This window comes from Ornithinimicrobium murale (assembly GCF_003352835.1).
Taxonomy (GTDB): domain Bacteria; phylum Actinomycetota; class Actinomycetes; order Actinomycetales; family Dermatophilaceae; genus Ornithinicoccus; species Ornithinicoccus muralis.
The window spans coordinates 400,442-457,752 of sequence record NZ_QLVD01000023.1; the positions used below are offsets into that span (position 1 = coordinate 400,442).

The window sequence follows — 57,311 nt, forward strand, 5'->3', positions numbered from 1 at the left end:
GAACCCGGCCCCCAGGACGAAGAAGACCGAACGACCGATCCGCACCGCGGTGTCGTCCGCCGGCAGGGCGAACAGCAGCAGGAAGGCGACGACCACGAAGATGGCGAGCGTCTTAAACTGCCGTTGGAGATAGGCCTGAGCCCCCTCCTGCACGGCCTTCCCGATCTCCTGCATGCTGGGGGTGCCCGGCTCGGTGGCCAGCACCTCCTGTCGGAACTTGAGCCCCATCACCAGCGCGGCCAGCGCGATGAGCGCGACGACGACGACGATTGAGATCTCACCGCCTGATAGGTCGATGTCTCTCATAGCTCTGGCTCCGAACGACGACGATGTGGCATGTGACCTCCTGGGAGACGCCGGTCGCCCTCGACCGGACTGCACAGTTCAGTGGTGTGGCATGTGGCCGCCACTGTAACGGGGGCCACACTAGGTGACACATGTGACATGCCACACACTGCCCCCGATGCCGACACGGCATACGGTGACCGCGATGCCCCGAGACTTCGACCCCCGTGCCGCGCTGGACCACCTGGCGCGGGGTGCCCGTCGTGAACGACTGGTCCACGTGCGCCACCTCCCCCGGCGGGAAGCCGAGCAGGTGCCGTGGCCGGAGTGGGTGGACCCCGGCGTGTATGCCGCCTGGTCGGGTGCGGGGGTCACGCACCTGTGGTCGCACCAGGCGCAGCTGGCCGAACTGGCCCGGGCGGGCCGCCACACGGTCTGTGCGACCGGCACCGCCTCGGGCAAGTCGCTCGGCTTCCTGGTGCCCGTGCTCACCGCCCTGGCCGAGGGCAGCCACGCCCCCACCGGGCGCGGTGCGACCGCGCTCTACCTGGCGCCGACCAAGGCGCTGGCTGCTGACCAGCTCGCCCGGCTGGAGGCCATGAGCGTCCCGGGGGTGCGCTCTGCGGTCTATGACGGTGACACGCCCACCGACGAGCGTCGCTGGATCCGGGACCACGCGCACTACGTGCTGTCCAACCCCGACCTGCTGCACCACGCCCTGTTGCCCGGCCACGCGCAGTGGGCGCCCTTCCTCCGGGCGCTGCGCTATGTCGTTGTCGACGAGTGTCATGTCTATCGAGGCGTCTTCGGCGCGCACGTGTCGGCGGTGCTGCGCCGCCTCCTGCGCGTTGCCGCCCGCTATGGGTCCCGGCCCACGGTCCTGTTCGCCTCAGCGACGATCGCGGCGCCCGAGTCGTTGGCGGAGGCCCTGATCGGAGCGCCGGTCACGGCGATCACGCACGACGGTTCGCCGCGTGAGGCGACGACCTTCGCCCTGTGGGAACCGCCGCTGGACGGCGAGGACAGCCGGCGCAGTGCTGTGTCCGAGTCGGCGACGCTGCTGGCGGATCTGGTCCTGCACGACGTGCAGACGGTGGCCTTCGCGCGCTCCCGCGTCGGGGTCGAGGCAGTGGCGGCGGCCACCCGCCGGGACCTGACGGGGGTGGACCCCTCGCTCGCTCCGCGGGTCGCTGCCTACCGCGGCGGCTACCTTCCCGAGGAGCGTCGCGAGCTGGAACGGTCGCTGCGGGAGCGTGAGCTGCTCGGACTGGCCGCCACCAGCGCCCTGGAACTGGGCATCGACATCGCGGGGCTCGATGCGGTGCTCGTCGCGGGGTGGCCGGGCACCCGGGCCTCACTGTGGCAGCAGGCGGGACGGGCCGGGCGTTCCGGCACGCCCTCGCTCGCGGTGCTGGTGGCCGCCGACGACCCGCTCGACACCTATCTCGTGCACCACCCGGAGGCGATCTTCGCGGCACCGGTCGAGGCGAGCGTCTTTGACCCGGCGAACCCGCACGTCCTGACCCCGCACCTCGCCGCCGCGGCGGCCGAGCTGCCACTGACGGAAGCGGACACCGAGTGGTTCGGCCCGACCGTCCCGCAGCTGGCCGAGTCGCTCGTCGCCGGCGGGGTGCTGCGGCGCCGACCCGCAGGGTGGTTCTGGGCCCGGCCCGACCGGGCCAGCGACCATGTGGAGCTGCGTGGCATCGGTCGGACCGTGCGCATCGTGGAGAGCCGCACGGGGCGGGTGCTGGGCACCGTGGACCAGGCCCGCGCGGACTCGGCGGTGCACACCGGTGCGGTCTATCTGCACCAGGGCCAGCCGCACGTCGTCACCGAGCTCGACCTCGCGGACGCTGCGGCCCACGTGGTGGCCGGTGACCCGGGGTGGAGCACCCAGGCCCGGTCAACCAGTGAGTTCCGGATCCTGCACACCGCGCGACAGCATCAGTGGGGCCCGGCGACCTTGTCCTGGGGCGCGGTCGAGGTCACCCACCAGGTCACCTCCTTCCTGCGGCGGTTGCCCACCGGTGAGGTGATCGGCGAGCACCCGCTGGACCTGCCGCGACGCACCCTGTCCACGATGGCAGTCTGGTGGACGCTGCCCGAGGACGAGCTCGCCCTGGCCGGCGTCGGGGAGGCCGACATCCCGGGCGCTCTGCACGCGGCCGAGCACGCCTCGATCGGGTTGCTGCCGCTCATCGCCACGTGCGACCGCTGGGACATCGGCGGGGTCTCCACGGCGCTGCACGCCGACACCGGGCTGCCGACCGTCCTGGTCTATGACGGACATCCCGGTGGGGCCGGCTTCGCCGAGCAGGGGTTCCACCGGGCAATTGAGTGGCTGACGGCGACGCTGGACACGGTGCGCTCCTGTGAGTGCTCCTCCGGCTGCCCCTCCTGCGTCCAGTCCCCGAAGTGCGGGAATGGCAACGAACCGCTGAGCAAATCTGGCGCGCTGCGGACGCTCGCGCACCTGCTGTCCGCTGGTTGATCCCGGACAGTCCCGATGTGCGGGCCAGGCCGCTGACCAGGCGTCACCACCGTCGAACCGTTACTGTCACAGACTGTCAGGGCAGATCACACCACGGGAGGCAGATCGTGCTTATTCTCGGATTGTTGCTGACCGCAGCGGCCCTCATCGTCTTCGGCTACATGCTGTTCGGCACCCAGGACCTGGACCCACTCCGGATCGACCTCGGTGTCTTCGCCGTCGAACTCACACCGATGCACCTGTATCTCCTGGGCGCCGCCACGCTCGTTGTCCTGGTCCTCGGACTGTTCGTGCTGACGTTGGGGCTCCGCGCACAGCGGCGGCGGCGTCGCGAGGTCAAAGAGCTGCGCGCAGCCGTACGCGACGGCGACACAGGACGGCGCAGCACCCGAGAGGATCCGCCCCGGCAGCACCCCGCGGACCACCCGGAACGGCCCGTCGAGGATCAGAGGCAGCCCGCGCCCGGCTCGTATGAGCGGGACGTCCCCGCCGGTAGTGCGGGGCAGGCACCTCCCCCGCCACCGCAGGAGGGGACTCACGACGTCGCCCTGCCGAGTGACTACCCCAGGGACGGCACAACCCCTGGCGGCGACCGTCCCTGACGGGCTCGTTTCACCTGCCCAAGGCGCGCCGCCCCGGCCGGTCATTGGTCGCCCCGCGCATCAACCGGTTCACCGTGCGGGACCGCACCGGCGTGCGCCACGGCTCGCGCCTGCAGACTGCGCAGCCCCGAGACGGTGATGCCCACCTCGACGCGCAAACGTGCTGTGGTGGCGGTGCCGGTGGTGCCGCGTGCGGCGTCGGTGCGGTGCTCGCAGTGGAGGAGTTGCCCACCGTTGGCGGTGGATAGTTTCTTCGCAGCGGCGCAGGCCGCGGCCTCATCTCCTCCCTCGAGCAGGACACCCGCCCCGGCGAGCGCCGCAGCGTCGGCTGCGGCGCGGGCCTGCAGGCTCCCGTGAACGGCTGCCCCGAGCACCAGGAGGGCGAGGAGCAGCGACAGGGTCAGCAGGATCGCCCCGAGGCCGAGCACGGTGGCCGAGCCCCGCTCCCCGGACGTGTCATCATCGGCCACCCGCCTGGTCCGTCCGACAGGTGTCACGGGTTGGACAGGACAGGGCGTCGCCGTTCTCATGGCGATCCCATCCGGGCAGCCGGCTCAAGGACCGCCTCGACACTCGCGCTCGCGCGCGGCAGTGCCGACAGATAGCGCGTGCGGGGCGGTGCCGTCACGGTGACCCGCACCCGGTCCCCCGCCTCGTCGACCGTCACGTCCGACCCTGGTGGTGCAGCCTGCTGCGCCAGCTCACGCACCGCGTCGACCGGCTCACCCCGTGCAGCGGCCCGGGCAGCGATCCGGGCAGCATCGACGGCCCGGATCTGGTCCACCGCCAACCCGAGCCCGCTCAGGCACAGGGCGAGCACCGCCACCAGGGCTGGGATGACAACGGCCAGCTCGGCCGTCGCCATTCCGCCCTCGTGGCGGTGCCCGCAGGCGCTCACAGCGAGACCGAGAGAGCCACCTTGACGACCTTGGTCACCAGGGACTCGATCCCACCGGACTGCACGATGGCGAGCAGCACGGCAGCGAACGCGCACGCCGCGATGGTCCCCACGGCATACTCCGCCGTCGTCATCCCTGCCTCGCGCGCCGTCGACAGTGACTCACTCAGCCGGCGCCATCCGTGACGCCGCTCCAGTGACTTCCTCATAGTTGCCTCCATCCCTGACGGGAACCGGTTGCTCCCTTTGGACGAGACTCCCCCAGCCACAGGTGCGTCGACAGGCCCTGAGGGGATCTGTGGACAAGCCGAACGTGGTGGACGCGCTGTGCACACAACTGAGCCCCGGTCCGCTCGACGGGCGGATCCGGGGCTCACTGGTGGAGTTGGTCGCTGGTGGCTCAGCCGTGGATCAACTGACTGCTCGGCAGGGCGGTGATCAGTCGGGTCACACCCTCATGGTCCGCGGCAGCCAGGGCGGTCGTGGCACCGGGGAGCACCCACACCGTCGGGACGTCGTCTCCGGACCCACCCTCCGGCAACCACTCGGCGGTCCAGCCGGCCAGAGCCTCGCCCAGCGCACAGGAGCCAGGACGCTGCCGCACCCGGTTGATCTGCACGCGGTCCGGCGCGATCAACGCCTGGTGACCCCGCCGATCGGTTGCTATGTACACCTGACCGTAGGCGTCCGACGGCAGGGAGAGGAGCACCTGCTGAGCCTCCGCGACATCGCAGACATCAGCGAAGATGCACACCCTGATGGAAGGACCACGCCGACGACTCACACCGCGAGTGTAGGTTAGCCTAACCAAATCTGGGAAACCTGGTCCTCCACGGTGTGAGTCGCTCCCGGCGGCGCGGATCAGCCGGCGACGTGCGCCTGCAGGAACCAGCGATCCTTCACCAGGCCCTGCTCGATCGCGATCGCCACGTCCTGGCTGGCCAGGTCGACCTCGTCGAGCCCCTTGACTGCCTCGCGCGTGGTCGCAATCGCGGCATCGAGCTGCGCGACGACCTGAGGCACCAGGTCTGCCGAAGAGATGAACCCCTCGGTCAGCGCCGGCAACGTGTTCTTTGCGGCCACGGTCTCGATGCGAGCATCCAGGGGCAGTCCGAGGGCGACAACTCGCTCAGCGGCGTCGTCGGCGAACTGCTGGGCGTGGGCGACGATGCTGTCCAGCAACTCGTGCACGCCCACGAAGTTGGCGCCACGCACGTGCCAGTGCGCCTGCTTGCCGTTGACGACGAGGGCCTCCAGGTCAATGACGACCGGGGTCAGCAGCTGGGCGGCGCCAGCAGCGACCTCGGACGTCGTGGCCAGGGCGTCGGAGGTGCGAGTGGTGGTCATGGATTCCTCCTCGAAGGTTGTCGGGCCGCCTCCAACCGAGGCAACCCACACACCACAACTTCCCCTAGTTCCCACCTCCCCGCAAGCAAGAGAAGGCTGACCTTAGAGCCCGCCCAAGGGCGCCTGCTCGGGTCCCGTCGTGCCATATTAGGTGGCCATACCCACCCAGCGGTGCAGACGTCACGGGAGTTGCCATGGCTCAGAAGAAGTCCTCCTCGGGCAAGAAGGTCGTCCGCGTCGAGAAGACGCCAGAGGCGGGCGATAAGGCGCCAGAGACCGGCCGTATCGACCAACCCCGAGACGATGGGCCGCAGTGGCAGGCGACTCCGGAGGCACGCAAGAAGGCAGGGACCTTTCGACTGATAGCCGGCCTGCTGTGGGCCCTGGCAATCGCCGGCGAGCTGGTGGCGATCTTCTGGGTGCTGCGGCAGGGCGACATCAACATGGTCCTGTTGATCGGGCTGATCGTGGTCATCGGCGCCCTGGCCATCGGTGGTTCGCTGCTGTGGAAGAAGGCGAACCGACTGGATCCTGCAGAGCGCAAGGACACCGTGCGGTTCTTCGTGCAGAACCAGCTCGGGGCCATCATCACGATCATCGCCTTCCTGCCGCTGATCGTGATGATCCTGCTCAACGAGGACCTGGACAAGAAGGACAAGGCCATCGCTGGCACGGTCGGTGTCGTTGTGGCGGTGGTCGCAACGCTGGTCAGCGTCGACTGGGACCCGCCGTCCGTCGAGCAGTACACCGCGGAGTCGTCCACGGTCATCGACATCACCGGCGAGGACCTTGTCTACTGGACCAGTGCCGGTGAGGTCTTCCATCTCTGCGAGGACGCCTCCGCAGTCAACCTGGAGTCCAAGGACAACACGATCTACTCCGGCACCGTCGCTGACGCTCACGCCGCTGGGAAGTCACGTCTCACCAAGCAGGTCGAGATGGAGCAGAAGCAGTGCGGCTTCAGCGTCGACGAGGAAGAGACGCAAGACGCCGTCGACCCGAGCGAGGCGCCCGCACCATGACCGGGGACGCCTTGGCACAGTTGGCGGCCGACCTGCCTGAGGGGATGGTCGTGACGGACCCCGACATCCTGGCGGGCTACCGGCAGGACCGCGCGATGGATCCGGGTGCGGGCACCCCTCTGGCACTCGTTCGCCCAACAGCCACGGCCGAAGTGCAGGCGGTGGTCCGGTGGTGTGCCGCGCACCAGATCAAGGTCGTCACTCGTGGCGCCGGCACCAGCCTCTCGGGCGGCTCGACCGCTGTGGACGGGGCCATTGTGCTGTCCACGGAGCGGATGCGGGACCTGCGCATCGACAGCACCACCCGGACCGCGACAGTGCAGCCGGGGCTGCTCAATGCCGAGGTGAAGGCAGCGGCGGCAGCCGAGGGGCTCTGGTATCCGCCAGACCCCTCGAGCTTTGAGATCTGCTCGATCGGCGGCAACGTCGCGACCAACGCAGGTGGCCTGTGCTGCGTGAAGTACGGCGTGACCGTGGACTACGTGCTGGGCCTGGAGGTCGTGCTGGCCGACGGTCGGGCTGTCCGGCTCGGAGGCCGACAGATCAAGGACTCGGCAGGGCTGCCCCTGACGAAACTGTTCGTCGGCAGCGAGGGGGTCCTCGGCATCATCACCGAGGTCATCCTGCGGCTGCTCCCCGCGCAACCGGCAGCGAGCACAGTGGTCGGGGTCTTCCCGACGGTTGCCGGCGCCAGCAGCGCTGTCGTGGCCGTCACCGACAGGATCCGGCCGGCGATGCTGGAGTTTATGGACGCGGTCGCGATCAACGCCGTCGAGGACATGGTCACCATGGGACTGCCACGGGACGCGGCCGCCCTGCTCATCGCCCAGTCCGATGCTCCGGGTGTCGCTGGGGCCGAGGAGGTGGCCCTGATCCAACAGGCCTTTGAGTCGCACGGCGCCACAGAGTGCTTCATGACGGACGACCCGGTCGAGGGCGAGGCCTTCACCGCGGCGCGTCGGGCGGCGATCCCAGCGGTGGAGCGCCTCGGGTCGCTGCTGCTGGAGGACGTCGGGGTGCCCCTCCCAGCGTTGCCGGACCTGATCGATGGCGTGGCCCGGATCGCCGCCGCCCAGTCCGTGACGATCTCGCTGATCGCCCACGCTGGGGACGGCAACACGCACCCTCTGATCGCCTACGACCCCGGTGACTCGGCGCAGCACGACCGCGCCCAGGATGCCTTCGGTCAGATCATGGACCTGGCCATCTCCCTGGACGGGACCATCACCGGTGAGCACGGCGTCGGTCGGCTCAAGAAGGCCTGGCTGCCGGATCAGGTGGGGCCCGACGTCATGCAGTTGACAGCCGCCATCAAGACCGCCCTCGACCCAGACGGGCTGCTCAACCCTGGCGTGCTGCTGTAGGCATCTGCGGCTGTCGGGTGCGCCAACCTGTTGGACAGGCTCACCTCCCTGACGGGCGCCTCGTTCCGCCTGCAGCCGCTGGGTCTCCTGCCGCGGTCACGGCTGGAGGGGTTGTCCGCTGCTGATGAGGGAACCGGCCAGGGCAAGCACCACGGGCACCACCGTGGTCAGCACGAACCCGGGGAGGAAAGCGAGCCCCAGGGGGAGCACCAACCGCACCCCGAGGCGCGCAGTGGCGGTCTCGACTCGGTCCAGTCGCTCCCGTCGGGCGTCCTCGGCGGCACGCCGCAACAGGTCCGCCGGGGGCACACCGGCACGGGCGGCCAACCGTAGTGCTCGACCCGCGGGCTCCCAGCGGGCCGGGGCAGCCCCCCACGCGGTCTCATCGGGCAGTCCCCACTCCAGTGCAGCCGCGACTGAGCGCAGCTCCTGGCCAGTCAGTCCGGGCAGCCGGTCGGCGGTCGTGCGCAGCGCGCCCATCGTGCTGGCACCAGCCTGCAACGCCAGCGCCAGCAGGTCGAGCACGTCGGGCACGGTGAGCTCCGGCTCACTCGAGCGCCTGCTCCACCGAGCGGGCGCTCGGCGACGCAGGCGGTCCGAGCCGTGCCCGGCCACCACGAACACCTGCGCGTCGCGGTGCGAGGGCCAGGCCAGCACGGCGAGCCCGACCAGGACTGCCGGCACCAGTGCGTCCGTCACTGCTGGCGCACCACCCTGGTGATCATCCGCGCGACGATCAGACGACCCACGAGGATCACTGCGACTCCCAGCCCCAGGCTCAGGAGGGCAACGGGCGTGCCGTAGAGCTCGTTCGGCCCGATCCCCATCAGGAGCGCGATCCCGAGCCCCGCCACGGGGAGCAAGGACAGGATCGCTGCGGTTGTTCGCGCACCGACAGTGGCGGTCTCCAGCCGGCTCGCCAGATCACGCCCCGACCGGAGCGCACGACCGGCGCTGTCCACGGCATCGGCCAGGGGTGCACCGAGTCGCTCGCTGATCAGCCACGACCGGGCGAGGAGCTCGAGCTCACCGCTCTGAGCGGACCGAGCCGCACGCAACCACGCCGGCCCGCAGGCTCGTCCGGCGCGAGCCGCGTCCAGAACCCCGGCGAGCTGCTCGCGCACCCGCTCCTCACTTCCCCGCAAGGAGAGCGCCAGGGCCTCCGCCGGGGGTAGTCCCACCCGCAGTGAGGAGGACAACTGGTCCAGGAGCGGCAGCCAACGCGCTGACTCGATCACCTGCCCCCGCTTCGGAAGGCCCGGGATTCGGCGGGCACGCCCGAGGGAGTCATGCCACCGCCTCCTCAGACTCGCGGCCGGACGGTTGTCGCGGCATGACCTGGCGCGCACCGCGCGTTCGGCCCGTCCAGCCGGCCAGATGAGCACGGCAAGCAGGGCGCACAGGCCGGCCAGGGCGTTGAGCACCGGTTCACCCCTCCGCCGGTCGCAGGTCGCCGAGTCCGCTTCCGATGACCTGGCGGTCGAGGACGCGACGCAGCAGTGCCCAACCGTGTGCGGACTCCCCGTCCGGCCCGAGTGCCGGGATCACCGTGGCGAGACGGTCACCACTCTCCCGGTGCACCACACCGATCTCGCGGACCGTGCGGTTGCCCTGGTCCCGGGTCAGGTGGACCACAACCCTGATCGCGCTGGCGAGTTGGGCGTGCACGGCGTCGGTCGGCAGCCCGGCAAGTGCACCCAGCGCCTCGAACCGCGATGGCACATCGGCCACCGCATTGGCGTGCAGGGTGCTCGCGCCACCCTCGTGGCCGGTGTTCAGCGCACTCATCATCTCGCGCACCTCTGCTCCTCTCACCTCGCCGATCACCAGGCGGTCGGGCCGCATGCGCAGCGACTGCCGGACCAGCGTCGTCAACGTCACCTCGCCACGCCCCTCGACGTTGGCGGACCTGCCCTGCAGTCGCACCACGTGCGGGTGCCGGACCGCCAGCTCCCGGGTGTCCTCGACCAACACAATCCGATCCGAGTGGTCCACGGCCTGGAGCATGGCACCGAGCAGGGTGGTCTTTCCCGATCCGGTGCCGCCGGTGATCACGAAGGACACGCGTCGCTGGATGACCTCTCGGAGCAGGCACTCGACCGTCTCGTCGAGCATGCCCCAGTCCCGAAGGGTCGCCAGGCCGGGGCTGTCCCGCCGCGGGATGCGCAGGCTCAGGTGGGCGCCGCCGGCAACGAGGGGAGGCAGCAGCGCGTGGAGTCGCACGCCCCCGGGGAGCAGCCCGTCGACCCACGGGCTGGCATCATCCAGCCTCGTCCCGGCAAGCGTTGCCAGCCGCACCGCCAGCCGGCGCACGGAGTCGACCTCGGAGAACCGCGTCGGGTCCCGCACCAGGCCCTCACCACGGTCGACCCAGACCCCGTCGAGTCCGTTCACCAGGATGTCGGTCACGGCGGGGTCGGCAAGCAGCGGCTCGAGCGGACCGGCGCCCAGCACCTCGCTGCGCAGCTCGTCCCGGAGCGAGGCCACCCCGACGCTGCCGAGGCGCACAGACTCCCGCTCGGCAATCGCGTCGACCGCTTGGGCAGACGGTGTCCTCCCCGCCCTGATCTGTTGCCACACACGGTCCCTCGCCGAGTTCTCCTCGCTCATGTCAGGCCGCCCGGATCCTCGGCAGCACGCACTCCAGCACCTCGTCGGCGGCGTCCGCGAGCGGACCCGAGTCGCTCCCGACAGCCCCGCCGCGCTCCAGGATGACCCGGACCGTGCGGTCCTCCCCCAGTCGGGCCAGGACCGGTGCGCCGAGAGTCGCGCCGATGACCTTGTCCGGCAACGGGGTCGGCAGGCGAAGCACGATGCCAGCCAGACCCTCGACCCCCGGGGCGACAGCCGTTGCGGCGCCGATCCCCGTGACGGAGGCCTCCACGACGAGGACCACGGCGTCGCAGACCCCCCACCACCTCTGATGGCCGATGGCAGGCGTGGCGGGCCGCGGAAGGTCCAGCACGGAGAGCTCGACAGCGGCCCGCACAGCGGACAGGACGGGCTCCGGCCCGGATGGCTCCTCCCCTGCCGGCGGCACACCCCAGGACAGGCAGCGCAACCCCGAGCTCGTGGCCGGCAGCTCGCCGACCAGGCGCTGCGGATCCACGTCACCACGGACGTCACGCAACGCTGACCACCGCAGACCGGGCTCGAGATCCAGGCCCGCCATGACGTCGAGCCCACCGCCCCACGGGTGACCATCGACCAAGGCGACCTCTCGGCGGGCTGCTGCGGCCCGGACCGCACACGCAGTCGCCAGGGCGCTGGAGCCCACCCCGCCGGAAGCGCCGAGGACTCCGAGCGTGAAACGACCACCGGGCACTCCGGCCGGCTCTGGGGTCATCGTCATGACCAGCACTATCGGCCCGATATGTGCACCGATTCCACCGACGCCCTCCACCTGTGGACTGCACGTCCTGTCCGGGCACCCTGTGCACCGGGCAGGGCAGGAGCGGGCGGACCGTGCAAGGCCTCGACGAAAAAGGTGGGGAAAGGGGACGGCCCCCGCGGGGGGAGCGGGGGCCGTCGGTGATGCAGGTCAGGGGGGATGACCCACACCACCCGCGCTACAACCCTTGCGGGGAGCGCTGTACCAACAAGTATGCACCACACCAGGCACCCTGAGCAAACTCATGGCAAACCGCAGATGTCCGATTGATGGAGAATTGGCCAGGCAATGGCCAAGGCCCGGTCAACCGCCCTGCGTAGACGCCCGTCGAGCAGGGCTGCCATGACCCAGACAGGGGATGACGCCCCACGGAGGAGGCGTCATCCAACAACGGAGGCGGCCCGGGTGAACAGTGCGTGCACTCAGTTGTCGGGTCCGGCAAGCCGGACCACGAACGGTCCATCAGTGGACTGGCCGCGCGTGGGTGCCCGGGTCGTCACCGCCGGTAGCGGACGAATCCGCTACATGGTTCCTTTGTACTCCTCATCGGGCCACAAGGGAAGACCTCACGCAGGAAGAGGCACGGATCAGCTCAACCGTCCGGCGAGCACGGCGTCGGCGATGGCGGTCCCGGCCTCGGCACCCCGAACGGCCCCTTCGCAGCACTGCAACAGCCAGAGCCGGACACCCTCGACACCACCCTGCCCGTATGCCGTGAGCGCACCCCGGTAGTCCGCCCCCACCTTCTGCGCGTGGCCCAGTTCCGGCACCGCGACCCCGGTCGGGTCCAGCCCGCCGACGCGGTGCACCACCCGCTCGAGGGCTCGGGCAACCAGCCCGTTGCCGCTGACGAAGGGACGGACCGTCACCACTTCGGCGTGCACCAGCGAGGCCACCACCAGGGCCGAGCTGCCGGTGCGCAGGGTCCCCAGGAGGGCATACACGGAGTCCAGCCGTTCCGGGAGCTGCCCAGCGGGAGCCGCCTCGCCGAGATCACCGAACTCGGTGCACGTCTCCCCCGGTCGACGGGGACGTCCGACCTGCTCGGCGGGGAGCAGGTCGGCGGTGGCCGCGACGTGCAGTCGGGCCAGCAGTTGGGCCGGGCTGGCCATCGCTGCCGGGCCGACCGCCTCGGTCGCCGCGGTCACCTGCACCGCGGCCTTGAGCACCCGCTCCACCGGGTCCGGCTCCTCCGGCCAGCCCACGGCGCCGCGCACGATGTCACGCACCAGGGTCACCGTGCCCTGGGACCCGGCCGGCTCTGCCCCCTCCAACAGCGCGGTCGCGGTCGCACCGCGCACCCGCGACTCGGCCGCAGCCTCTGGGATGCGGCGCCGCAACGCCTGGTGCCAGCGCAGCTCGGTGCAGGCCGTCCGCGCCTCTTCCACCGCCTCAGCGACACCCGGCAGCGTCAGCAGTGACGACACCTGTTCGGCCACGCCATTCCCAGTTCTCACCGGGCCAGCGTAGGCGGCGCCAACCTCCGGGGACCGACCGGCGTCATACCAGGCACAGACGGGCACGAACCGACCACCGACGGAAGGCCTCGACCCGAGATCACCGAGGAGGCAGTCATGCACACAACAGCCCGGACCCCAGCCACACGCGCTCGGCGGGGGTGGGCCGCCGCAGGGCTCGCCGCCCTCCTCCTGGCAGCCGCCCCACCGGCGCCCGGAGCAGGCACGAACGAGTCGGCCTCCCTCCGCTCCCTGACCACCGCGGTGAGCAGCCCCCTGCAGAGCAGTCCGTACTGCGGCATCTACTGGGGCTCCCTGGGCAGGACCAACGGGACCACCCACACCACGGGCACGGTCGAGGGAGTTCGGGCGGGTCGGCATACCTGCTTTGATCGGTTGGTCATCGACGTCGCCAACGTGCCGCGGTCCCTGACCTATGACGTGCGCTATGTCGACGCGGTTCGCGCAGACGGTTCTGGCCGACTCGTTCCGCTGGCCGGGGCCGCCGACCTGCAGATTGTGCTGCGGGCACCGGCCTACGCGGATGGGTCCCCGACCTACTCCCCGACCCGCCGCGACCAGTTGGTCAACGTGACCGGCTGGGACACCTTCCGGCAGATCGCCCTCGCCGGCAGTTTCGAGGGGCAGACCACGGTGGGACTGGGCGTCCGTGCCCGGTTGCCGTTCCGGGTCCTCGTGCTCGATGGTCCCGGTGACGGCGCGCGACTCGTGGTGGACGTCGCCCACCGCTGGTGACCACTGGTCCCCGCCGCGGCGACCGCTGACCCCTCGCCGGGCACCGGTCGTCGCGACGGGGGTGGGCCGCTGTTGCCTCCGGTGCGGTGAGAGTGTTGGCTGGGGTGCAGACACCACCGTCGATTCGAGGAGGCATCGTGGCCGAGGAGACCCTGTCCAATCTGCTGCACGAGGAGCGGACCTTCCCGCCCTCGGCCGAGTTCGCGGCTCACGCGAACGGCACCCAGGAGCTGTATGACCGGGCCGCGGAGGACCGGGAGGGCTTCTGGGCGGAGCAGGCACGCACGTACCTCACCTGGGACACCGGCTTCGAGCAGGTGCTCGACTGGTCCGAGGCCCCCGTGGCGAAGTGGTTCGGCGGCGGCCGACTCAACGCCGCGGTCAACTGCGTGGACCGGCACGTCGAGGCCGGCAACGGGGACCGCGTCGCCCTCCACTTCGTCGGTGAGCCGGGAGACACCCGGGACATCACGTATGCGGAGTTGCACGAGCAGGTGCAGCGCGCCGCCAACGCGCTGGTTGACCTGGGTGTCAGGGCAGGGGACCGGGTCGCGCTCTACCTCCCGATGATCCCCGAGACCGTCGTGGCGATGCTCGCCTGCGCCCGGCTCGGTGCCCCGCACTCGGTGGTCTTCGGAGGCTTCTCCGCCGACGCCCTCCGCAGCCGCATAGCCGACGGCGAGGCCAAGGTCGTGATCACCGCGGACGGCGGCTACCGTCGCGGCAAGCCCTCCGCGCTCAAGCCTGCCGTCGACGCAGCCATCACCGGTGAGACGACCGTGGAGCACGTCCTGGTGGTCCAGCGCACCGAGACCGAGGTCGAGTGGACGCAGGGGCGCGACCAGTGGTGGCACGAGGCCCTTGCCGCGGCCGCCCCCGAGCACACCCCGGAGGCCTTCGACTCCGAGCACCCGCTGTTCATCCTCTACACCTCCGGCACCACCGGGAAGCCGAAGGGCATCCTGCACACCACGGGCGGCTACCTGACGCAGTGCGCCTACACCTCGCACGTGGTCCACGACGTCCACCCGGAGTCCGACGTCTACTGGTGCACCGCCGACATCGGCTGGGTCACCGGTCACAGTTACATCGTCTACGGGCCCATGGCGCTCGGCGCCACCCAGGTGATGTATGAGGGCACCCCGGACACCCCGGACAAGGACCGTTGGTGGCAGATCGTTGAGGACAAGAAGGTCAGCATCCTCTACACCGCGCCCACCGCGATCCGCGCCTGCATGAAGTGGGGCGAGGAGTTCCCCAACCGGCACGACCTGACGTCGCTGCGGCTGCTCGGCTCGGTCGGTGAGCCCATCAACCCGGAGGCGTGGATGTGGTATCGCCGCGTCATCGGCGGCGACCGCACCCCGATCGTGGACACATGGTGGCAGACCGAGACCGGGGCCATCATGGCCAGCCCGCTGCCAGGCGTGACCGCAGCCCGCCCCGGCTCCTGCCAGGTGGCCCTCCCCGGCATCGACCTGGACGTGGTGGACGAGGCCGGCGAGTCCGTGCCCAACGGCTCCGGGGGCTACCTGGTCGCCCGCAGCCCGTGGCCGGGCATGCTGCGCGGCATCTGGGGGGACCTGGAGCGTTACAAGGAGACCTACTGGTCACGCTACGAGGGTCTGTACTTCGCCGGCGACGGCGCCAAGAAGGACACGGACGGCAACGTCTGGGTGCTCGGTCGGGTTGACGATGTGATGAACGTCTCGGGCCACCGCCTGTCCACGACCGAGATCGAGTCGGCACTGGTGAGCCACGAGAAGGTGGCCGAGGCTGCTGTCGTGGGCGCCACCGACGCGATGACGGGTCAGGCCGTGGTCGCCTTCGTGATCCTGCGATCCGAGGCGGTCACGGCCGCCGACGAGGTCGGCGAGGGTGCCGAGCTGGTGGCGGAGTTGCGCAACCACGTGGCCAAGGAGATCGGCCCGATCGCCAAGCCGCGGCAGATCCTGGTGGTCGCCGAGCTGCCGAAGACACGCTCCGGCAAGATCATGCGCCGCCTGCTGCGCGACGTCGCTGAGAAGCGTGAGGTCGGTGACGTGACGACACTCGCTGACAGCTCGGTCATGGACCTCATCAAGTCCGGACTGGACGGCCCCGGCGCCGGCGGCGGCGAGGACTGACCGGCCCCTGAACATAGCGGCTCTGTGCGGGAGCGTGACTCCCGCGCAGAGCCGCTATTTCTTTGCGAAGAACTTACCCACGTGGGGTCCGCTCCAGACGATCCGGGCGGCAGACTTGAGATATCGACACGCGGCCGCGGTCCACTCCCTCGGATGCGGCGAGCACCGGCTGTCACGGGACCGGGAGTCGACAGGGTGCCCACCCGACACGAACAGGGGGTGTCGGGTGGGCACCCCTTTGTCGTGCGACGACTTGCGCAGATGGGGGGTGCGGGTGGACCGGGCCACCCTGTGGTGGTGAACGGGGCACCGGACCGAACTGTGGAGCAGGCCATCACGCGTTAGGGTCGTCATCATGACGACCGGCAACCAGACACCCGAGCGGACCATCGGGCAACTCGTCTCCGACGTGACGACCGATATGTCCACCATCGTCCGCAGTGAGATCGAGCTCGCCAAGACCGAGGTGACCGACGGCGTCACCAAGTTGGGCAAGGGCATCGTCTTCTTTGCCATTGCTGGTGTGTTGGCGCTCTACCTGCTCGGACTCCTGCTGTTCGCTGCCGCGTGGGGCATCGAGGCAGCAGGCCTTCCCCTGTGGGCCGGCCTGCTCATCGTGTCCGGCGTGTTGCTCCTGATCATCGGCGGGCTGGGCCTGGCTGGCTACCTGCAGGTGAACAAGGCACAGCCCAAGCCGGTGAAGGCCATCAACAACGCGCAGCAGACCGTCGACGCGCTCAAGTCGAGCGTGCAGCCCGCCGACAAGGGCTCCTCAGCGGCCTGACCGGCCCGCGGGCGCCGACCGCGACTGGTCGGGACGTCCTGCGACCTGACTTCCTGCCCACGCCCGGGTGCCTCCGGGCCGGGTGTTCCGCCCCCGCACGCCAACCGGGATGGGCCGGGTGTTCTGCCCCCCCCCGCACGTCAACCGGGATGGGCCGGGTGTTCCGCTCCGCACACCAACCGGAATCGTCGGTCTCCGCTCCGGACGGCACCTCGCTGACCTGCGGGTTCGCCAGGAGGCTCCTGACGATTCCGGTCGCCGTGCGGCCTGCAGCGGCTCCCGGGGGCATCGCGTCACCGGCGCCAACAGTTCACGCCGGCTAGCGCACGCCCCGTGCAGGCCGCGTCGATCCGTAGGGCGGCGGGAGCGGCCGCACATCGGAGGTGTCCCACGGGAGCTCCCAACCGGCCACGTGGAGGATGTCGGAGAGGACCATCGCCGTGAAGCCCCACACCAACAGCCCCTGCGCGTCGAAGGCAGGCCCGACCCACCCGTTCGGTGTCTCGACCCGGAACCGGTTGCCGGGGTCGACCAGGTCGGCGATCGGCACCTGCAGCACGCTCGCGACCTCGGCCGGCTCCCGCGCCCAGATCCGACTCGGGTGCGGCCACCAGCCCAGGACCGGGGAGACATCGTGCGAGCTGACGGACAGGTTGAGGGCAGGCAGCACGCCGGCGATCTCCACGGTCCCCGGCTCGACGCCCACCTCCTCATGGGTCTCGCGCAGGGCGGTGGCGGCGAGGTCGCGATCAGTGGGCTCGGCACGGCCACCCGGGAAGGACACCTGGCCCGGGTGTGAGCGCAGCGTGTGCGCTCGCTCGGTGAGCACGATCGAGACGTCCTGCAACACCAGCGGATCCGGCCCATCGGCTGACAGCGACGTCTTTCCGGCTGCGGCTGGACTCCCGGGGGTGGCCGAGTCGGTGGGCGAGAACAGCAGCAGCACGGCCGACTGCCGGTGGCCCGGCTGACCGGTGGGTGGCAGCTCCCGCTGCCAGGGTCGCACGCGTGTCGGGTTGCTGGCCCGCTCAACCAACCCGCTGAGCCAGGCTGGCACCGTCACCGCGGCGGTGCCGTGCGGACCAGCGCAGCGGCCTTGTCCGGATCGGTCTCCCCGACGCCGTAGGACGGGCAGAGCCGCGCGACCGGGCAGGCCCCGCAGGCAGGCTTCTTGGCGTGGCAGGTGCGCCGTCCGTGGAAGACGAGGACGTGCGAGAGCTGGGTCCAGTCCTTGCGCTGGATGATGGCGCCCACGGCGTGCTCGACCTTGACCGGATCCTCCTCCGCCGTCCAGCCGAACCGACGGGCCAGTCGTCCGAAGTGCGTGTCCACGGTGATGCCCGGCACACCGAACGCGTTGCCCAGCACCACGTTGGCGGTCTTGCGGCCCACGCCCGGGAGCTTGACCAGGTCGACCATCCGCCCCGGCACCTCACCGTCGTGCTGCTCGACCAACGCCACGCCCAGCTTGAGCAGCGAGTTGGTCTTGGCCCGGAAGAACCCGGTCGAGGCGATGATCGTCTCGACGTCGGTCCGGTCGGCACCGGCCAGGGCGTGCGCGTCGGGATAACGGCGGAACAGCTCGGGAGTGACCAGGTTGACGCGCACGTCGGTCGTCTGAGCCGACAGGATCGTGGCGACGAGCAGCTCGAACGGGTTGGTGAAATCCAGCTCGCAGTGCGCATCGGGATAGCGCTCCGCGAGCAGACGAAACATCCGGCGCGCCCTCCGGGTCAGCGCCAGCGACGTCTCTCCGGTGGGTGTCTCGAGCGTCTGGGTCACGCCTCCAACCATAGACATCGACACGGACACTCGACACGACGTGGGGCCTTAGTGGCAGGATGACCACCGTGGACCGTCAAGTCGTGAAGAAAACCCCGCTGTTTGCGGCCCTGGACGACGAGACCGCGATGCGGCTCGCCGACTCGATGACGCCCCTGCGCCTGGCGCGCGGAGAGTCCGTCTTCGAGGAGGGGGACCAGGGCGACTCGCTGTATGTCATCGTGACCGGCAAGATGAAGCTGGCGCGCACCAGCGGGGACGGCCGGGAGAGCCTGCTGTCTGTGCTGGGACCCGGCGAGATGTTCGGGGAGCTGAGCCTGTTCGACCCCGGCCCACGCCTGACCAGTGCCCGCACCGTCGCCGAGGCGGAGCTCATCTCTCTGGGCAACGCCGACCTGCGCGCCTTCCTGGACGGCCACCCCGAGGTCGCGATGATGATGCTGGCCGGACTGGCCCGACGGCTCCGGCGCACCAACGAGGACATGTCCGACCTGGTCTTCACCGACGTGCCCGGCCGTGTCGCCAAGGCCCTGCTGGACCTCTCGGTCCGCTTCGGCAAGCGCACCGATGCCGGCGTCAAGGTCGCCCACGACCTCACTCAGGAAGAGCTGGCCCAGCTGGTCGGTGCCTCCCGCGAGACCGTCAACAAGGCCCTGGCCGACTTCGCCACCCGCGGGTGGCTGGTGCTGGGGGCCAAGTCGGTGACCCTGCTCGACCTCGAGCGGCTGCGGCGCCGCTCCCGCTGACGCGCGGAGCATCGACCCGCCCACGCCGACGAGCCGGCGAGCGCCTACGACGGCCGGCCGGCCCGCTGGCTACCGACCAGCGTCCAGGTAGTCCAGCTGAGCCAGCACGCTCTGCCGGGCGGCAGGCCAGACGTTGCCCGGCACCTCGGCATACACCTCGGCCACGACCCGGTCCGCCAGCTCCGCGCGGGGCAGCTCCTCCTGGCCCACGACCGCGTCGCGGACCTGAGCCAGGCGCTCCTGGCGATGGTCGGCATACTGCTGCACGACCGCGGCCGCGTCGGTCAGCACGGGGCCATGGCCCGGGGCCAGGGTGGTGACTCCGGCTGAGGCCAGGTCACCGATCGTGTCCAGGGTGTCCAGGTATGCCGACAGCTGGCCGTCCGGATGCGCCACCACGGTCGTGCCCCGGCCGAGAATCGTGTCACCGGTGAACAGGATCCCGTCACCCTCGAGCAGGAAACAGACCGAGGCCATGGTGTGCCCCGGCGTCAGCACCGTCCGCAGTCTCACGCCACCGACCTCGAACACCTCGCCGTCGGCGACGGGTTCTGCGCCGGGGATGTTGCCCCGCAACGGCGCACCCGTGAGCTCACCGAAGCGCTCGAGGGACTCTGCGTGATCCCAGTGCTCGTGGGTGAACAGCACCACCCCGACCCGTGCACCCCGCGCGGCGACGTCGGCCAGCACCCGCTGCAGATGGTCCTCGTCCAGGGGGCCCGGGTCGATGACGACAGCCTCGTCGGCCCCCGGGGCGGAGAGGATCCAGGTGTTGGTGCCCTCCAGCGTCATCGGGCTGGGGTTGGGGCACAGGGTGCAGGTCACGCGTTCGTTGAGCGGGCCACCTGTCCACGGCGTCATGTCGGGCACCTCGTCCTCGTCTCGGTCGGTGTCGGGTCTCGGTCTGCGTCGGGTCTCGGTCGGTGTCAGGTCTCGGTCTGCGTCAGCGCGTGGCGGGTCTCAGGACGTGGCGGCGGGTGGCAGCCCGTGGCCGTGCTCGTCAACCGGTGCCCGCATCCAGATGGCGTCGCTGTGCTCCGCCGGCCAGGGCATCACGGTCCACACGTCGGTCGCGGCGGTCAGGGCATCGTCCAGGCTGTCAGCGCTCGCCAGCTGCTCGAGCATCACCCGGGTGGGTGGCAGCAGTCGGTGCTCGCCGGCGTCGTGCTCGGCCAGCAGCTGCTCCGGGGCGGCCCACTGCACGACCACCGCCTCGGAGTTCCGGTCGTCGGCGATCTGCCCCTCCGGCAACCGGGCGACGAAGAACCGGGTGTCATAGCGCTTCGGCTCGCACTCCGGCGTGATCCAGTGGGCGCGCAGCGCCAGCAGGTCGGTGCGGAGCACCAACTGGCGTCGGATCAGGAGCTCGGCGAACGACTGTTCCCTGGAGAGGAGGGCATCGCGCTCATCGTCCCAGGCAGGGTCGGTCAGGTCCGCGACCACGGAGCGGGCGTCCGGGCCGGCAAGCAGCACCCCGCACTCCTCAAAGACCTCGCGGGCCGCGGCGATGACCAGCTCGCGGGCCTGCTCGACGGCAGTGTCGAGCCGGGTGGCCCAGTCGTGCGGGCTCGGCCCCGCCCACGGCACGCTGGGGTCAGCGTCGCGGACGTCGACCCCACCGCCGGGAAAGGCCAGCATGTTGGGCGCAAAAGCCATCGTGGCTGCCCGTTTGAGGACGAAGACCTCGGGGCCGCTCCCGCCGGGACGCAGCAGCATCACCGTGGCCGACGGCTTGGCAGTCACGGGCTCGCCGACCGTGCCGCCGGCGTCCAGCCAGTTCCGTGCGTGGCCCCGGAGCGGGCCGGGCATCGGGAAGTCCCGAAAGGTCACAGCTCAGGCCGAGACGGCAACTGTGATCTCCACCTCGACGGGGGTGTCCAGCGGGAGCACGGCCACGCCCACGGCGGACCGGGCGTGGATGCCGGCGTCTCCGAAGGCCTCGCCGAGCAGCTCGCTGGCACCGTTGATGACGCCGGGCTGACCGGTGAAGGACGGGTCACTGGCCACGAAGCCGACGACCTTGACGACGCGGGTCACCTTGTCCAGGTCACCGACGAGCGACTTGACCGCTGCGATCGCGTTGAGGGCGCAGATCCCGGCGAGCCGCTTGGCCTCCTCGGGGTCCACCAGACCCGCACCCTCACCGACCTTGCCGGCTCCGGCGAGCTTCCCGTCCACCATCGGCAGCTGCCCAGAGGTGAAGACAAGCTCGCCCTGCTGAACGGCTGGCACGTAGGCGGCGACCGGCGGCACGACCTCGGGCACGGTGTGCCCCAGGGCGGACAGGCGCTCCTCGACCGCGCTCACGGCTTCTCCCGCTTGAGGTAGGCGACCAGATTGGTGCCGTCGGGTCCGGGGACGACCTGGACCAGTTCCCAGCCGTCCTCCCCCCACTGGTCGAGGATCTGCTTGGTGGCGTGCACGATGAGCGGCACGGTTGCGTATTCCCAGTTGGCCATGGCCCGACTCTAGCGACCGCACCCGGGCCAGTGGTATGCCGTGGGTCACCTCTGCGATCAGCTCACCGTGCGCCCGGTCGGGTTGTGGGACGCCTCACGGTGCGCCCGGTTGGGTTGTGGGACGCCTCACGGTGCGCTCGGTCGGGTTGTGGGACGCCTCACGGTGCGCTCGGTCGGGTTGTGGGACGCCTCACCGCGCGCTCGGTCGGGTGGGGGGCGAGGGTCAGCGGGTGGGGGTCAGGGGGCGCAGGGCGTCGGGGGCGCGGCCAGTGACCATCTGCTCGGCGAGCAGCCGGGCCGTGGCCGGTCCCTGGCACATGCCCCACATCCCATGGCCGCCGTGCACCCAGACGCCCGGTGCGCGGGTCGGCCCCACCAGCGGGAGGCCGTCGACGGTGACCGGGCGGGCGCCGACCCACTCGTCCTGCCGGTCGTGCAGGTCCAGCCCCTGCACCAGCGGGGCGGCGTTGGCGACGATCGACTCGATGCGCTGCGGATACAGCGGCGCGTCGGTCGGCTGGAACTCCATCGTGCCGCCCATCCGGATCTGGCCGGTGTCGCCCAGCGGGGTGCAGACGATCCGCTCGTAGGGGAAGTAGATCGGGTTGGTCACCTGGCGGCCATCGGTCGGCTGCGCGACCGAGAAGGAGTAGCCGCGGCCGGCCCGGAGGGTCGTGCGCACGCCGTACTGCCGGGCGAGCGTGGGCAGCCAGGCGCCAGTGGCCAGCACCACGGCGTCTCCGCGCACCGGCGGTGCGCCCACCAGGTCGACCGAGATCCCGCCGGGCCCGTGCCGGAGGCCACGCACATCGGCGCCCTCCCGCACCTCACCCCCGCGGGAGCGGACCGCGTCGGCCAGCCCAGCGACATACGCCCCCGGGTTCATGAACCGCTGACCGTCGATGCGGATGGCGCGGCGCACGTTGTCGGAGACGACGGGCGCCAGCTCCGCGAGCTGGGAGAGGGGCACGTCGCCGGCCTCCAGCTCCAGGCCCGCCTCGCGGATCTGGTCGAACTCGTGCAGCAGGCCGTCGGCGTGCTCGCCCTCCTGGAAGGCCGCCAGGATCGGGCCGCTGCGCAGCGCAGCGTGCATCCCGGGGTCGGCCTCCAGCTCGTCATAGGCATCCAGCGCGGCGATGTTGAGGGGCGCCAGGGCCGCCATCGTGCGGCGCCAGGTCGCCCCCGTGCAGCGGGCCGCGAAGCGCAGCAGGAAGCTCCACAGCGGCGGATCGAGACTGATCGGCACGTGCAGCGGCGCGGACGGGTCGAGCACCGCCTTCATGCCATACCTCAGGACCGCGGGCTCGGCCAGCGGGATCGCCATCGCGGGCGTGATCCACCCCGCGTTGCCCCAGGATGCGCCGGCTGCGACGGCCGACCGTTCCAGGACGGTGACACGCACCCCCCGCTGCTGGAGGAACCAGGCGGTGGACAGGCCCACCATGCCTGCTCCGACGACGATCACGTGCTCTGGGGCGCTCTTGGTCTGCGGCGACGTTGCCATGCTCGGACCGTACCAATGGCCGGCACTCCCCCGACGAGTGGGCTCCGACTGGTTCACAATGGTGCCCGTGTCCCGTGATGTCCTGACCCGCTCCGCCCGCGAACCGGACCGCACCATGACGTTCGGCCCCGGCCAGACCCAGCTGTATGACGTGTGGCTGGCGCCCGCTGCGAGCGTCACCGTGGTCCTGGTGCACGGCGGTTTCTGGCGGGCCGAGTGGGACCGCACCCACCTGCGCCCGCTGGCGACGGCGCTGGCCGACGCGGGGTTCGCGGTGGCGCTGCCGGAGTACCGCCGGACCGGGATGCCCGGCGGCACCTGGCCCGGTCCGGGGCAGGACCTGACCGCGGCCCTGGCGATGGTCCGCGCGGACGAGGGCCTGCCGGAGCCGACCCTGTTGGTCGGTCACTCCGCGGGTGGGCACCTCGCCGTGTGGTTGCTACATAGGCCGGAGGCGGCTGGGCTGCTGGGGGCGGTGAGCCTGGCCGGCTGCCTGGACCTGCGGATGGTGGGACGTCTCGGGCTCGACGACGGCGCTGCCGATGCCCTGATGGGCGGGACCGACTGGCAGCAGCAGCCCTTCCTCGGCTCCGACCCGATCGACCTCGGCCCGACCCCGACCCCGGTGGCCCTGCTGCACGGCCGGGCCGACCAGCAGGTGCCACTGGCTCTGTCGGAGTCGTGGATGGCCACGTGCGGGACTCCCGGACGCGATGTGCTGACCGTGCTCGACGACAGCGACCACTTCGACCTGATCGACCCGGAGTCCGCGGCCTGGCCGGCCCTGCTCACGGAGATCATCCGGCTCACCGGGTCGGGCAGGACCGCGTGACCTGGCACGGGGTGACGACCGACCCGCGGCTGCACATCGTCACCGGCAAGGGCGGCACCGGCAAGACGACGGTCGCCGCCTCCCTGGCCACGGCGCTGGCGCAGGAGGGACAGCGGGTGCTGCTCGTGGAGACCGAGGAGCGGCAGGGCATCAGCCAGGTGCTGGACGTCGCACCGCTGGGCACCCAGGAGGAGGAGGTCGCCGCGGGCTTGGACGGCGGACAGGTGTGGGGGCTGTCCATCGAGGCCGGCGCGGCACTGGTGGAGTACCTGCGGCTGTTCTATCGCCTCGGCCGCGCCGGCGACCTGCTGCACAAGATGGGCGCCATCGAGTTCGCGACCACGATCGCCCCCGGTGTCCGGGACGTGCTGATCGGCGGCAAGATCTATGAGTCGGTCCGGCGGACCACGGCGGGTCGGGCCCCTGGGCGGCGCAGCCGGTCCGAGGACCCTCCTGCCTACGACGCCGTGGTGCTGGACGCCCCGCCGACCGGACGGGTGGGCCGCTTCCTCGACGTCACCGGACAGTTGGCCGACCTGGCCAGGGTCGGGCCGATCCGCCATCAGGCCGACGCGATCCACCAGCTGCTGCACTCCGACACCACGCTGGTGCACCTGGTCACGCTGCTGGAGCAGCTGCCTGTGCAGGAGACCCTCGATGCGGTCGAGTCCCTGACATCCGAGGGCCTGCAGGTCGGCGCGCTGATCGTGAACCAGGCCAGGGACGCCGGGGTCCGCGCCTCCCTCGACCTGGTCGCCGAGCAGGCACCCGACCCCGCCCGGCTCGCCGAGCAGCTGGAGTCGGTCGGCATCCGCACGTCAGCCGCGATGATCAGCGGCCTGGAGCAGACAGCCGCCGAGGCCGTGCAGCGCCGGGACCTGGAGGCCTCGCTGGAGGACGCCGTGGTCGCCGCCGGGAGACCGGTGCTGGTCCTGCCCCACCTGCCCGAGGGAGTCGGCCCCGACGCGGTGCGCCGCCTCGCCGCCGAACTCGCAGCCCAGGGGGTGGCCAGTGCCTGACCTGGACCTCGGTGCCGTGCTCGCGGACCCGGCCACCTCGGTGGTGGTCTGCTGCGGGTCCGGCGGCGTCGGCAAGACCACCACGGCCGCAGCACTCGCCCTGCACGCCGCCGAGCAGGGCAGGCGGGTCGTCGTGCTCACCATCGATCCGGCTCGGCGGCTCGCCCAGGCCCTGGGCCTCACCGAGCTGGACAACACCCCGCGGCCGGTGGTCGGCGTGGACACCTCGGCCGGCGGATCCCTCGACGCGATGATGCTCGACATGAAACGCACCTTCGACGAGGTGGTGCTCACGCATGCCGAGCCCGAGACGGCCCAGCAGATCCTGGACAACCCGGTCTACCAGGCGGTGTCGTCCTCCTTCGCCGGGACGCAGGAGTACATGGCGATGGAACGTCTCGGCCAGCTTCGGGCCCAGGCCCAGGCCGAGGACAGCTGGGACCTGATCGTGGTGGACACCCCACCCTCCCGCTCGGCACTGGACTTCCTGGACGCTCCCCAGCGCCTGGGCTCCTTCCTCGACGGCCGGTTCATCCGGCTGGTCAGCGCCCCTGCCCGCGCCGGCGGTCGGGTCGGTGCCCGGGCGCTCGGGGTCGGCATGTCCCTGGCCGCGTCGACGCTGGGCAAGCTGTTGGGCAAGCAGTTCCTGTTGGACGTCAGCACCTTCGTGGCGGCCATGGACACCGTCTTCGGCGGGTTCCGGGCCCGGGCCGATGAGACCTACCGTCTGCTGCAGGCACCCGGCACCCGGTTCGTGGTGGTGGCGGCCCCCGAGCGCGACGCCCTGCGCGAGGCGGGCTTCTTCGTGCACCGCCTGGCCAGGGACCGGATGCCGCTCGCCGGTCTCGTCCTGAACCGGGTCGCGGTGTCCCGCGCCAGGATCTCCGCGGACCGGGCCCGCGATGCGGCGGAGTCGATCGAGGAGTCCGGCGATCCGCATACGGCCGCCGTGCTGCGTGCCCATGCCGATCACGCGGAGGTGGCCGCCCGACACCGCCGCCTGATCCGGGACACTGCCGCCGCCTACCCGAAGCTGGCGACCGTCCAGGTGCCCCTGGCCGGCGCCGACATCGCCGACCTGCCCGCCCTGCGGCGTGTCGCCGAGTCGCTCAGCACACCCTAATTCCCAGGGTGCGCCGCTAGTCTTGAGTCCATGCGTGCCACGACCCTTGCCCGCGTGACGTCCCTGCTGGGCGCGTTCCTGGCGATCTCCCTGCTGATGGGACTCATCGGCGCGGGTCTGCTGCTGCCCGTCATCGGGGCTGGTGGCACCGCAGCACGTGAGGGAGTCAGCCTGTTTGAGGAGCTGCCCGGCGACCTGGAGCAGAACCCGCTGGCCCAGCAGTCCCGCATTCAGACGGCCGGCGGTGACCTGATCGCCACGCCCGCCGAGGAGAACCGCATCCTGGTGGGTCTGGATGAGATCTCCCCCTTCATGAAGCAGGCGCAGATCGCGATCGAGGACGAGCGCTTCTATGACCATGGCGGCATGGACCTGCGAGCCCTGTCGCGCGCCATGGTGAGCAACGCGACCTCGGAGAGCACCCAGGGCGGCTCCACGCTCACCCAGCAGTACGTCAAGCTCCGGCTGCAGCAGGAGGCACTCCAGGAGGAGAACACCGAAGCTCTGCACGCGCTGCAGGCCCGCAGCGGGATCGAGGGCTACGTTCGCAAACTGCGCGAGCTCAAGTACGCCGTCACCCTGGAGCAGCGGCTGACCAAGGACGAGATCCTCGAGGGATACCTCAACCTCGCCTACTACGGTGACCGCGTCTACGGCGTCGAGGCGGCCGCCCGCCACTACTTCGGGGTCAAGTCCAGCGAGCTCAACCTGCCCGAGGCCGCCACGCTGGCCGGCATCGTGCGCGCCCCCAGCATCACCGACCCGATCCACGACTATGACGCCTCACTCGCCCGGCGCAATGTCGTGCTGGACAAGATGTACCAACAGGGCATGATCACCGAGAGCGAGTGGACCAAGGCCCGCGAGTCAGAGATCGAGCTCAACGTCACCGACAGCCAGCGGTCCTGCATGAACTCCTCCTACCCCTACTTCTGCGACTACGTCACCGAGTGGCTGTTGCAGCACGAGGCGCTCGGAGCGACGCGTGAGGAGCGCGAGACGCTGCTGACCACCGGTGGCCTGACGATCACCACCACACTCGACCCCGAGATGTCCCAGCTGATCACCGAGCGCACGCAGGAGTACGCCCCGCCCGGCAACGAGTACAAGCTGGCCTCGGCAGCCGCCATGGTCGAGCCGGGCACCGGGCACGTGGTCGCCTTCGGGCAGAGCTCGGACTACAACATCGAGGAGTCGCAGGACCGGTTCAGCGAGACCTCGGTCAACTGGAGCGTCGACAGTCGCTACGGCGGCAGCGAGGGCTTCCAGATCGGCTCGGTGGCCAAGGCCTTCACCCTGGTCACCGCCCTGGAGACTGGCGTCCCACTCGAGGCCGCCCTCAGCCTCCGCGATGCCGTGCAGGTCGACGACGACAACAACTGGCGCAACCCCGAGGTCCCCGGCTCCCGCCCCGAGGGCGACACCCGGCCAGCCGTGATCTTCACCCGCGAGGACTTCCAGGAGGGCTGCAGTCTCGGCATTGACGAGTGGGCGGTCCGCAACGCCGAGGACGCCAACCACGAGTCGACGATCACGCTGCGCAAGGCCACGATGTCCTCGGTCAACACGGCGTTCGCGACGCTGGCCTCCCAGGTCGGCACGTGCAACATCCGCGACACCATGACGGACATGGGCCTGCACGCGGCCTCCGGCGAGCCCTACGGCTCCGGTCCGGCCAGCGTGGCCCCCACGTTCGTCCTGGGTGCGGACAACGCCAGCCCGCTGACCGTCGCCACGTCCTACGCGACGATCGCCGCGGGCGGGCTCTACTGCCCGCCGGTCCCGGTCACCCAGATCGTCGACGCCGACGGCAAGGAGATCCCGCTGGACCTCCCGGGCTGTGAGCAGGTGGTCGACCCCGACGTCGCCGCGGGCACCGCCGAGCTGATGCAGGAGGTCGTCAGCCTGCCCGGCTCCGGCTTCCGGGCGGTCCTGGCCAACGACCGACCGGCCGGCGGCAAGACGGGCACCGCCGACGAGAGCAAGCACACCTGGTTCGCCGGCTACACCCCGCAGCTGTCCACCGCGGTCTGGATCGGCAGCCCGGGTGCGAAGTATGAGGGCGACCTCAAGGACTTCACCCTGGGCGAGCACACCATCGACGGCTGGTTCTACGGCTCCAAGCTGTCCGCGGTGCTGTGGAAGGACCTGATGGACACCGCGCTGGAGGACGAGCCGACCGAGGACTTTGACGAGCCCTCCAACGAGATCAAGTACGGCGAGGACCGGGCCGTGCCCGACGTCGAGGGCGAGCGCCTGGAGGACGCGATCCGGATCCTGGGTGCCGAGGGCTTCCTGACCGAGGACTACCAGCGCAGCTCTTCCGAGCCCGAGGGCACCGTGCTCTACACCTCGCCCTCCGAGGGCACCATGATGAAGGCGGGCAAGACGGTCCACATCTACGTCTCCAGCGGCTCGTGGTCGTCCTCGCCACCGCCGGCTGATGACGACGACGACGACGATGATGATGATGACGACGACAGCGGCTCGTGGGCGCCCCCGGATGACGGCGAACTCGATCCGGGCCCGGGCGACGTCCACAGCCCCTGATCAGGTGCTGAGCGCCCGCTTCACGGCAGCGGCGATCCGGCCACCCTCGGCACGCCCGGCGACCTGCGGCTGCAGGACCTTCATCACCTGGCCCATCTGCTGCATCCCGGTGGCACCGACCTCGGCCACCGCTGCGGTGGCCAGCTCATCCAGCGCCGCGTCGTCGAGCTGCTCGGGCAGGTAGGCCTCGAGCACGACGAGCTCGGCCTCCTCCTGGTCCGCCAGCTCCTGGCGGCCGGCACTGGTGTAGGCCTCGGCGGCCTCCCGACGCTTCTTGGCCTCCTTGGTCAGCACCTTGAGGACCTCATCGTCGGTGAGCACACGAGCCTGGGTGCCGGCGACCTCTTCGTTGGAGATCGCGGTGAGGGCCATGCGCAGGGTGGACGAGCGCACCCGGTCCTTGGCGCGCATGGCGTCATGCAGGTCGCGCTGGAGGGTGTCCTTGAGGGCCGTCTGCTCGGTCATGGGTCCAGTCTCTCACCGCGGGCGGTCTGCCAGCCCCCGGTTTGCGATGATCTGGGAGTGAATCTCGTATGCCGTGGTGCAGCCGGACTGGTCGGGCTCGGGGCCGGGGTGCTCGCCTGGAGCACGCTGGTCGAGCCGCGCGCGTTCGCGTTGCGTGAGTTCGAGGTGCCCGTCCTGCCGGCCGGGGCTGCTCCGCTGCGGGTGCTGCACCTGTCCGATCTGCACCTGGTGCCGGGACAGCGCACCAAGCAGGACTGGGTGCGTTCCCTGGCCGCCCTCGAGCCGGACCTAGTCATCACCACCGGTGACAACCTGGCGCACCGGGACGCGGTCCCGGCCGTGCTGGACACCTACCGTGATCTGCTTGAGATCCCCGGCGTCTTCGTGCTCGGCAGCAACGACTACTTCCCTCCCACGCTGAAGAACCCGTTGCGCTACTTCAACGACAGTCACCAGCGCGGTGAGGCGCTGACCTCCGCTCGACTGCCCACCCAGGACCTGATCGACGGCTTCACCTCCGCGGGCTGGCTCGACCTGAACAACGCCCGCGGGGCTCTGACCCTGCGTGGTGTGCGTCTGGAGTTCGTCGGCGTGGACGACCCGCACCTGGAGTATGACCGCTACGACCAAGCGGCGGGCCCGGCCGCACCGGACACCGAGCTGCTGGTCGGCGTGACCCACGCGCCCTACCAGCGGGTGCTCGATGCCATGACGACCGACGGGGCGGGCCTGGTGCTGGCCGGCCACACCCACGGCGGCCAGGTCTGTGTGCCCTTCCACGGAGCCCTGGTCACCAACTGTGACCTCGTCCCCGGGCGGGCCAAGGGCCTGTCCCGCTGGTGGCCCGGCGCCGGTTCGACCCCGTCGTCCGCAGCTCCGCCGACCGCCGCCTGGCTGGAGGTCTCTGCCGGGCTGGGTGCATCGCCGTACTCACCATTCCGCTTCGCCTGCCGACCGGAGGCCACGCTGCTGACGCTGGTCTGACAGCGATTCGGTGCGGAGGCTCGGCCTGGGTTAGCATTGCCGACGCTGCGTGCTGCACGGCACGAGCCACGGGGTGTGGCGCAGCTTGGTAGCGCGCCTCGTTCGGGACGAGGAGGTCGCAGGTTCAAATCCTGTCACCCCGACCATGGCATGAGAGGCTCCTGACCTGCAGTTATGTAGGTCAGGAGCCTCTCCCCTTTTCCCGGCATGCCTTGAACGTGCCATGGACCTACGAGACTGGCACGCCCGTCAAGGAGTGCAGCCGCCGGTTCCGATCTCCTCACCGTTCGGGCGCGCCGTGCGGGACGACGTCCCAGCCGCCGTGGTCCCACATCCATGCGTAGGCAAACCGATCGAGCACCGGGGATCTATACGTCGGACTCTCGACTTCGGCCGTATCGTGGCTTATAGTTTCACCCAACTATAAAGACCTATCAAGCGTCGAGAGGTCGATACTGTGCAGTCGAGTCCCTACACCCCCGGCGAGACCGCCCGCGAGATCCCGGGGCGCGAGGTTCAACTCACTGACATCAGTGGGCTGCTGGCCCGGGTCGCGCTCGATGGCCGCTTCGCCGGCCGAGTCCGCGTCGACGTCGGCCCACGGGGAGTGGGAAAGACCAGCCTGCTGCGCCGCGTCCAGCGCACGGCGCACGACCTCGGCCTGGCCACCGTGTTCGTCACGGCCGGCAACGGCGTCCTGACGGCAGTTGTCGCCGACGAGGTGCAGCAGCTTGCGCGTGGTTGGGGTCATGGCGACGTGCTGGCCGAACGCGTGGGCCAGGTGAAGTTGTCGGCCGGGATCCCGGGAGTCGCCCACATCGAGGCGACAGGGGCAGACCGACCTGCCCCCGAGGCAACACGCGCCTTCCGGGACCTGATCACCCACACGGCTCGCGCAGCAGCCCAGGACACCGACCGCAAGGGTCTGGTCCTGCTCGTCGATGAGTTCCAATCCGCCGACGAGGACTCCCTGCGCACGATCGGCTACGCCTGGCAGGAGTTGCAGGCCAGCGAGGACCCTGTCCCTGCGGCCCTTCTGGCTGCGGGCCTGTCCCACACCCCCGACGTCGTCACCGGCGCCGTCACCCACGCCGAACGCTTCCAATACCGCCCCATGCGCGACCTGGAGCCGCACGAGACCCGTCAGGCGCTGACCGCCCCCAGCGCGGCGATGGGAGTCTCCTGGGCCATGGACGCTCTGACCACGGTCGTCGAACGCGCCCAGGGCTACCCCTACTTCATCCAGGTCTACGGCGACGAGGTCTGGCACGCTGCCGGCAACCCCGCCCCCGGCCACCAACTCACCCTCGATCACGTCAATGCCGCCCAGGAGCGCGTTGACATAGATCTGACCGAGTTGTACCGCACCCGCTGGGCCAAGGCCACCGCTCGCGAACGAGACATCCTCGCGGCCATGGCCGATCACCCAGCAGGGCCCGTCGCACGCCGCGACATTGCCGACCAACTCGGCGTGGACACCACCGCCTTGTCCATGACGCGACAGTCACTGCTCGACAAGGGCATTGTGGACGCCCCGGGACATGGCGTGCTCGAGTTCACGGTCCCGGGATTCGGCACCTACGTCCGAACTCTCACCAACCGGTAGACGTCGGGTGCGGGGGGCATTGGCATGACATTGCCTGCCGTGCCTCGCCCACGACCTGGGCAGCAGCGTCTTGTGCTGTTCACCTCTGCGAGACACTCCCTACGCGAGCCCGCTACCTGACCACGACAGCGTGAGGACACTCCCGCCGCGCACCCAAGGACGGGTGCGCGGCTCGTCACGAGAGGAACTCACGTCTTGTCACCCACGCACAGACCATCCCGGGTCCCCCGCCTCAGATCCCGGACCACCTGGAGCACCGGACTGGCGGCCCTGGCATCGCTTGCCCTCCCCGCCACCCTGCTCGCACCGACCGCCGCCAGCACGGTGCTCCCGGCCCGCTTCGACATCGAGCCCAGCTCCGTCCTGATCAGCGAGGTCGCGGCGGGCGGGCCGGGCGCGACCTCCCAGTCCAACCGGGACGGACACAAGAACTTCATCGAGGTGACCAACTACGGCGACTCCCCCATCGACATCTCGGGGTGGCAGATCTTCCGCTGCGGTCAGGCCGGCAGCGGGTACGGCCCGCAGGCTGTCGTCGAGGACGGCACCATGCTGGAGCCGGGCGACCAGTTCACCGCCGCTGCTGCTGGCTCCGGCTATGAGGCCGATGCCTACTATGAGACCAACCTGCACTCCTTCGGCTTCGGTGCCTTCATCCAGGACGCCGACGGCCAGCGCCGCGACGCGATCGGGTTCTACCACGAGGACGTCACGACCGACTGCAAGACCAATGACGGCGAGTGGCTGCAGCGGGGGCTGCAGCACCGGCTCGACGAGTCCCACCAGCGGGTCGGCACCACCGGCGACCTCGAGGCCGACTGGGTGATCGCGCCCCGCACCGTCGACGCTCCCAACGCCACCGAACAGGATGTGCCGCGGGTCGACAACGGGCTGCGCTTCTCCGAGTTCAACAGCGGCGCTGCCAGCAGCACCCTCGACCAGTACGTCGAGATCACCAACTACGGCACCGAGCCCGTTGACATGACTGACTACCAGCTCTTCCGCTGCGGAGCGAACGGCTCCCAGTATCTTCAGGTCAGCGCCTTCCCCGAGGACGCCGTGCTCGCTCCTGGCGACAGCTACCTGGCCGCCCGCGCGAGCGGTGCCTACGCAGACCAGGCCGACGTCACCTACGGCACGTCCATGCACTGGCGCGACTTCGGCGTGGTCCTGTTCACCCCGCAGGAGGAGATCGTCGACCGCGCGGGCGCCTACTCCAACCGCAACTCCCCGTGCACCGACGGCCAGCCGATCAGCGAGCGGCTCAACCACTTCGACTCCACCACCTATCAGCGGGTCAGCGACACCGGCGACAACAACGCCGACTTCATCGTGACCACCACCCGCACACCGGGCGTCGAGGACGCGAGCACCGACTACGCCCCGGCACCCAGCTTCGCTGGCTTCCAGGACGTGCGGATCAGCGAGGTCGTGGGAGCCGGACCGGCCGGCGGCAACGACGAGTTCTTCGAGCTCGGCAACTATGGCGACCAACCCGTCGACCTCTCCGGGTGGAGTGCCTACCGCTGCTACGGCACCGGCCAGCCCGGAGTCGGGGCCAACGCCCAGATCGCCGACCTCGGCGAGGTGACCCTGCAGCCCGGCGAGGTCTACCTCGGGGTCGCGGCCGGTGCTCCCGCAGCACTGCTCGACCTCGCCGACGGCACCTACCCCACCGGTCTGAACCAGACCGACGGCTACGGCATGTACATCACCGACGCCGAGGGGTCCCTGGTCGACGCGTTCGCGTCCTATGACATCAATGACGACCACTACACGCCCTGCAGACTGGGCGAGCAGGCGCGCAACTGGACCAAGACCGACCAGGGCGAGAGCTACACGAGGGCGCAGTTCCTCGGGGACAACGAGCTCGACTTCGTGGTCGCTCCCCGGTCGCCAGGCGTGCTGGAGGACGCGGCCTATGTCGACCCGACCCTGCCGCTGGAGGGCGAGCTCGACCCGGTCTCCGTCGACACCAACCACGTGCCCGGCACTCCAGCCGTGGAGGGCGAGGGGTCAGCCGTGACCCTCACGACCGCCGACGAAGCCGGCTCCACACTGGACATCGAGGTGCGCGCCGCCGACCTGCTCAGCACCGAGGGGGCGGTCGTGCACGCCGGCAGCAGCGACGTGCCGGTCCCCACCACCCTCGTGGGCGCCGACGAGCAGCCCGTCGAGGACATCCAGGCTCCGGGCGTCGAGGGCACCACGGGGGCCTACCCGTACCTGCGTCTCGAGGTCCCGGCCGAGGGCGAGAGCGAGTTCGTCTGGTCCGGCACGGCCGAGCAGCGCAACGAGCTCCAGCTCCTCGTCTGGCAGCCCGAGCAGGAGACGTGGCGCACCGCCGACGCCGGGGTCCCTTCAGCGGACGGTGACCTCACCCTCACGGCCCAGCTGGCCACCTCCGAGACCGCCGGCGACACGGCATACGTCATGGTCATCGACGGGCCCCGCACCCAGGGCGGGCTCCTCGACGAGATCGGGGTGACCGACCAGGCGTTCGCCGACCCCGGCAGCTATGACGTGGCCATCAACCACATGACCGACACCCAGTTCGTCGCCGAGGGCTTCCGGGACGTCTACCGCCAGATGGCGACCTGGGTGGTGGCCAACGCCGACGCCCGCAAGATCGGCTACAACTCCCACACCGGCGACATCATCGAGAACTGGATGAACGGCAACCACGCCTCGGAGCGTGCCCACCGGGAGTACCAGGCTGCCCAGGACATCATGACGCTCATCAACGAGGCGGACGTGCCCAACGGGATCCTGCCGGGCAACCACGACAACATGTGGGGCCACGACAACGACCGCTACAACGAGTACTTCCCGGTGGAGATGTATGAGGACAAGCCGTGGTACGGCGAGGCCTGGGCCGAGGGCGACAACTCCGCGCACACCGACTTCTTCTCGGCGGCGGGGCTGGACTTTATGGTGGTGTCGCTGCCCTACCGCCCGACGCTGGAGCAGATGGACTGGGCCTCGGAGCAGGCGGCTGCGCATCCCGACCACAACGTGGTGCTGGCGACGCACTCCTACCTGCACACCAGCGGGGTGCGGGACAACAGCGACCTGCGCTACCAGGGCAACGCCGATGACATGTGGGAGCGCGTGGTCGCCCCCAACGACAACGTCTTCCTGGTCTTCGGCGGGCACTACCACGGCACATCGACCTACATCGCCGACCCGGTGACCGGCGAGCGCTCGCCCGTCAAACAGGTCGCCGGCGGTGCGACGGCGGTCGAGAACGTCGGCGCCAACGGACGGACCGTCGTGGAGATGCTGGCCGACTACCAGGGCTACCGCTCCACGCTGCTGGACGACCCGACCGTGGTGCGCAGTGACCTGCTGGATCGGGACACCGGCTTCCAGCGGCTCCTGCAGCTCGACATCGACGCCTCGCTGATGGCCGTCAACGCCTACTCCCCGACGCTGGACAGCTTCGAGGCATGGCGCTATGACGAGCCGGCGTTCCGCGGGGACGCCGCACGCTATGACAACACCGACGACGAGTTCGTCGTCGGGGTGCACCTGCTGCGCTCCACGGACATCACCTCGACGGGGTGGGCGCTGACCGCGCCATCCACGGTCGTCACCACGGCGTCGACGACGCCGGGTGCGGAGGTCGCGGTGGACCTGCCGGAGTCGGGCACCGACCAACTCTGGTATGCCGAGGTGTCGGATGCGGACGGCAACGTCGTCCACTCCGTGCCGACCGTGCTCGACGGCGCGGCGGTGGACCCGGTCGAGGGCCTGGACGCGCTGGAGGAGTCGTTGGAGGGCTACGTGGCCTCCGGTGACGTCGCTGGGCCGATCGCCCACCAGCTGGGCAACGCCCTGGGCCAGGCTCAGCACCACCTGGCCGGGGGTCGCCCGAGCCAGGCCGGCTCGGCCCTGGACCGCTTCGTGCGCCACCTGGACGACCCGAAGCGTCCGGACACCCTCACCGACGAGGCCCGGGACGACCTGCGGGCTCAGGCGCTCGCGGTCCTGGACCAGCTCGGCTGACGCACCCACAACAAACGCCCCGGTGCTGACCTGTTACCAGGTCAGCACCGGGGCGTTCTGCTTTGGGTCACAGGTCGAGGTTGAGCGTGCTCAGCCCGCCCTTCGGCTCGTGCGGGGTGACCTCGTCGCCATCGACGACCCCGACGCCCTCGATCGTTGCCCCATCGGCCAGCGTGCTGGGGTTGAGTCCGAGCACCATCAGCGGCGTGCCGTTCAACTGTGTGGTGGCGAGCGCCGCGTCCACCGGCAGCCACGCACCGGCACTCTGGACGCGGAGGTCAGCCGCCTCTGCCCCCGGCTCCCAGCCGGGCACCACCACGATCTGGCCGCCGCCGATCGCGCCGACCACAGCCCGGCCGCCCTCGAGCTCCTCGTCCGGGATGACCGCGGTCTCGCCCGGTCCGAGGAAGAGCTGCAGCCCGTCCGGCCTGGCGTCCACCTGCACGCTCTTGCCGCCGGCCGAGATGACGTCGGCTCTGGCCGCATAGCCGCGCAGGTTGTGCTCCTTCCCATCGAGCGAGAAGTGAATCGACGGGGCGTAGGTGCTCGTCGGATCAGAAGCGAGAACCGCGGTGTGCTGACCCACTTCCGCCTGCAGCTGCATCACCCCCTCGGCTGGCGCCTTCAGGTCCGCTCCGGGTGGGAGCAGCCCGAGAGAGGCATTCGGCAGCACCGGGCCGGAGCCTGTCGCAGTGGTCGCCGATTCAGCAGTCACCCAACCTGTCATTCCGCTGTCAGCCCTCAGCGGGACCACAGCCCCTGAGTTGTCCTGTGGGGCCAGCCGGTCGTCGGCAGTGCCCCAGAGTCCACGGGCCTCGTCGACCATGACGACCACGGTCGAGTCGCCTATCGGGAAGGCGGCACTGCTCACGTTTGCTCCGCTGGCCGCGTGACCGGCATCCTTGCTGAACCAGTAGAGCTCCTGGAGCTCGCCGGTCGCGCCGGGGACGAACTCAGCCACCGCATACTTGAGCTCGCCGCCACCCACCTCGATCGAGCTGCCCTGGCCGGCCTCGGAGCCCGGCGACCACACCGGCACCTCGCCGATGCTGCCGGTGGGTCGCTCCCAGGCCGCGACGGAGACACCCTCGGCACGGAAGATCATGACCTCGCCAGGCCCGTCCTGCGCCGGGATCGGCTCGAGCTCCGTGCCGTCCCGGGTGAGGACCAGCTCCGGCAGCGCATCGCCCTCGCTGCTGCGCAGCTCGCCGGTCCAGTGGGTGCGGCCACCCTCACCGGGGTGCGGCTGATTGTCGAACAGGTCGACATCCACCCCGTCGTGCCAACTGATCGCGGCCGGGGCCACGGTCTCGGGGTCGGTGAACGGGTCGAGTGGTCCCCCGACCCACAGGGCTCCGGCCAGGGCGAGCGTCGCGGTGCCCGCTCCGACCGCGGAGGCGCGACGGCGCCGCACCTTCCGGCGCCCTGCCGCCAGGATGGCCTCGGGCGCCACCCCCATCGGTGGAGACAGTTCACCGGCCCGCTCAAGCAGGCCCAGGGCACTGGTGCCCCCGTGGTCCGTGAAGTCGTCACGTTCAGACATGAGTGGGTTCTCCTTCGGTGAGAGCGGCGCGCAGCGCCGCCAGCCCGCGTGAGGTGGAGCTCTTGACGGTGCCGACCGAGACACCGAGCGTGGCCGCGGCATCCTTCTCGGACACGTCCAGGTAGTGCCGCAGGACCACACACTCGCGCTCGCGACGCGCCAACGTGTCCAGCGCACGGATGAGATCGAGGCCCAGGTCGACCCGGCCGCCAGGGCCCGGGTGGCGACCGGCGCGATGCTCCGGCACCTCACTGGTCAGCACCTCACGACGCCCCTTGCGCCACCGGTCGATGTTGAGATTGACCAGCACGCGGCGGGCGTATGCCGTGGGGTTGTCTGCCCGGGTCCGGCGCCAGTTGACGTAGACCCGAGCCAGGGTCTCCTGCACCAGCTCCTCGGCGACGTGGGAGTCGCCGCAGAGCATCCAGGCCGAGGTCAGCAGTCGCGGGGAGACTGCGTGGACGAAGTCCACGAACTCCTCCTCGTGCGCCTTCTTCATGATCTCCTCGACCTCGCCGGGTCCGCCGGTTGCGACAGACTCAACTTCTACAACGGCGGGTCATCGCCAAAGGTTGAGTCGGCGCGTCCGGGACGGCTCCTCCGCGCCCGCTCTGCCGCTGTAGTTGCCTACTCCTGGCCCGCGGTGAGCCGGACAGCCTGGGCCACGACATCCACCAGCTGTCCGGTGCGGTCGAAGGTCGTCCGCTGCACGTCGGCGCCACTCCCCTCGGCACGGATACGCTCCAGCCCGGCCTCTACCCGCGGCCAGTCACCGTTGGCCTGCAGGGCAGGACGGATCCACTCGAGCAGCGCGTCCACCACCTCCCAGGCAGACCGCGGCCGGAAGGTGAGCGGGTCCAGGAGGTCACCGGTCATTCCGTGCCGGCTGGCCTGGAAGGACGCCAGGCCGACCATGATCGTCGACACCTCAGGTGCTGGGTGTCCTGCGGCCCACTCCGCTGCCGCGGTCTCCACCAGACCCCGGGCCAGTGCCGCCAGCACCACAGTGTCGTCGACGCGGAGGCAGACATCGGGGCTGCGGATCTCCACCGTCGGGTAGCGCTGCGACAGGCGGGCGTCGAAGTAGACCATGCCCTCATCGAGCAGCACGGTCGAGGCGGTCATGTCCCTGACGAGCTGGTGATAGGCCCTCGCAGACCCGGTCAGCGGTGTCGGCCCGCTCGAGGGCCAGGCCCGCATGACCTGGCTGCGCCAGCTCTGAAAGCCACTGTCCTCGCCGTCTGTGAAAGGAGAGTTGGCGCTCAGGGCAAGGAGCACCGGGAGCCAGGACCGGATGCGATCCAGGACACCCACCGCCTCCTCGTCAGACTCGATGGAGACGTGGATGTGTAGCCCGCAGCTGAGCTGTTCCCGGGCGACCAGCTGGTAGCGCTCCCGGATCCGCTGATAGCGCTCGCCCGCCGCTGGCGTCGGCCCGGTGGGCAGTGGTGGGCTCGCCAGTGCCGCCACCCGACAGTGCGCCTGCCGTGCCGCCGCGTCGGCCTCGCGGCGCCAGTGCCGCACCTGGTCCTCCAGATCCGCCATGAGGTGCACCGGCGCGGTGTGGGTCTCGAGCTGCTCCTGTTGGAACTCTCCCTCCAGCGCCCCTTCGTCGCCCTGGGCCGCGAGGGTCATCTCGCCCAGGGCGGGCCGGAGCACGACCTGCCCCTGCACGGACTGTGCGCGTCCGTCCCGGATATCGACGAGGAGCATCTCTTCCTCAACACCAACGGTTCTCATGCCCCGAGTCTGGGCCACCGGACTGCGCCGCGCGCGCTCAGTGACACTCAGGGCACGCTCAGCGACACTCAGGTCTGACGTCCCACAAACCCCGACTCGTAGGCGAGCACGACGACCTGCACCCGGTCACGCAGGCCGAGCTTGCCCAGGATGTGGCTGACGTGAGCCTTGACGGTCGTCTCGCCGAGAAACAGCTCGGCACCGATCTCGGCGTTGGACAGGCCGCGCGCGATCCCGGAGACGACGTCGAGCTCCCGCGCGGTCAGCGCGGAGAGTGCCTGGGGCACCCCCTCGCCCGGCGGTCGCGTGCGCACGTAGGCCTCGACGAGCCGACGGGTGACGGTCGGGGAGAACAACAGTGATCCCTCATGGACCTCACGCACGGCCCGCACGATCTCTTCCGGCTGAGCAGACTTGAGCAGGAACCCGGAGGCGCCGGCCTGCAGTGCCCCGTAGACGTAGTCGTCCAGGTCAAACATGGTCAGCATCAGGACCTTGGCCCGCACGTCCGCGGCCACCAGGCGGCGGACCCCCTCGATGCCGTCGACGCCCGGCATCTGAACGTCCATCAGCACGATGTCGGCATCCAGTGCCTGCGCGGTCCTGGCCGCCTGGGCTCCGTCGGAGGCCTCACCAACCACGGTGAGGTCCTCCTCCGCCGAGAGGACCGACCGCAGCCCGGCCCGCAACAGGGCCTGGTCGTCTGCCAGGACGATGCGAATCATGAGCTCGCCACCGGACGCTCCGCATGGTGCGGTGGGAAGCTCGCGCGCAGCTCGAAGCCCCCGTCCGTCGCCGCGACGGACAGCTCACCCTGCCGCTCCCCGAGCAGCTCGCGCAGCCCGCGCAGTCCGAGGCCGAGTCCCATCACCGAGGGCACGCCACCATCCTGCCCCGGATGTGGGCGGGCGGGGCCGTTGTTCACTCGGGCCAGGACATGGTCGGCATCCACCCGAACCTGCACCCGCACCTGACTCCCGGGGGCATGACGGACGGCGTTGGCCAGCCCCTCCCGCACGATGCGCAGCAGCAACACGACGTCCTTGGACGCCATTGGCGCCGTGATGTCCACCGTCGTGCTGACCCGAGCACCGGTGCGCCGGGCCGCAGTCACCAGCGGGGCGATCGCCTCGGTGATCGCGCCCGGGTCGGAGCGCTCACCCGGCCCCTGCGCTGTCGCCACTCCCGGTGCGGGCGAGGTGCACATCGCCTGCAACTCGGCAGCTGCCTCCTGCCCGATGTCGACGATGGCGTCGAGCGCCGTGCGGGCTGCCCCGGGGTCGCGTTCTCGAAGCACCCGAGCTGCGTTGGCCTGCATCATCATCGTGCCGACAGCGTGACTCGCCGCATCGTGGAGGTCACGCGCCAGATGCAGCCGGGCCCGGGAGACCGCGTGCCGTTCGGCCTCGGCGATCTCGGCCTGCCGCAGGTGCACCAGATCCAACGAGGCCGTCTCCACCGCGTGATGTCCCGCCCAGACGGCCGCGGCACCGAACGGGAGCGCCTCCATCGCCAGGTAGATCGGCAGGTAGTAGGGCGTGTCGATAAAGACCAGGTAGCCGAGGGTCATTGTGAAGATGACCCAGGCCCCGAGGACCCGTCTGGTGCCGGCCTGTCCCGCTGCCCAGGAGAGCGCCACGGCAGCGATGATCAGCCACAGGCCGTCACGCCCCACCTGCGCGAGGCCAGCGACGGACCCGAGGACCAGGACGAGAGCGGCCCCGAGCAGAGCCACCTCGGGCCAGCGGTCGCGGATCACGACGGCCACCATCAGGGGCAGCACGATGAAGAGCACGAACTCGGGCGCGGGAAGTGCCAGGTCGTCGACCTCACGCAGGGCAGCGAGCATGAACGGCATGGTCACCACGTCCAGCAGCATGAGCGCGGCCGGACCGCCCAGCGTCAGGGCCTGTCGCCACCCGCCAGAGTCCTCCGGAGCCGGTGCCGGGAGCAGCTGCTCCACGTCCAGGGCCCCCTCGTCCAGGGTCTCCGGCTCCCCGGTGCCTGCTGGCCCGGCGGGCTCGTCCCGCAGCAGCACCAGGAGCGCCCGGAGCCGTTGGGTCGCCTCCTCCCCCGTGCGATGGATCGCCTCGATCACGGCTGGCTCGAGTGACTCCCGGGCCGCCGTCGCGTGCACCGTCATCCGTCCCACCGCGTGACCGATGACGCCTAGCGCCGACGCGGCCACCTCGTCGCGCTCGGCGGCTGCCGCCTGGCGGGCGAGGGCCGCGGCGTCCACGCCCGCTAGCCGTCGGGCGTCCTCGACCGCGGCACGTCGTCGGGCGTCCCGCACCCGCACTCTGAACCCGAACCACCAGGGCAGCACCAGCAGCAGGCCGCCGAAGATGATGCTGGCCAGATCCCACCGAGCCGGTCCTGCCGTGCTCAGGATCAGGACCGGGACCGCAAGGGCGCTCCAGGGCGGGGCCACCAGGTAGCCGACGGTGACCAGCACGATGAACAGCGGACCCAACGGGGCCGGGTTCTGTGTCCCGATCCCGAGCAGACCGAGGGCCGCCAGGCCGCCCGCCGTGAGCACCAACCCGGGCCAGGGCGTCTGGGTCGTGACCCACGTGGCAGCGCCCAGGTAGGCAGCCAGGCCGACGCACAGCAGGTACCGCGGTGGCCAGGCGACCGACAACAGCCCCCACACCCACGCGAAACTCGCGGCGGTCATCCACCACGACGCACGACGCGACAGGCACTGCATGGTGTGAGCGTAAGTGAGCAGCGGCGCGCTGCCCAGGGTCCTGGGTCGGTGCCTGATCCTCCCTACGACGGTTCTGCGGCGCGCCACGCCCCGGTGCGGGCGTCGATCAGGTGCGCCACGGCATACCCGATCCAGAACAGGGCGAGCGTCAGCAGAGCCGCACCGGGGAGATAGGCCCAGTCCGGCCACGCCGCCGCGATGGGGCGGTCGCGCAGATAGAAGTAGTTGCCGCCGGTGAGCGCATTGGCCAGCAGAGCGACCGCGTAGTAGACCAGGAACCACCCGAACGCCCTCCACAGGGCCGGGACGGTCGGCCGCCATCCCTCGGTGAGCCAGGCGAAGATCGGCAGGAGCAGGGTGACCGCGTGGTTGATCCAGAAGCTCCAGCCCAGGACGTTGTCAACCGGCTGGATCTGCTGGGGATAGCTGAAGCTCGCGTAGGCGTAGAGACCGAGGAAGAAGGCCACGTCCAGCGCCGGGCGCCACCGAGTCAGCAACCACACGAGTCCGAGCAGGATCGCGATCCGGCAGGAGTGCAGCGGCAGTGCCTCATCGACCCCAGCCCCCTGGACGGCATAGGTGGCATAGAGGGTGGTCTGCTGGATGATGACGATGACCGCGACCACCCGGCGCACCGCGGCAGCGTGCCTGCGCACCCACCCGCGACCACCGACCAGCAGGACGGCCACGCCCAGCAAGAGGGTGACGTAGACCAGGTGGTCGGTGCCGCCGATGCTGATCCACCCCGGATCCGCGTCGAAGAATCCTCCTCGGGTCGATCCCATCCGTCCTCGTCCTGGCAGTCCGGTCGGCCCGGCGGGCCCGCTCGGCACAGACTAATGTGCGGTGGTCGGCCCAGCAGGTAGGGCGGTGCGCCGTGAGTGCGGCGGTCATTAAGATGTCAACCGGAATCGGAGGGGACATGGAAGTCCAGTGGTGGAGCATCCTGCCGTTCGTGGCCATGCTCGGGACGATCGCCCTCGCCCCACTCATCCCGGCGACGGCCGAGGCGTGGGAGAAGCAGCGGGTCCAGTTGTTGGTCGCGCTCGTGCTCGGCGTGCCGGTGGCCCTGTGGTTCATCATCGGCGGCGACACCTCGGCCGTGGTGCACGCCCTGATCGAGTACGGCCAGTTCATCTCGCTGCTGCTCGCGCTGTTCATCGTCTCCGGCGGCATCTTCCTCAAGGGGGATATCGAGGCGACACCGCGCAACAACACCCTGTTCCTGGCCTTCGGCGGCACCATCGCCTCGTTTATCGGCACGACCGGCGCGGCCATGCTGCTCATCCGCCCACTGCTCAACACCAACCACGAGCGGAAGTACCGCGTCCACACGGTGGTCTTCACGATCTTCGTCGTGGCCAACTGTGGTGGGCTGCTGACACCGCTGGGTGACCCACCGCTGTTCCTGGGCATGCTCCGCGGGGTGCCGTTCACGTGGACCTTCGGGCTGTGGCCGATGTGGCTGTTCGTCAACATCCTGCTGCTGGCGACGTACTTCGCCCTGGACTCCAAGTACCACGCCAAGGAGAGCCCTGAGGCGCTCCGGATGGACCGGACCCAGCAGACCAAGCTCGGGGTCAAGGGCACCGTCAACTTCGCCTACCTGGCGGTCATCGTCGGCGCCGTCGCCCTCGCCCCCTCGATCGACATCCACGCCATCGAGGAGGGTCACGCGGGCTTCCTGGACTGGGTCCCGGTCCGCGAGATCGTGATGCTCGGCATCGCGGCCGTCTCCTACTTCACCGGCGACAAGGTCGCCCGTTTCCAGGACAACAAGTTCAAGTGGGGCCCCATCCTCGAGGTCGCCGCGATCTTCATCGGCATCTTCCTGACGATGATCCCCGCCCTGAAGTACCTCTCCCAGCTCGCACCGAAGCTGCCGCTCAGCGAGGTCACCTTCTTCATCTTCACCGGAGGCCTGTCCTCGGTCCTGGACAACGCCCCGACCTATGTGACCTTCTTCGAGATGGCCGCCGAGCTGGGCGGGGACCCGTCCGTGGCGGACACGGGCATCTACGAGCCCTACCTGATCGCCATCAGCCTCGGTGCGGTCTTCTGCGGTGCGCTGACCTATATCGGCAACGGTCCCAACTTCATGGTCAAGGCCGTGGCCGACGGTGCGGGGGTGACCATGCCCACGTTCGGCGGCTATGTGGCGCAGGCGTTCATCTACCTGGTGCCCACCTTGGCCGCGATGGTGCTGATCTTCGTCGCCAACGGCCTGTGGACCACGGTGGTCGGGCTCGTGATCACGGCCGCCATCCTCGTCCGGGCGGTCCTGGCTGCTCGTGCGCACGAGCATCCGGTGGCCGTGGCCGACAAGGAGACCGAGCGCAGCAGCTAGCCGTCACCGCACGTCAGCGTGCGGAGGAGACCGCCGCGCCGTCAGTCAGTCCCTGCTCCGCGAGGTCGTAGGCAACCGAGTCGGCGATCGACCGCGGCGTCAGCCCAAAGGTCGTCTGGGCTGCCGAGGAGTCGAGGAGGAACGGTCGCTCGAACTGGTGCCGGGTCTCGCGCAGTTCACGCAAAAGCGGCACGACCACCCCAGCCGCCCGGATCACCGACCACGGCACCTCGCGCACCGTGAGCGGCACCGCCAACTGGTCGGCCGCCACCGCACTGAGCTCACGCAGGGTGAGCGGTTCGGCGCTCGGCACGTGCCAGGCCCGCCCCCAGGCCCGCTCGTCCCGCGCACCCGTGGCCAACAGCCTGGCGACGTCCCGGACGTCGGTCCAGCTGTGCGCGATATCCAGCGGCGCAGGGACCCAGGCGGTCCGCCTCCTCGCCAGGGCCGGTGCGATCATTCCGAGCAGGGAGCTGCCGCCGACGTAGTCACTGCCCCGCACCTCGAAGGCCCGGACCCGCCCGGCATCGTGTGCCGCCAGGGCCTGCGTCCACATCGCGGCGCGGACCCGGCCCTTCGTGCCGGTCGCGGCCAGCGGTGTGGCCTCGGTCATCGGCGCGCTCACCGCGCCGTAGCCATAGAGGTTGCTCGTCGTCGCGAGCACGGCACCGTGCTGCTCGGCCGCGCGCAACAGAGCGGCCGCCATCGGAGGCCAGTCGCTGGCCCAGCGGTGGTATGGCGGGTTGATGCAGTTGTAGATCGCCTCGGCGCCCTCCGTCACGGCGAGCACCCGGCTGGCGTCCGAGGCATCTGCCGCAACCGGATCGGTTCCGGCCAGGCCGGACCCGCTGCGGGTGATCACCCGCACCGTCTCGCCGTGCTCGAGCAGCTCCCGTGCCAGGGCATTCCCGACCGGACCTGCTCCGAAGATCACGTGTGTTCCCATGCGGCACCTTCTCTCGACTGAGTGAGAGCATCGCTCTCTCTTTGAGTATGCCGCATGGCTGGGCCACAAGCAAGAGCGCTGCTCTCGATGTGGTTCGGTTGCTACTCGCGTCGACCGAGTTCGGGTGCTGGGTCGGCCAGGAGCTCACGACGCTGGGCGTAGACCCCGGCCTGAAAGCGCGTGCGCACGCCGAGCCGCTCCATCAGTTCGGCCACCCTGCGGCCGACCGTCCGGCTGCTCACCCCCAGATGGCGGGCGATCGACTCGTCCTTCATCCCGGCCGACAACATGGTGAGCAGTCGCGGGTCGGCGTCGGCCTCCTCCTCGTCGAGCTCGGGCACGATGGGCACCGCCTGCTCCCAGAGCAACCAGAACATCCGCTGCAACGCGTCCAGGAGTGCACTGCTGTGCACGACCAGAGCACTGTCACCAGGCGTCTGGAGAGACAGCGGCAGCAGTGCTATCTGGCGATCGGCCACGACGAGTTTCATTGGCACATCCGCGTGGAGCCGGGACCGCTCACCCGCACGCGCCGCGCGGTAGGCCTCGTCCGTGCCCGGCCCGTGCTCGAGGGACTCCCCGGAGTAGATCCCGTGAACTGTCACGCCGGCCGCCAGCTTGGTGTGCACGGCCTCGTCGGACTCGCCGTAGTCCGCGACGTAGGGCGGCCGGTCCAGGACGAGCAGCTCCTCCCGGGCCGTGTTCAGCAGCTGGGCGAACCGGGCGGCGATCGCGCTGCGTCCGGCCAGCACCTCGATGACGCTGTCCGGCCGCAGCTGCTCCGGCGTGTGCAGCTCGGCGACCAGCTCGCGTGCCGCGGCCTGGGCGCGGTCCAGCTCGACGCGCCGCCGGGTCACGAGCACGTCCACCGCGACGTCCGGCCGGATGGGTGTCAGACGACGCGGCTGCTCCGCGCCGCTGCTGACCAGCCCCAGCTCCTCCAGGCGCCCCACCCGCGCCTGGATCACCTCTGCGTCCTGCTCCAGCCGCGCGGCCAGCTCGGGGACCGTGCTGCCCGGGTGGTGGAGCAGGGCACGGTAGGTCCCTTCCTCCTCGGGTGCGACACCCACGGCTTCCAGCACGGGGCCCTCCTGGCATGAACCGGACATGTCGACATGCCGTCACCGATGTCCCTTTATCTGCGGCTCTCACCAATCTACGGTCAGCAGCATGCCCGGACAACGACGTTTCCCCCACCTCCGCCCGCTCCTCGGCGCCGCCCTCGGCCTGACACTCGCCCTCGCACCCGCCGGGGGCTCGGCCGTTCCGTCGGCCGGTCAGCCCGCTGCTGTGACCCCGCCGGCCACCGTCGCGGCCGAGGCAACGGTCACCCTGGTGACCGGTGACCGGGTGACGGTGCATGCCCCCACCGCCCCGGGCGCGGAGCCGCAGGTCAGCGTCACCGACGCGCACGGTGCACCCTCCCGGAGCTACGCCCTGCACGAGGACGAGGACGGCCTGCACGTCATCCCCCACACCGTCACGGCACTGGTCCCCACAGTGCTGGACCCTGACCTGTTCAACATCACGCGCTTGGTCGAGCTCGGTTACGACGACGAGTCCACCGACGTGCTGCCGCTGCTGGTGCAGCACGAGAGCCCGGCGGCCCTGACGACCTCGTCGGCTCGCGTCTCCGGGCTGGACGTGGACCTGCGTCTGGACAGCATCGATGCCCTGGCCGGTGACCTCGACAAGGACGAGGCAGGGCACTTCCTCAACAGCCTGTCCGGTGTCGCCGGACCCGCGGAGCAGGACCAACCACGGACGCTGACCGACGTCGGGGTCTCGCGCGTGTGGCTGGACGGGACGGTGGAGTCCGCCGCCCTCGACCACTACCTCGGCCAGGTGGCCGCCCCGGCAGCCTGGGATCTGGACCTGGACGGCGAGGGCATCACCATCGCTGTGCTGGACAGTGGCGTCGATGCCGAGCATCCCGACCTGACGGGCCAGGTCGTCGCGGAGGAGAACTTCACCGACGCGCCCGATGCGACGGACCGACACGGCCACGGCACGCATGTCGCCTCGCTGGCCGCGGGGAGCGGTGCTGGCAACGACGGACAACGGCAGGGCGTTGCCCCCGGTGCGGACCTCATCTCTGGCAAGGTGCTCGGCGACGCCGGCGAGGGCCAGGAGTCCTGGGTGATCGCCGGCATGGAGTGGGCCGTTGACCAGGGAGCAGACGTGGTCAACCTGTCCCTGTCCGGCACGGCCGACGGTCAGAACCCCGTCGACCAGGCCCTGGAGAGCCTGGCCGCCGAGTCCGACACGCTGTTCGTCGCCGCCGCTGGCAACGCCGGCGGCCCCACGGGCGGGTCCTACTCGATCGGCACACCCGGCACCTCCCCGTCAGCCCTCACGGTGGGTGCCGTCACCGGCGCGGACGGTCTGGCGAGCTTCTCCAGCCGCGGCCCGACGTGGGGCACCTATCTGCTCAAGCCGGACCTGGTCGCCCCCGGGGTGGAACTGCTGGCCGCCCGAGCCGGCGCGCGCGATGCAGACCTCTACACCCCCATGTCCGGCACCTCGATGGCCTCCCCCGTGGTCGCGGGTGCCGCGGCCCTGCTCCGTCAGCAGCACCCGGACTGGAGCGCGCAACAGGTCAAGGCCCAGTTGATGAGCACCAGTGATGGCACCACCTGGTACAACGCGTGGAGCTACGGCGCCGGTCGCCTGGATCTCGCAGCGGCAACCTCCCACGAGCTGACCACCAGGCGTCCCTCCCTCGACCTCGGGGTGCTGCAGTGGCCGCACGAGGGCACCGTGCAGGACACCACCACGATCACCAACACCGGGCAGGACCAGGTCACCCTTGAGGCGAACGCCTTTCTCGAGGGCGAGTTGAAGCAGCCCGCCCCCGAGGGAGCCATCACGGTGTCCCCCGCGTCCGTGGTCCTGGACGCCGGCGAGTCCGCCGAGGTCACCGTGACCCTCGACCGGGATGTGCTGTGGGCGGCACCATGGCAGGGCATCCTGTCGCTGGACCCGGTCGACGGCGGCCCGGGGCTGCGGATCCCTGTCGGTGCCTACCTGGAGCAGGAGAGCTACCAGCTCGACCTGCAGGTCCTGGACGCCAACGGCGAGCCGTGGGACCCCTCGGCCGGCGCGGGTCAGATCGGGGTGGATCCCACGATCCCGATCTTCAACGGCCGGACCGGCGGCTTCGTCCGCCTCCACCCGGACGAGAACGGGCAGGTCAGCCATCGCATACCAGCCGGTGAGTGGATGGTCCTGGCCCGCGTGTACACCCCGGACGCCGAAGGCGACCAGGGGACCGTCACCGTCACCGGGACCGCAGCCCTCACGGTCGAGGAGGACACGGCATACGTGCTGGACGCCCGGGAGGGCCAGCCCCTCGGGGCGGCCACGGTGACCGACCACGCCACTGAGCCTGAGCTCGGGGTGCCCTTCATCTACAGTCGCCGGGGCGACGGCCGCGGCTACGCCGAGATCGTCTACCACGACCCACAGGCCGTCCTGGACGGCCGCGTCCGCTACACCCCCACGGCGCCGGTCGAGCACGGCACCTTCGAGGCCATCAGCCGCTGGTGGCTCGAGCCCACCGGCCCGGCCACCGGGCACGGAGCCGATGCCTACGACGTCCTCGCCAGCCGGCCAGTCCTCGACGCCGGACTCACCCCCCGGCTCACGCAGGAGGACCTCACCCACCGGATGCGCGTCCACCAGACCTTCCACCCGGTCGGGTCGGACGATTCGTATGCGGTCACTGCCAGCACCGGCATGGGGCAGATCGGCGCCCGGTTCGGCTTCGCGAAGGACGTCCCGACGCCGAGCGAGCGGGAGGTCCTGGTCGCGATGCCCGAGGACCATCTCTGGGTCGAGTGCTTCCGTGCCCTGTCCAACGACGGGCGGCAGCTGTGCTCGGACGATGTGCATGCCGAGGGTGGGAGCGCTGTGGAGCGCCCGTTCGCAGCGACGTTGCACCCGGTGCTGCGGGCGGCGTGGCACAGCGCGGACTCCATCTACGTCTCCGCCGGATTCAGCGACGGCCTGCACCACGGCTCGGCCGGCCTGAACACCGTGCAGCACTCTCGGCTGGAGCTCCAGGACGTCGACGGCACCACCCTGGACGTCCTCGAGGGCACCTACGCCTACTTCCGCGACCAGGACCAGCCTGGCACCTTCCGCCTGGTGCAGGATCTTGACCTGGTGCCCGGAGAGGTGTCCGCACTCAGCCACGTGCAGAGCGCCTGGGTGTTCCAGTCCAGGCCGCCGGAGCCTGGCGAGGGTCACGCGGTCACTCCGACCCTGCTGGACATCGACTACGGCTTCGAGCTCGCACCGGAGGGCACGGTGGGGACCCGGCCGCTATGGATGGACCTGCGGGTCACTCCCGTGACCGGGACGGCCGCGGCGGAGCGGATCACCCAGATCGAGGTGGCCGTCTCCTCCGACGACGGAGCGACCTGGCACGACCTGCGGGCACGCCGCACCAGCGACACCGGCTTCCGCGCGATGGTCAGGCCGCCTGTGCTGCGCGGCGCCGACCACCTGTCCTTCCGGGTCAACGCAGTGGACGCCACGGGCAACCAGATCGAGCAGACGACCACCCGGTTGTTGACCGTCGAGTGAGCCCTGCGCGGCGCCCGTGGGGGAACCCGCGGGCGCCGGTGCGCTCGGTGGGGTGAAACCTCCGGCGCCGACGCGCCCGGTGAGGCGAAACCTCCGGCGCCGACGCGCCCGGTGGGGTGAATCCTCCGGCGCCGACGCGCCCGGTGGGGTGAAACCTCAGGCGCCGACGCGCCCGGTCGAGGCGGGCGGTCAGACGGGGTCGGTCGAGGGCTCGGCGTGCAGGGCGGCCATCTCGGCCTCCATCACCATCTCCTCGTCGGCGTCGAGCCGGACGTGCGCCAACAGACTGTGCAGTGCACGTGTCGCGGCGGCCAAGCGCTCGCCCCAGGTCGACAGGTAGCTGAACTGCCACCACCACAGGGCCTCCTGGCGACGTCCGGCCTCCCAGTGGTGCAGACCGTGCGCCAGATCGGAGGCCACCTGCGTCAGGTCGTCGGAGATCAGGCCGTGCACGACCTCGCCCGAGGTGACGGGGTCCTCGACCTCGACATAGTCGTCCACGCCGGCCAGCAGGTCGTGCAGCCCGTTGCGCACCCCCTCGACGTTGGCCTCGGGGCCGGCGTCAGCCTCGAACTGGTCGTGCGGCACCACGTCGACCATCGCGCCCAGCCGGGCGCCGGCCGCCTGCAGCTGCGTCGTGGCGAGCAGCAGGAGCGGCAGGGCGGTGTCGGGTCTGCCACCGGAGGCCAGCTCGCGCAGGGCGACCAGGTAGGTCCCCGCCTCGCGGGCGGTCTCCTCCGCGAGCACTGCCAGCTCGCGTTCCATCGACTCACTCATGACGCCCTCCCCTGTGGTGCGCTCTCAGCGGGTCATGCTTCGATCAGCCTACGCCCTTCAAAGGCCCGCCCCAGGGTGACCTCGTCGGCATACTCCAGATCCCCGCCCACCGGCAGCCCGGAGGCCAGCCGGCTGATCCGCATCCCCAGCGTGCCCAACATCCGAGCGAGATAGGTCGCGGTCGCCTCACCCTCCAGGTTGGGATCCGTCGCAATGATCACCTCGACGACCTTGCCGTCGGCCAGCCGCGTCATCAGCTCGCGGATGCGCAGGTCGCCCGGGCCGATGCCATCGATCGGGCTGATCGCGCCGCCGAGCACGTGATACAGCCCGCGGAACTCCCGGGTGCGCTCGATGGCCACCACGTCCCTGGGCTCCTCGACCACGCAGATCAGGCTCTGGTCACGCCGTGGGTCGGCGCAGATCCGGCAGCGTTCGGCCTCCGCGACATTGCCGCAGAGCTCACAGAAGCGCACCTTGTCCTTCACCTCGGTCAGCGCCTCGACCAGTCGGGTGACGTCGTCGGGGTCGGCCGCCAGCAGGTGGAAGGCGATGCGTTGCGCGCTCTTGGGCCCGATGCCGGGAAGCCGGCCGAGCTCATCGATCAGGTCCTGGACCACACCTTCATACACAGTGACCTGACTCTAGGCGGTGCGGCTGACAATCCGGCCAGGCGCTCCGACACGACAGACGGACGCCAGGTACTCGGCCCACTCCTCCCTCCTCGTGCCGACACAGCCTGTGCACAGGGGAGGACAGTGGTCACTGACAGCACCTCAGCGTTCTTGAAGCGCGCCATGGCAGGCTCCCAGAACCGTTTCGCGCTGTCAGTCCGCCTGGCCGCGTGCCGAATCGCTACCCGGCGGAGTGTGGCGCGGGCTGATGGGCAGGGCTGGCGGAGTGCGGCGCTGGTGCTGTCAGGTCAGTATGCCGAGAAGGTCACCTGCGGCGTGGGTCACGACGTCCGGGCCAGCGGCACGCAGCTCCTGCTCCGTCCCGGCACCCCAGGTGACGCCCACCGCGCGCATCCCGGCGGCCCGCGCGGCGCGGATGTCGACCACGGCGTCACCGACGTAAGCGCAGTCGGACGGGTCGACCGACAGGGCCCTCGCGGCGTGCAGCAGGGGGTCGGGGTGCGGTTTGTGCAGCGCGGTCGCCTCCAGGCCCACCAGGACCGAGAAGTCGTGCCGAAGGCCCACCGCCTCGAGCCCGCGGCGGACGGTCGACTCGCCCTTGGAGGAGACCACCCCGACGCGGCAGCCGGCCGCCTGAAGCTCATCGAGCAGTTCCGGGACGCCGTCCACGGCGCGGATCAGCTCGTCGTGGTGAGCGAGGTTCCACTCGCGATAGGTCGTGACCAACAGGTCTGCGCGGTCTGGATAGCGCTCACGGAAGGTGTCGACCAGGGTGTGCCCGATCCACGAGCGGGCCTCGGGCTCGGTGATCTCCTCGCCCAGCACGTCTCGCACCGTGTGCTGGAAGGAGGCCACGATCAGCGGGATCGTGTCGGCGAGCGTCCCGTCGAAGTCGAAGAGCACCACGGGGTGTCGAGGGCCACCGCTCGGGGGCGATAGCGCCTGGTGGCCGTCCGGGGTCATGCGGGCAGGTCCGGGGTGCGCTCGTTATAGCGCCCTGCGGGCTCCTGACCGGACATCGCCTGGATGGCCGTCATGATCTCGTCGGTGGCCTCACGGCGGGCCCGGCCCGCCGGCACGTCATCGAAGCGACCGGTGAAGTCGATGGGGGTGCCGAACTCGACCCGCACCCGGACCCGCTTGGGCAGCCGCGACCCGACCGGTTGCAGCTGGTCCGTGCCGGTCAGGGCGACCGGGACGACGGGGCACCCGGCGGTCAGGGCCAGCCAGGCCACACCGGTTCGGCCGCGATAGAGCAGCCCGTCGCGCGAGCGCGTGCCCTCGGGGTAGATCCCGAAGGCACCCCCGCCGCGCAGGTGCTCCAACGCCAGGTCCAGGGACGTCTGTGCCGCCCGGGTGTCGTCGCGGTTGACCGGGATGCTGCCGATGGCCGTGAAGAAGTTGCGACTCACCATCCCCTTCAGGCCGGTCCCGGTCCAGTAGTCGTCCTTGGCGAGGAAGGCGACCTGGCGCGGCGCGGTCAGAGGGATGACGATGCTGTCCGCGAAGGAGAGGTGATTGCTCGCGAGGATGACCGGGCCCTCCGCCGGGACCCGCTCGGCGCCCACGACATCGGGTCGCCAGATGGCCAGGGCGGTGGGTCGCACGACGACACGTAGCGCGCTATAGAGCATCTGGCCTCCAGCAGTCCGGCCGACCCAGGGTCAGTGGGTCGGGTCGTCGTCGACGGAGATCACGGTACCGCCGAGGACGCTCTCGATCACGGGCAGCCCGACGGCTCCGGAGCTCTCGAGGTCCTCGTCGTCCTCGCGCGGCACGTCACCGCCCGGCTGCCGCACCGGGTCCGGAGCACGCTCTGGGTCTGCCTGCTCTGCTGCCCCGGCTTGCTGATGCGCCGGAACGCCCTGGGCTGGTCGTGCCCGCTCGGACCCCGGCGCCTGGGGTGCCTGCTCGGGCTCCGGTGTCTCCGCGACGGGCTCGGTCGCCCACGGCGGTGGTGCCTCACGCGCGGACTCGGCCCACTCCTGGGCCGGTGGCGCTCCGGCAGGGCTGCCACCCGGTGAGCGGGGTGTCGCCGTCGCCCCAGCCACGCCGAGCTGCTCGGCGGCGGTGGGCGCCCCAGAGGAAGGCTCAGGGGACGTCCCGGAGGAAGACTCAGGGGACGTCCCGGAGGAAGACTCAGCGGAAGGGCCAGCAGATGACCCAGCCGAGGGGACTGGGGAGCCGGTTGGCGGGGCCGCCCCGGGCCCGCCTCCGCGTGGCGCGGAGCCCCCGGGGCCACCGCCACCCTGCGGGGAGGCCGTGCCCTCGACCCTGGCGTCCAGGCCGATGGCATCGACCAGGCCCTGACGGACGACCTCGGCGTGCACACCCTGGTTGAAGGTGGTGGCCAGACCTTCGCTGCTCAGTCCGAGGAGCACCCGCTGCCCGTCGTAGTCCAGGACCGTGCTGTTGACCGAGACCAGCGTCCAGGTGACCCGGCGGATCTCCTTGACCTTGTCCAGGATCTCGGGCCAGGAGCGGCGCACGGCCTCGGTGTCCAGCGACCCGGGGGCGCCGCCGGCAGAGGGTGCCACCGGCTGTTGCGGCGGTCCGGCAGGAGGCGCCTGTGGCGCCGCGGCCGCAGGCCCCGGCGCGGCAGGCCCGGGCGCTGACTGTGGTGTCTGCACTGGCGGCGCCTGGGTGGGCTGTAGCTCCTGCGCTGGCGGCGCCTGGGTGGGCTGTGGCTCCTGCGCGGGCGGCGCCTGGGTGGGCTGTGCTGTCTGCGCAGGCGGCGCCTGACTGGGCTGTGGCTCCTGCACGGGTGCCGCCTGGACAGGTGCTGTCGGCTGTGGTGCGGCGGCGCCACGCGGCGGCGCGACAGCCTCGGGCTGCTCGGAGCGCTGAGGTGGTTGCTGGGCGGCGGCGGGTGCCCCACCCGGCCCGGCGGCGAGGCGACGCTCGATGCGGTCCAGGCGTGCGGCATACCCGTCCTCCCCGGCGGCAGCCGGGAGCAGGAGACGGGCACAGATCAGCTCCAGGTGCAGCCGGTAGGAGACCGCGCCCGTCATCTCCGAGAGGCCCCTGGAGACCACATCGGCGCAGCGGGTCAGGGTGCTCGGACCATAGAGCGAGGCCTGCTGGCGCAACCGCTCGACCTGGTCGGTGGGCATGCCCCGGAGCAGGCCACCGGCCCGCTCTCCGACGGCGGCCACGATGATGAGGTCGCGGTAGCGCTCCAGGAGGTCCTCGACGAAGCGGCGGGGGTCGTGCCCGGACTCCATGACCCGGTCGACCTGCCGGAAGACGGCTGCGGCGTCCTGAGCCCCCACGGCGTCCACGACCGAGTCGAGCAGCTCCACGTCGGTGAAGCCGAGCAGGGCCGCGGCGCCGTCGTAGGTGAGCCCCCGTTCGTCCGCGCCGGACATCAGCTGGTCGAGCACCGACAACGAGTCACGCACCGACCCTCCGCCGGCCCGGGTCACGAAGGAGAGCACACCGGGCTCGAGCTGCACGCCCTCGGCCGCGCAGAGCTCCTCCAGGTAGGTGGTCAACCGCTGTGGCGGGACCAGGTGGAACGGGTAGTGGTGGGTGCGCGAGCGGATCGTCGACAGCACCTTGTCCGGCTCGGTGGTGGCGAAGATGAACTTCACGTGCTCCGGCGGCTCCTCCACCACCTTCAGCAGCGCGTTGAAGCCGTGCGAGGTGACCATGTGCGCCTCGTCGATGATGTAGACCTTGTAGCGCGACTGAGCCGGCCCGAAGGCCGCGCGCTCGCGCAGGTCACGGGCGTCGTCAACACCACCGTGGCTCGCGGCGTCGATCTCGATGACATCGACGGAGCCGGGCCCGCCACGAGCCAGGGCCACGCAGGACTCGCACTCACCGCACGGGTCAGGGGTCGGGCCCTGCTCGCAGTTGAGGCAGCGCGCCAGGATGCGTGCGCTGGTGGTCTTGCCGCACCCACGGGGCCCGCTGAACAGGTAGGCGTGGTTGACCCGTCCCGAGCGCAGCGCCTGCATCAGCGGGTCGGTGACATGTTCCTGCCCGATGACGTCGGCGAAGGTCTCCGGGCGATAGCGGCGGTACAGCGCGGTGGTCACAGGCCGACCCTAGCCGCCGGGACCGTCATCCTCCGACCATCACCCACAGGACCTCATCGGACCTGCAGCACCGTCATCCGGTGGGCCGCTCGGGTCAGCACCACATAGAGCACCCGGGGGCCACCGGGCGACTCCGCGATGATCGCCTCGGGGTCCACGACCACCGTCGCGTCCCACTCCAGACCCTTGGAGGACAACGGGTCGATCAGCACGACGCGCCCGTCGTGGCGGCCGGTCACCTCGCCCAGGTCTGACCACCAGCGCTGGGGCGCGATCACCGCGATCGAGCCGGCAACCTCCTCGGTCAGACGTGCCAGCGCCTCGCCGGTGGCTGCCGCGACGGAGGCACCGTCCGCCTCCACGGCGAGCTCCACAGGCTCGACCCCGGTGTCGCGCACCGCGTCCGGGATGTCCGCATCGGGAACGTACTGCCGGATCAGGGCCTCGGCATACGCAAAGATCTCGCGGGCGTTGCGGTAGTTGGTGCTCATGTGGAAGGAGCGCCGCACCGAGCTGCCGAAGGCCTCCTCGCGGGCTGCCAGCGACTCCTCCATGTCGGGCCACGAGCTCTGCGCGGCGTCGCCGACGACCGTCCAGGAGGCCCAGCGGCCACGCCGGCCCAGCATCCGCCACTGCATCGGGGAGAGGTCCTGGGCCTCATCGACCAGGACGTGGGCGTACTCATCGGCGGCGGTCACCCTGCCGGACAGCAGCCGCTCGCGGGGATCGGCCGAGATCCGCTGTCCCGCACCGTCCGTGGACGGCGCGGCAGAGATCGACTCGTCCCGGTCCAGGCCGACGCGCAGGGCGGCCGTGCCGTACTGCGAGGCGTCCTCCAGCTCCTCGATCTCATAGAAGCCGCGCTCCTCCGAGGGCAGGTCCACCATCGGGCCCAGCCGGGCGGCCAGGTCATCAACCAGGGCCACGTCAGCCACGCTCCAGGTGCCCGTCTCCAGGGCGGTCTGCAGCGAGGCAGCGAGTATGCCGGCACTCTCCTTCCCGAGGAGGTCACCGGCGAGCCGGTCGGCCGTGTCCGGATCGGCCAGCCAGAGCAGCACCTCCCGAGGGTCGACCGGGCGCCACCACTCACGGGCGAACGCCTCGACATCCGTGGAGTCCTCGAACTTGTCCAGGAACTCGTCCTTCTCGCCCTCGCGCACCTGCGCCCACGCGGCCTCGCCGAGCTCCCGCAGCGCCGTGGCGAAGGAGTTGTTGCGCTGGTGGTGGCGCAGGACAGCGCGCCGCACCCGTGCCAGGGCGGCGCGCTCCAACCGGATCGCGTGGCCTGCGACGAAGACCCGGAGCAGGTCCGGCGCGCCGGGGATCGGCTCGCGCGCGAGGCGCCCCAGCACGCGACGGATCGCGAGGCTGCCCTTCAGTGCCGCAGCGCCTGGTGGGTCGTTGCGGGTGGCGGTGATGCCGCCGACCAGGTCACCGACCGACCGCAGGACGACCGAGTCCTCCCCCAGGCCGGGCAGCACCCGCTCGATATAGGCGGTGTAGGCCGCCGACGGACCCACCACCAGGACGCCACCGGACTCGAAACGGCGACGGTCGGCATACAGCAGGTAGGCCGCGCGGTGCAGCGCGACCACGGTCTTGCCGGTCCCCGGCCCGCCGGTGATCTCGGTGACCCCACGGGCAGCGGCCCGGATCGCCTCGTCCTGGTGCTGCTGAATGGTCGCGACGATGTCGCGCATCCGCTGGCCCCGCGACCGGGTCAGCGCCGCGATGAGCGCACCGTCGCCCACGACCACCAGGTCCTCGGGTGCCTCGGCGACCATCAGGTCGTCCTCGATGCCGATGACCAGCTCCCCCTGGCAGCGCAGCACGCGCCGGCGCAGCACCCCCTGGGGGTCGACGGGGGTGGCGCGGTAGAACGGGGCGGCGGCCGGTGCCCGCCAGTCGATCACCAGCGGTTCATAGTCGTCGTCCCGGACGCCGAGCCGGCCGACATAACGCACCTCCCGGTCCGGCTCGCGGTCCGGGACACCGTGATCCAGGTCGAGCCGGCCGAAGACCAGGCCTTCGTGCTGGTGCTGGAGGGCGGCCGTGCGCCGCGAGGCCGAGAAGACCAGGGCGTCCCGCTCGAAGAGGCCGGCGAGCTCCTCGTCGCGGGGGTCGCCGGTGCCGCGCCGGTCGGTCTGCCCGCGCGACATGCCTTCGGCATGCACCAGCTGGGCACGGTCGACCGCCTTGGAGAGCTCGGTGTAGACGCGGTCTACATGGGTCTGCTCCACGGCGATCTCGCGCGCGAGCACATCCTCGGTGGCTTCAGTCACCTTCGGTTCCATCCCCTCTACCCCGACGGCCTGGTCACGGGTGCTGCTCCGTCAATGGGTCGGACTAGCCTACCGGTCGCCGGGTGAACAACGG

50 protein-coding genes and 1 tRNA gene (1 of these 51 cut by a window edge) are annotated in these 57,311 nt (G+C 70.6%); 18 read left to right on the plus strand and 33 right to left on the minus strand.

Annotation, left to right across the window (positions count from 1 at the left end; translation table 11 throughout):
- Positions 1-306, minus strand: partial view of a sodium-translocating pyrophosphatase gene (locus DPQ65_RS11165; RefSeq protein WP_114907388.1) — the start only. 1,944 nt of this gene lie to the left of the window's left edge; the window shows 306 of its 2,250 coding nt (coding positions 1-306); its start codon is at positions 304-306; its stop codon lies off the left edge, out of view.
- Positions 307-463: 157 nt separating this feature from the next.
- On the opposite strand from DPQ65_RS11165, the gene DPQ65_RS11170 reads away from it, so the two are divergent.
- Both DPQ65_RS11170 and DPQ65_RS11175 read left to right on the plus strand, forming a co-directional pair.
- On the plus strand, positions 464-2,779 hold the full coding sequence (locus DPQ65_RS11170) for a DEAD/DEAH box helicase (protein WP_420330088.1): 2,316 nt from the start codon (positions 464-466) through the stop codon (positions 2,777-2,779).
- A 107-nt stretch (positions 2,780-2,886) separates the two neighbouring features.
- Positions 2,887-3,381 carry a hypothetical protein gene (locus tag DPQ65_RS11175; protein ID WP_162802170.1) on the plus strand — a complete coding sequence of 165 codons (495 nt, stop codon included), beginning with the start codon at positions 2,887-2,889 and terminating at the stop codon, positions 3,379-3,381.
- Positions 3,382-3,422: 41 nt separating this feature from the next.
- Here DPQ65_RS11175 and DPQ65_RS11180 read toward each other — a convergent pair whose 3' ends face one another.
- From DPQ65_RS11180 to DPQ65_RS11200, 5 genes are all read right to left on the minus strand, one after another.
- Positions 3,423-3,851, minus strand: a complete 429-nt coding sequence (locus DPQ65_RS11180; RefSeq protein ID WP_162802171.1) for an Rv3654c family TadE-like protein — start codon at positions 3,849-3,851, stop codon at positions 3,423-3,425.
- Positions 3,852-3,907: 56 nt separating this feature from the next.
- A complete protein-coding gene (locus DPQ65_RS11185; protein ID WP_114907392.1) occupies positions 3,908-4,246 on the minus strand; it encodes a TadE family type IV pilus minor pilin in 339 nt (112 codons plus the stop codon).
- 29 nt (positions 4,247-4,275) lie between these two features.
- Positions 4,276-4,488, minus strand: a complete 213-nt coding sequence (locus tag DPQ65_RS11190; protein ID WP_202863090.1) for a DUF4244 domain-containing protein — start codon at positions 4,486-4,488, stop codon at positions 4,276-4,278.
- 191 nt (positions 4,489-4,679) lie between these two features.
- Positions 4,680-5,063, minus strand: a complete 384-nt coding sequence (locus DPQ65_RS11195) for a hypothetical protein (RefSeq protein WP_162802172.1) — start codon at positions 5,061-5,063, stop codon at positions 4,680-4,682.
- Between the two features lie 77 nt (positions 5,064-5,140).
- Positions 5,141-5,626: a Dps family protein gene (locus tag DPQ65_RS11200; RefSeq protein WP_114907395.1), complete on the minus strand. Its 486-nt coding sequence runs from the start codon at positions 5,624-5,626 to the stop codon at positions 5,141-5,143.
- Between the two features lie 194 nt (positions 5,627-5,820).
- On the opposite strand from DPQ65_RS11200, the gene DPQ65_RS11205 reads away from it, so the two are divergent.
- Positions 5,821-6,648 (plus strand): hypothetical protein, encoded by an 828-nt coding sequence (locus tag DPQ65_RS11205; RefSeq protein WP_114907396.1) that lies wholly within the window; start codon positions 5,821-5,823, stop codon positions 6,646-6,648.
- Positions 6,645-8,012 (plus strand): FAD-binding oxidoreductase, encoded by a 1,368-nt coding sequence (locus DPQ65_RS11210; RefSeq protein WP_114907397.1) that lies wholly within the window; start codon positions 6,645-6,647, stop codon positions 8,010-8,012. Before DPQ65_RS11205 ends, DPQ65_RS11210 begins: the two co-directional genes overlap by 4 nt.
- Positions 8,013-8,108: 96 nt before the next feature.
- Here the strand turns inward: DPQ65_RS11210 and DPQ65_RS11215 are convergent, their stop codons facing one another.
- The 5 genes from DPQ65_RS11215 to DPQ65_RS11235 form a co-directional block, all read right to left on the minus strand.
- A complete protein-coding gene (locus DPQ65_RS11215; protein ID WP_114907398.1) occupies positions 8,109-8,711 on the minus strand; it encodes a type II secretion system F family protein in 603 nt (200 codons plus the stop codon).
- Positions 8,708-9,250: a type II secretion system F family protein gene (locus DPQ65_RS11220; protein ID WP_162802173.1), complete on the minus strand. Its 543-nt coding sequence runs from the start codon at positions 9,248-9,250 to the stop codon at positions 8,708-8,710. The genes DPQ65_RS11215 and DPQ65_RS11220 overlap by 4 nt, the downstream gene beginning before the upstream one ends.
- Before the next feature lie 190 nt (positions 9,251-9,440).
- The gene (locus DPQ65_RS11225; RefSeq protein WP_114907400.1) at positions 9,441-10,622 is read right to left on the minus strand and encodes a TadA family conjugal transfer-associated ATPase; all 1,182 of its coding nucleotides are present in this window, start codon (positions 10,620-10,622) and stop codon (positions 9,441-9,443) included.
- A gap of 1 nt (position 10,623) precedes the next feature.
- Positions 10,624-11,364, minus strand: coding sequence for a CpaE-like family protein (locus DPQ65_RS11230; RefSeq protein WP_162802174.1), 741 nt, complete (start codon positions 11,362-11,364; stop codon positions 10,624-10,626).
- Between the two features lie 626 nt (positions 11,365-11,990).
- A complete protein-coding gene (locus DPQ65_RS11235) occupies positions 11,991-12,860 on the minus strand; it encodes a Fic family protein (RefSeq protein WP_114907518.1) in 870 nt (289 codons plus the stop codon).
- A gap of 117 nt (positions 12,861-12,977) precedes the next feature.
- On the opposite strand from DPQ65_RS11235, the gene DPQ65_RS11240 reads away from it, so the two are divergent.
- The 3 genes from DPQ65_RS11240 to DPQ65_RS11250 all read left to right on the plus strand — a co-directional run bounded on the left by DPQ65_RS11240 (position 12,978) and on the right by DPQ65_RS11250 (position 16,526).
- Complete coding sequence (locus DPQ65_RS11240) at positions 12,978-13,616, plus strand: AMIN-like domain-containing (lipo)protein (protein WP_238146797.1); 639 nt, start codon at positions 12,978-12,980, stop codon at positions 13,614-13,616.
- 137 nt (positions 13,617-13,753) lie between these two features.
- The gene (gene acs / locus DPQ65_RS11245) at positions 13,754-15,742 is read left to right on the plus strand and encodes an acetate--CoA ligase (protein ID WP_114907402.1); all 1,989 of its coding nucleotides are present in this window, start codon (positions 13,754-13,756) and stop codon (positions 15,740-15,742) included.
- A gap of 355 nt (positions 15,743-16,097) precedes the next feature.
- Positions 16,098-16,526, plus strand: coding sequence for a phage holin family protein (locus DPQ65_RS11250; protein WP_114907403.1), 429 nt, complete (start codon positions 16,098-16,100; stop codon positions 16,524-16,526).
- 319 nt (positions 16,527-16,845) lie between these two features.
- Here the strand turns inward: DPQ65_RS11250 and DPQ65_RS11255 are convergent, their stop codons facing one another.
- Entirely contained in the window at positions 16,846-17,589 is a 744-nt protein-coding gene (locus tag DPQ65_RS11255) for an NUDIX hydrolase (RefSeq protein ID WP_162802175.1), read from the minus strand.
- Positions 17,586-18,320, minus strand: coding sequence for an endonuclease III (gene nth, locus DPQ65_RS11260; protein WP_114907405.1), 735 nt, complete (start codon positions 18,318-18,320; stop codon positions 17,586-17,588). The genes DPQ65_RS11255 and nth overlap by 4 nt, the downstream gene beginning before the upstream one ends.
- A 56-nt stretch (positions 18,321-18,376) precedes the next feature.
- Here nth and DPQ65_RS11265 point away from each other — a divergent pair, with 56 nt between their 5' ends.
- On the plus strand, positions 18,377-19,054 hold the full coding sequence (locus DPQ65_RS11265) for a Crp/Fnr family transcriptional regulator (RefSeq protein ID WP_114907520.1): 678 nt from the start codon (positions 18,377-18,379) through the stop codon (positions 19,052-19,054).
- A gap of 69 nt (positions 19,055-19,123) precedes the next feature.
- On the opposite strand, the gene DPQ65_RS11270 is transcribed toward DPQ65_RS11265, so the two are convergent.
- The 5 genes from DPQ65_RS11270 to DPQ65_RS11290 form a co-directional block, all read right to left on the minus strand.
- Positions 19,124-19,915 (minus strand): MBL fold metallo-hydrolase, encoded by a 792-nt coding sequence (locus DPQ65_RS11270; RefSeq protein WP_114907406.1) that lies wholly within the window; start codon positions 19,913-19,915, stop codon positions 19,124-19,126.
- Between the two features lie 99 nt (positions 19,916-20,014).
- On the minus strand, positions 20,015-20,863 hold the full coding sequence (locus tag DPQ65_RS11275; protein ID WP_202863091.1) for an NUDIX hydrolase: 849 nt from the start codon (positions 20,861-20,863) through the stop codon (positions 20,015-20,017).
- A 24-nt stretch (positions 20,864-20,887) separates the two neighbouring features.
- On the minus strand, positions 20,888-21,361 hold the full coding sequence (locus DPQ65_RS11280) for a RidA family protein (protein WP_114907407.1): 474 nt from the start codon (positions 21,359-21,361) through the stop codon (positions 20,888-20,890).
- Positions 21,358-21,513 carry a Sp36 family protein gene (locus DPQ65_RS11285; RefSeq protein ID WP_114907408.1) on the minus strand — a complete coding sequence of 52 codons (156 nt, stop codon included), beginning with the start codon at positions 21,511-21,513 and terminating at the stop codon, positions 21,358-21,360. The genes DPQ65_RS11280 and DPQ65_RS11285 overlap by 4 nt, the downstream gene beginning before the upstream one ends.
- A gap of 223 nt (positions 21,514-21,736) precedes the next feature.
- Entirely contained in the window at positions 21,737-23,017 is a 1,281-nt protein-coding gene (locus DPQ65_RS11290; RefSeq protein ID WP_114907409.1) for an NAD(P)/FAD-dependent oxidoreductase, read from the minus strand.
- Between the two features lie 67 nt (positions 23,018-23,084).
- Between DPQ65_RS11290 and DPQ65_RS11295 the strand changes: the two genes are divergently transcribed.
- From DPQ65_RS11295 to DPQ65_RS11310, 4 genes are read left to right on the plus strand one after another with little or no spacing between them, the layout of a single operon-like run.
- Positions 23,085-23,849: an alpha/beta hydrolase family protein gene (locus DPQ65_RS11295; RefSeq protein ID WP_202863092.1), complete on the plus strand. Its 765-nt coding sequence runs from the start codon at positions 23,085-23,087 to the stop codon at positions 23,847-23,849.
- On the plus strand, positions 23,846-24,868 hold the full coding sequence (locus DPQ65_RS11300; RefSeq protein WP_202863093.1) for an ArsA-related P-loop ATPase: 1,023 nt from the start codon (positions 23,846-23,848) through the stop codon (positions 24,866-24,868). The genes DPQ65_RS11295 and DPQ65_RS11300 overlap by 4 nt, the downstream gene beginning before the upstream one ends.
- Entirely contained in the window at positions 24,861-25,991 is a 1,131-nt protein-coding gene (bagB, locus tag DPQ65_RS11305) for an ArsA family ATPase (RefSeq protein ID WP_337589687.1), read from the plus strand. Before DPQ65_RS11300 ends, bagB begins: the two co-directional genes overlap by 8 nt.
- Positions 25,992-26,021: 30 nt before the next feature.
- The gene (locus tag DPQ65_RS11310) at positions 26,022-28,541 is read left to right on the plus strand and encodes a penicillin-binding protein (protein ID WP_114907411.1); all 2,520 of its coding nucleotides are present in this window, start codon (positions 26,022-26,024) and stop codon (positions 28,539-28,541) included.
- Here DPQ65_RS11310 and DPQ65_RS11315 read toward each other — a convergent pair whose 3' ends face one another.
- Positions 28,542-29,006: a GatB/YqeY domain-containing protein gene (locus tag DPQ65_RS11315; protein ID WP_114907412.1), complete on the minus strand. Its 465-nt coding sequence runs from the start codon at positions 29,004-29,006 to the stop codon at positions 28,542-28,544. It lies immediately after the preceding gene.
- Positions 29,007-29,063: 57 nt separating this feature from the next.
- On the opposite strand from DPQ65_RS11315, the gene DPQ65_RS11320 reads away from it, so the two are divergent.
- The 4 genes from DPQ65_RS11320 (at position 29,064) to DPQ65_RS11335 (ending at position 35,604) form a co-directional block, all read left to right on the plus strand.
- Positions 29,064-29,990 carry a metallophosphoesterase gene (locus tag DPQ65_RS11320; protein ID WP_238146798.1) on the plus strand — a complete coding sequence of 309 codons (927 nt, stop codon included), beginning with the start codon at positions 29,064-29,066 and terminating at the stop codon, positions 29,988-29,990.
- Between the two features lie 69 nt (positions 29,991-30,059).
- Positions 30,060-30,136, plus strand: a tRNA-Pro gene (locus tag DPQ65_RS11325).
- 311 nt (positions 30,137-30,447) lie between these two features.
- Positions 30,448-31,596, plus strand: coding sequence for an ATP-binding protein (locus DPQ65_RS11330; protein WP_114907414.1), 1,149 nt, complete (start codon positions 30,448-30,450; stop codon positions 31,594-31,596).
- A 195-nt stretch (positions 31,597-31,791) separates the two neighbouring features.
- On the plus strand, positions 31,792-35,604 hold the full coding sequence (locus tag DPQ65_RS11335) for a lamin tail domain-containing metallophosphoesterase family protein (RefSeq protein WP_114907415.1): 3,813 nt from the start codon (positions 31,792-31,794) through the stop codon (positions 35,602-35,604).
- A gap of 67 nt (positions 35,605-35,671) precedes the next feature.
- Here the strand turns inward: DPQ65_RS11335 and DPQ65_RS11340 are convergent, their stop codons facing one another.
- The 6 genes from DPQ65_RS11340 to DPQ65_RS11365 all read right to left on the minus strand — a co-directional run bounded on the left by DPQ65_RS11340 (position 35,672) and on the right by DPQ65_RS11365 (position 42,382).
- Positions 35,672-37,147, minus strand: a complete 1,476-nt coding sequence (locus tag DPQ65_RS11340; RefSeq protein ID WP_114907416.1) for a hypothetical protein — start codon at positions 37,145-37,147, stop codon at positions 35,672-35,674.
- Positions 37,140-37,646 carry a SigE family RNA polymerase sigma factor gene (locus tag DPQ65_RS11345; RefSeq protein ID WP_114907417.1) on the minus strand — a complete coding sequence of 169 codons (507 nt, stop codon included), beginning with the start codon at positions 37,644-37,646 and terminating at the stop codon, positions 37,140-37,142. Before DPQ65_RS11345 ends, DPQ65_RS11340 begins: the two co-directional genes overlap by 8 nt.
- A 128-nt stretch (positions 37,647-37,774) precedes the next feature.
- Positions 37,775-38,887, minus strand: coding sequence for a carboxylate-amine ligase (locus DPQ65_RS11350; protein WP_114907418.1), 1,113 nt, complete (start codon positions 38,885-38,887; stop codon positions 37,775-37,777).
- Between the two features lie 68 nt (positions 38,888-38,955).
- On the minus strand, positions 38,956-39,612 hold the full coding sequence (locus DPQ65_RS11355) for a response regulator (RefSeq protein WP_114907419.1): 657 nt from the start codon (positions 39,610-39,612) through the stop codon (positions 38,956-38,958).
- Positions 39,609-41,597, minus strand: coding sequence for a sensor histidine kinase (locus DPQ65_RS11360; RefSeq protein WP_114907420.1), 1,989 nt, complete (start codon positions 41,595-41,597; stop codon positions 39,609-39,611). The genes DPQ65_RS11355 and DPQ65_RS11360 overlap by 4 nt, the downstream gene beginning before the upstream one ends.
- 62 nt (positions 41,598-41,659) lie before the next feature.
- Positions 41,660-42,382 carry a YwaF family protein gene (locus DPQ65_RS11365; protein ID WP_114907421.1) on the minus strand — a complete coding sequence of 241 codons (723 nt, stop codon included), beginning with the start codon at positions 42,380-42,382 and terminating at the stop codon, positions 41,660-41,662.
- 137 nt (positions 42,383-42,519) lie between these two features.
- Between DPQ65_RS11365 and DPQ65_RS11370 the strand changes: the two genes are divergently transcribed.
- Complete coding sequence (locus tag DPQ65_RS11370; RefSeq protein ID WP_114907422.1) at positions 42,520-43,944, plus strand: sodium:proton antiporter; 1,425 nt, start codon at positions 42,520-42,522, stop codon at positions 43,942-43,944.
- Between the two features lie 13 nt (positions 43,945-43,957).
- Here DPQ65_RS11370 and DPQ65_RS11375 read toward each other — a convergent pair whose 3' ends face one another.
- Positions 43,958-44,890: an NAD-dependent epimerase/dehydratase family protein gene (locus DPQ65_RS11375; RefSeq protein WP_114907423.1), complete on the minus strand. Its 933-nt coding sequence runs from the start codon at positions 44,888-44,890 to the stop codon at positions 43,958-43,960.
- A gap of 101 nt (positions 44,891-44,991) precedes the next feature.
- Positions 44,992-45,972 (minus strand): helix-turn-helix transcriptional regulator, encoded by a 981-nt coding sequence (locus DPQ65_RS11380; RefSeq protein WP_114907424.1) that lies wholly within the window; start codon positions 45,970-45,972, stop codon positions 44,992-44,994.
- A gap of 88 nt (positions 45,973-46,060) precedes the next feature.
- On the opposite strand from DPQ65_RS11380, the gene DPQ65_RS11385 reads away from it, so the two are divergent.
- Complete coding sequence (locus DPQ65_RS11385; RefSeq protein WP_162802176.1) at positions 46,061-49,480, plus strand: S8 family peptidase; 3,420 nt, start codon at positions 46,061-46,063, stop codon at positions 49,478-49,480.
- A 189-nt stretch (positions 49,481-49,669) separates the two neighbouring features.
- Here DPQ65_RS11385 and DPQ65_RS11390 read toward each other — a convergent pair whose 3' ends face one another.
- From DPQ65_RS11390 to DPQ65_RS11415, 6 genes are all read right to left on the minus strand, one after another.
- Positions 49,670-50,257 (minus strand): DUF5063 domain-containing protein, encoded by a 588-nt coding sequence (locus DPQ65_RS11390; RefSeq protein ID WP_202863094.1) that lies wholly within the window; start codon positions 50,255-50,257, stop codon positions 49,670-49,672.
- A gap of 32 nt (positions 50,258-50,289) precedes the next feature.
- Positions 50,290-50,889 (minus strand): recombination mediator RecR, encoded by a 600-nt coding sequence (gene recR, locus DPQ65_RS11395; protein WP_114907427.1) that lies wholly within the window; start codon positions 50,887-50,889, stop codon positions 50,290-50,292.
- A gap of 285 nt (positions 50,890-51,174) precedes the next feature.
- Positions 51,175-51,855, minus strand: a complete 681-nt coding sequence (locus DPQ65_RS11400; RefSeq protein WP_114907428.1) for an HAD family hydrolase — start codon at positions 51,853-51,855, stop codon at positions 51,175-51,177.
- Complete coding sequence (locus DPQ65_RS11405) at positions 51,852-52,526, minus strand: lysophospholipid acyltransferase family protein (RefSeq protein WP_114907429.1); 675 nt, start codon at positions 52,524-52,526, stop codon at positions 51,852-51,854. Before DPQ65_RS11405 ends, DPQ65_RS11400 begins: the two co-directional genes overlap by 4 nt.
- 30 nt (positions 52,527-52,556) lie before the next feature.
- On the minus strand, positions 52,557-54,935 hold the full coding sequence (locus tag DPQ65_RS11410) for a DNA polymerase III subunit gamma and tau (RefSeq protein WP_114907430.1): 2,379 nt from the start codon (positions 54,933-54,935) through the stop codon (positions 52,557-52,559).
- A gap of 53 nt (positions 54,936-54,988) precedes the next feature.
- Positions 54,989-57,229 (minus strand): HelD family protein, encoded by a 2,241-nt coding sequence (locus DPQ65_RS11415; RefSeq protein WP_114907431.1) that lies wholly within the window; start codon positions 57,227-57,229, stop codon positions 54,989-54,991.
- Between the last annotated feature and the right edge of the window lie 82 nt (positions 57,230-57,311).

What these genes read in the sequence shown, in the direction of transcription:
- DPQ65_RS11200 (WP_114907395.1), bottom strand. Translation starts at nt 5,626, where the DNA reads ATGACCACCACTCGCACCTCCGACGCCCTGGCCACGACGTCCGAGGTC.
- DPQ65_RS11285 (WP_114907408.1), bottom strand. Translation starts at nt 21,513, where the DNA reads ATGGCCAACTGGGAATACGCAACCGTGCCGCTCATCGTGCACGCCACC.
- DPQ65_RS11225 (WP_114907400.1), bottom strand. Translation starts at nt 10,622, where the DNA reads ATGAGCGAGGAGAACTCGGCGAGGGACCGTGTGTGGCAACAGATCAGG.
- DPQ65_RS11385 (WP_162802176.1), top strand. Translation starts at nt 46,061, where the DNA reads ATGCCCGGACAACGACGTTTCCCCCACCTCCGCCCGCTCCTCGGCGCC.
- DPQ65_RS11290 (WP_114907409.1), bottom strand. Translation starts at nt 23,017, where the DNA reads ATGGCAACGTCGCCGCAGACCAAGAGCGCCCCAGAGCACGTGATCGTC.
- DPQ65_RS11205 (WP_114907396.1), top strand. Translation starts at nt 5,821, where the DNA reads ATGGCTCAGAAGAAGTCCTCCTCGGGCAAGAAGGTCGTCCGCGTCGAG.
- DPQ65_RS11370 (WP_114907422.1), top strand. Translation starts at nt 42,520, where the DNA reads ATGGAAGTCCAGTGGTGGAGCATCCTGCCGTTCGTGGCCATGCTCGGG.
- DPQ65_RS11365 (WP_114907421.1), bottom strand. Translation starts at nt 42,382, where the DNA reads ATGGGATCGACCCGAGGAGGATTCTTCGACGCGGATCCGGGGTGGATC.
- DPQ65_RS11360 (WP_114907420.1), bottom strand. Translation starts at nt 41,597, where the DNA reads ATGCAGTGCCTGTCGCGTCGTGCGTCGTGGTGGATGACCGCCGCGAGT.
- DPQ65_RS11240 (WP_238146797.1), top strand. Translation starts at nt 12,978, where the DNA reads ATGCACACAACAGCCCGGACCCCAGCCACACGCGCTCGGCGGGGGTGG.
- DPQ65_RS11415 (WP_114907431.1), bottom strand. Translation starts at nt 57,229, where the DNA reads ATGGAACCGAAGGTGACTGAAGCCACCGAGGATGTGCTCGCGCGCGAG.
- DPQ65_RS11170 (WP_420330088.1), top strand. Translation starts at nt 464, where the DNA reads ATGCCGACACGGCATACGGTGACCGCGATGCCCCGAGACTTCGACCCC.
- DPQ65_RS11355 (WP_114907419.1), bottom strand. Translation starts at nt 39,612, where the DNA reads ATGATTCGCATCGTCCTGGCAGACGACCAGGCCCTGTTGCGGGCCGGG.
- DPQ65_RS11400 (WP_114907428.1), bottom strand. Translation starts at nt 51,855, where the DNA reads ATGACCCCGGACGGCCACCAGGCGCTATCGCCCCCGAGCGGTGGCCCT.
- DPQ65_RS11350 (WP_114907418.1), bottom strand. Translation starts at nt 38,887, where the DNA reads ATGAGAACCGTTGGTGTTGAGGAAGAGATGCTCCTCGTCGATATCCGG.
- DPQ65_RS11390 (WP_202863094.1), bottom strand. Translation starts at nt 50,257, where the DNA reads ATGAGTGAGTCGATGGAACGCGAGCTGGCAGTGCTCGCGGAGGAGACC.
- DPQ65_RS11185 (WP_114907392.1), bottom strand. Translation starts at nt 4,246, where the DNA reads ATGGCGACGGCCGAGCTGGCCGTTGTCATCCCAGCCCTGGTGGCGGTG.
- DPQ65_RS11375 (WP_114907423.1), bottom strand. Translation starts at nt 44,890, where the DNA reads ATGGGAACACACGTGATCTTCGGAGCAGGTCCGGTCGGGAATGCCCTG.
- DPQ65_RS11340 (WP_114907416.1), bottom strand. Translation starts at nt 37,147, where the DNA reads ATGTCTGAACGTGACGACTTCACGGACCACGGGGGCACCAGTGCCCTG.
- DPQ65_RS11310 (WP_114907411.1), top strand. Translation starts at nt 26,022, where the DNA reads ATGCGTGCCACGACCCTTGCCCGCGTGACGTCCCTGCTGGGCGCGTTC.
- DPQ65_RS11315 (WP_114907412.1), bottom strand. Translation starts at nt 29,006, where the DNA reads ATGACCGAGCAGACGGCCCTCAAGGACACCCTCCAGCGCGACCTGCAT.
- DPQ65_RS11250 (WP_114907403.1), top strand. Translation starts at nt 16,098, where the DNA reads ATGACGACCGGCAACCAGACACCCGAGCGGACCATCGGGCAACTCGTC.
- DPQ65_RS11230 (WP_162802174.1), bottom strand. Translation starts at nt 11,364, where the DNA reads ATGACGATGACCCCAGAGCCGGCCGGAGTGCCCGGTGGTCGTTTCACG.
- DPQ65_RS11190 (WP_202863090.1), bottom strand. Translation starts at nt 4,488, where the DNA reads ATGAGGAAGTCACTGGAGCGGCGTCACGGATGGCGCCGGCTGAGTGAG.
- DPQ65_RS11275 (WP_202863091.1), bottom strand. Translation starts at nt 20,863, where the DNA reads ATGCCCGGCCCGCTCCGGGGCCACGCACGGAACTGGCTGGACGCCGGC.
- DPQ65_RS11345 (WP_114907417.1), bottom strand. Translation starts at nt 37,646, where the DNA reads ATGAAGAAGGCGCACGAGGAGGAGTTCGTGGACTTCGTCCACGCAGTC.
- DPQ65_RS11210 (WP_114907397.1), top strand. Translation starts at nt 6,645, where the DNA reads ATGACCGGGGACGCCTTGGCACAGTTGGCGGCCGACCTGCCTGAGGGG.
- DPQ65_RS11405 (WP_114907429.1), bottom strand. Translation starts at nt 52,526, where the DNA reads ATGCTCTATAGCGCGCTACGTGTCGTCGTGCGACCCACCGCCCTGGCC.
- nth (WP_114907405.1), bottom strand. Translation starts at nt 18,320, where the DNA reads ATGGTTGGAGGCGTGACCCAGACGCTCGAGACACCCACCGGAGAGACG.
- DPQ65_RS11270 (WP_114907406.1), bottom strand. Translation starts at nt 19,915, where the DNA reads ATGACGCCGTGGACAGGTGGCCCGCTCAACGAACGCGTGACCTGCACC.